This is a genomic window from Pseudoalteromonas sp. TAB23 (assembly GCF_000498075.1).
Lineage (GTDB): Bacteria > Pseudomonadota > Gammaproteobacteria > Enterobacterales > Alteromonadaceae > Pseudoalteromonas > Pseudoalteromonas arctica.
This window is the reverse complement of record NZ_AUTP01000248.1, coordinates 1-44,101: the sequence shown is the minus strand read 5'-3', so window position 1 is coordinate 44,101 and position 44,101 is coordinate 1. Positions and strand designations below refer to the sequence as shown.

Annotated in this window: 37 protein-coding genes and 3 pseudogenes; 15 read left to right on the top strand and 25 right to left on the bottom strand. The window is 39.4% G+C overall.

Translation table 11 applies throughout. The features are described 5' to 3' along the window. Positions 1 to 559: 559 nt before the first annotated feature. On the bottom strand, positions 560 to 1,417 hold the full coding sequence (locus L654_RS0115065) for a tetratricopeptide repeat protein (RefSeq protein ID WP_024608333.1): 858 nt from the start codon (positions 1,415 to 1,417) through the stop codon (positions 560 to 562). 111 nt (positions 1,418 to 1,528) lie between these two features. Here L654_RS0115065 and L654_RS0115060 point away from each other — a divergent pair, with 111 nt between their 5' ends. Beyond that, positions 1,529 to 2,839 (top strand): amidohydrolase, encoded by a 1,311-nt coding sequence (locus L654_RS0115060; RefSeq protein ID WP_024608332.1) that lies wholly within the window; start codon positions 1,529 to 1,531, stop codon positions 2,837 to 2,839. Positions 2,840 to 2,915: 76 nt separating this feature from the next. On the opposite strand, the gene L654_RS0115055 is transcribed toward L654_RS0115060, so the two are convergent. The 4 genes from L654_RS0115055 to pomA form a co-directional block, all read right to left on the bottom strand. After that, a complete protein-coding gene (locus tag L654_RS0115055; RefSeq protein WP_024608331.1) occupies positions 2,916 to 4,856 on the bottom strand; it encodes a DNA topoisomerase III in 1,941 nt (646 codons plus the stop codon). A 42-nt stretch (positions 4,857 to 4,898) separates the two neighbouring features. After that, positions 4,899 to 5,414 carry a hypothetical protein gene (locus L654_RS0115050; RefSeq protein ID WP_024589766.1) on the bottom strand — a complete coding sequence of 172 codons (516 nt, stop codon included), beginning with the start codon at positions 5,412 to 5,414 and terminating at the stop codon, positions 4,899 to 4,901. A 143-nt stretch (positions 5,415 to 5,557) separates the two neighbouring features. Further along, a complete protein-coding gene (locus tag L654_RS0115045) occupies positions 5,558 to 6,478 on the bottom strand; it encodes a flagellar motor protein MotB (protein ID WP_007587113.1) in 921 nt (306 codons plus the stop codon). A gap of 2 nt (positions 6,479 to 6,480) precedes the next feature. After that, positions 6,481 to 7,248: a flagellar motor protein PomA gene (pomA, locus tag L654_RS0115040; protein WP_007587114.1), complete on the bottom strand. Its 768-nt coding sequence runs from the start codon at positions 7,246 to 7,248 to the stop codon at positions 6,481 to 6,483. Positions 7,249 to 7,569: 321 nt separating this feature from the next. Here pomA and L654_RS0115035 point away from each other — a divergent pair, with 321 nt between their 5' ends. The 3 genes and pseudogenes from L654_RS0115035 to dxs all read left to right on the top strand — a co-directional run bounded on the left by L654_RS0115035 (position 7,570) and on the right by dxs (position 10,597). Then, positions 7,570 to 7,812, top strand: coding sequence for an exodeoxyribonuclease VII small subunit (locus L654_RS0115035; protein WP_002961738.1), 243 nt, complete (start codon positions 7,570 to 7,572; stop codon positions 7,810 to 7,812). A 2-nt stretch (positions 7,813 to 7,814) separates the two neighbouring features. Then, positions 7,815 to 8,674 (top strand): annotated as a pseudogene (gene ispA, locus L654_RS01000000126175) ((2E,6E)-farnesyl diphosphate synthase). A 105-nt stretch (positions 8,675 to 8,779) separates the two neighbouring features. Beyond that, positions 8,780 to 10,597: pseudogene (gene dxs / locus L654_RS01000000126170) on the top strand (1-deoxy-D-xylulose-5-phosphate synthase). Between the two features lie 73 nt (positions 10,598 to 10,670). On the opposite strand, the gene L654_RS0115020 reads toward dxs, so the two are convergent. The 14 genes and pseudogenes from L654_RS0115020 to L654_RS0114955 all read right to left on the bottom strand — a co-directional run bounded on the left by L654_RS0115020 (position 10,671) and on the right by L654_RS0114955 (position 26,526). Continuing rightward, entirely contained in the window at positions 10,671 to 13,745 is a 3,075-nt protein-coding gene (locus tag L654_RS0115020) for a ligand-binding sensor domain-containing diguanylate cyclase (RefSeq protein ID WP_024608330.1), read from the bottom strand. A gap of 38 nt (positions 13,746 to 13,783) precedes the next feature. Continuing rightward, a complete protein-coding gene (locus tag L654_RS0115015) occupies positions 13,784 to 14,269 on the bottom strand; it encodes a phosphatidylglycerophosphatase A (RefSeq protein ID WP_024599860.1) in 486 nt (161 codons plus the stop codon). Further along, positions 14,266 to 15,240 (bottom strand): thiamine-phosphate kinase, encoded by a 975-nt coding sequence (thiL, locus tag L654_RS0115010; RefSeq protein ID WP_024608329.1) that lies wholly within the window; start codon positions 15,238 to 15,240, stop codon positions 14,266 to 14,268. Before thiL ends, L654_RS0115015 begins: the two co-directional genes overlap by 4 nt. Positions 15,241 to 15,286: 46 nt before the next feature. Then, entirely contained in the window at positions 15,287 to 15,697 is a 411-nt protein-coding gene (gene nusB, locus L654_RS0115005; RefSeq protein WP_007587129.1) for a transcription antitermination factor NusB, read from the bottom strand. A gap of 15 nt (positions 15,698 to 15,712) precedes the next feature. Then, entirely contained in the window at positions 15,713 to 16,177 is a 465-nt protein-coding gene (gene ribE / locus L654_RS0115000; RefSeq protein ID WP_007587130.1) for a 6,7-dimethyl-8-ribityllumazine synthase, read from the bottom strand. 100 nt (positions 16,178 to 16,277) lie between these two features. Then, complete coding sequence (gene ribBA, locus L654_RS0114995; protein ID WP_024608328.1) at positions 16,278 to 17,390, bottom strand: bifunctional 3,4-dihydroxy-2-butanone-4-phosphate synthase/GTP cyclohydrolase II; 1,113 nt, start codon at positions 17,388 to 17,390, stop codon at positions 16,278 to 16,280. Positions 17,391 to 17,419: 29 nt separating this feature from the next. Then, positions 17,420 to 18,073, bottom strand: a complete 654-nt coding sequence (locus tag L654_RS0114990; protein WP_024608327.1) for a riboflavin synthase — start codon at positions 18,071 to 18,073, stop codon at positions 17,420 to 17,422. A gap of 27 nt (positions 18,074 to 18,100) precedes the next feature. After that, positions 18,101 to 19,225 carry a bifunctional diaminohydroxyphosphoribosylaminopyrimidine deaminase/5-amino-6-(5-phosphoribosylamino)uracil reductase RibD gene (gene ribD / locus L654_RS0114985; protein WP_024589762.1) on the bottom strand — a complete coding sequence of 375 codons (1,125 nt, stop codon included), beginning with the start codon at positions 19,223 to 19,225 and terminating at the stop codon, positions 18,101 to 18,103. 3 nt (positions 19,226 to 19,228) lie between these two features. Beyond that, a complete protein-coding gene (gene nrdR, locus L654_RS0114980; protein WP_024589761.1) occupies positions 19,229 to 19,678 on the bottom strand; it encodes a transcriptional regulator NrdR in 450 nt (149 codons plus the stop codon). A 104-nt stretch (positions 19,679 to 19,782) separates the two neighbouring features. Beyond that, positions 19,783 to 21,039 (bottom strand): serine hydroxymethyltransferase, encoded by a 1,257-nt coding sequence (glyA, locus tag L654_RS0114975; RefSeq protein WP_024589760.1) that lies wholly within the window; start codon positions 21,037 to 21,039, stop codon positions 19,783 to 19,785. Positions 21,040 to 21,309: 270 nt separating this feature from the next. Then, entirely contained in the window at positions 21,310 to 22,593 is a 1,284-nt protein-coding gene (thrC, locus tag L654_RS0114970; protein WP_024608326.1) for a threonine synthase, read from the bottom strand. A gap of 11 nt (positions 22,594 to 22,604) precedes the next feature. After that, complete coding sequence (gene thrB / locus L654_RS0114965) at positions 22,605 to 23,540, bottom strand: homoserine kinase (protein ID WP_024608325.1); 936 nt, start codon at positions 23,538 to 23,540, stop codon at positions 22,605 to 22,607. 9 nt (positions 23,541 to 23,549) lie between these two features. Continuing rightward, positions 23,550 to 25,929 (bottom strand): annotated as a pseudogene (gene thrA, locus L654_RS01000000126165) (bifunctional aspartate kinase/homoserine dehydrogenase I). Positions 25,930 to 26,157: 228 nt separating this feature from the next. Then, positions 26,158 to 26,526, bottom strand: coding sequence for a response regulator (locus tag L654_RS0114955; RefSeq protein ID WP_007587152.1), 369 nt, complete (start codon positions 26,524 to 26,526; stop codon positions 26,158 to 26,160). 366 nt (positions 26,527 to 26,892) lie between these two features. On the opposite strand from L654_RS0114955, the gene L654_RS0114950 reads away from it, so the two are divergent. Both L654_RS0114950 and rdgC read left to right on the top strand, forming a co-directional pair. Beyond that, positions 26,893 to 28,662 carry an ATP-binding protein gene (locus L654_RS0114950; protein ID WP_010554589.1) on the top strand — a complete coding sequence of 590 codons (1,770 nt, stop codon included), beginning with the start codon at positions 26,893 to 26,895 and terminating at the stop codon, positions 28,660 to 28,662. A 102-nt stretch (positions 28,663 to 28,764) separates the two neighbouring features. Next, positions 28,765 to 29,682, top strand: a complete 918-nt coding sequence (gene rdgC / locus L654_RS0114945; RefSeq protein ID WP_024589755.1) for a recombination-associated protein RdgC — start codon at positions 28,765 to 28,767, stop codon at positions 29,680 to 29,682. Between the two features lie 361 nt (positions 29,683 to 30,043). Here rdgC and L654_RS0114935 read toward each other — a convergent pair whose 3' ends face one another. Next, positions 30,044 to 30,280 carry a YgjV family protein gene (locus L654_RS0114935; protein ID WP_002962663.1) on the bottom strand — a complete coding sequence of 79 codons (237 nt, stop codon included), beginning with the start codon at positions 30,278 to 30,280 and terminating at the stop codon, positions 30,044 to 30,046. Between the two features lie 288 nt (positions 30,281 to 30,568). Here L654_RS0114935 and L654_RS0114925 point away from each other — a divergent pair, with 288 nt between their 5' ends. Continuing rightward, a complete protein-coding gene (locus L654_RS0114925) occupies positions 30,569 to 31,225 on the top strand; it encodes a Crp/Fnr family transcriptional regulator (protein WP_002962665.1) in 657 nt (218 codons plus the stop codon). A 48-nt stretch (positions 31,226 to 31,273) separates the two neighbouring features. Here L654_RS0114925 and L654_RS0114920 read toward each other — a convergent pair whose 3' ends face one another. Further along, the gene (locus L654_RS0114920; protein WP_007377478.1) at positions 31,274 to 31,840 is read right to left on the bottom strand and encodes a phosphoribosyltransferase family protein; all 567 of its coding nucleotides are present in this window, start codon (positions 31,838 to 31,840) and stop codon (positions 31,274 to 31,276) included. Between the two features lie 183 nt (positions 31,841 to 32,023). After that, on the bottom strand, positions 32,024 to 33,319 hold the full coding sequence (gene pepB, locus L654_RS0114915; protein WP_024589754.1) for an aminopeptidase PepB: 1,296 nt from the start codon (positions 33,317 to 33,319) through the stop codon (positions 32,024 to 32,026). Between the two features lie 123 nt (positions 33,320 to 33,442). On the opposite strand from pepB, the gene sfsA reads away from it, so the two are divergent. The 8 genes from sfsA (at position 33,443) to L654_RS0114875 (ending at position 39,880) form a co-directional block, all read left to right on the top strand. Then, positions 33,443 to 34,162 (top strand): DNA/RNA nuclease SfsA, encoded by a 720-nt coding sequence (gene sfsA / locus L654_RS0114910; RefSeq protein WP_007587160.1) that lies wholly within the window; start codon positions 33,443 to 33,445, stop codon positions 34,160 to 34,162. Between the two features lie 316 nt (positions 34,163 to 34,478). Next, positions 34,479 to 34,922 carry an RNA polymerase-binding protein DksA gene (gene dksA, locus L654_RS0114905; protein ID WP_002962671.1) on the top strand — a complete coding sequence of 148 codons (444 nt, stop codon included), beginning with the start codon at positions 34,479 to 34,481 and terminating at the stop codon, positions 34,920 to 34,922. A 20-nt stretch (positions 34,923 to 34,942) separates the two neighbouring features. Continuing rightward, positions 34,943 to 35,887 (top strand): tRNA glutamyl-Q(34) synthetase GluQRS, encoded by a 945-nt coding sequence (gene gluQRS, locus L654_RS0114900; protein ID WP_024608324.1) that lies wholly within the window; start codon positions 34,943 to 34,945, stop codon positions 35,885 to 35,887. 78 nt (positions 35,888 to 35,965) lie between these two features. After that, positions 35,966 to 37,447, top strand: a complete 1,482-nt coding sequence (pcnB, locus tag L654_RS0114895) for a polynucleotide adenylyltransferase PcnB (RefSeq protein ID WP_024608323.1) — start codon at positions 35,966 to 35,968, stop codon at positions 37,445 to 37,447. Between the two features lie 4 nt (positions 37,448 to 37,451). After that, complete coding sequence (gene folK / locus L654_RS0114890; RefSeq protein ID WP_024593696.1) at positions 37,452 to 37,937, top strand: 2-amino-4-hydroxy-6-hydroxymethyldihydropteridine diphosphokinase; 486 nt, start codon at positions 37,452 to 37,454, stop codon at positions 37,935 to 37,937. 30 nt (positions 37,938 to 37,967) lie between these two features. Further along, the gene (gene panB / locus L654_RS0114885) at positions 37,968 to 38,762 is read left to right on the top strand and encodes a 3-methyl-2-oxobutanoate hydroxymethyltransferase (protein WP_007587166.1); all 795 of its coding nucleotides are present in this window, start codon (positions 37,968 to 37,970) and stop codon (positions 38,760 to 38,762) included. Then, positions 38,762 to 39,610: a pantoate--beta-alanine ligase gene (gene panC / locus L654_RS0114880; RefSeq protein WP_007587167.1), complete on the top strand. Its 849-nt coding sequence runs from the start codon at positions 38,762 to 38,764 to the stop codon at positions 39,608 to 39,610. Before panB ends, panC begins: the two co-directional genes overlap by 1 nt. A gap of 33 nt (positions 39,611 to 39,643) precedes the next feature. Next, positions 39,644 to 39,880 (top strand): hypothetical protein, encoded by a 237-nt coding sequence (locus tag L654_RS0114875; RefSeq protein WP_024608322.1) that lies wholly within the window; start codon positions 39,644 to 39,646, stop codon positions 39,878 to 39,880. 233 nt (positions 39,881 to 40,113) lie between these two features. Here L654_RS0114875 and L654_RS0114870 read toward each other — a convergent pair whose 3' ends face one another. The 3 genes from L654_RS0114870 to phoB form a co-directional block, all read right to left on the bottom strand. After that, positions 40,114 to 41,082, bottom strand: a complete 969-nt coding sequence (locus tag L654_RS0114870; protein ID WP_010554592.1) for a phosphate ABC transporter substrate-binding protein PstS family protein — start codon at positions 41,080 to 41,082, stop codon at positions 40,114 to 40,116. Between the two features lie 115 nt (positions 41,083 to 41,197). Then, positions 41,198 to 42,505 carry a phosphate regulon sensor histidine kinase PhoR gene (gene phoR / locus L654_RS0114865; RefSeq protein ID WP_024608321.1) on the bottom strand — a complete coding sequence of 436 codons (1,308 nt, stop codon included), beginning with the start codon at positions 42,503 to 42,505 and terminating at the stop codon, positions 41,198 to 41,200. Between the two features lie 65 nt (positions 42,506 to 42,570). Beyond that, entirely contained in the window at positions 42,571 to 43,260 is a 690-nt protein-coding gene (gene phoB / locus L654_RS0114860; RefSeq protein ID WP_006791869.1) for a phosphate regulon transcriptional regulator PhoB, read from the bottom strand. Positions 43,261 to 44,101 lie beyond the last annotated feature (841 nt).

Here is a 44,101-nt window from a genome sequence, read left to right as displayed (position 1 = left end):
GTTTCCCGTCTCAGTGGGGTCGCATTATAGGGAGCGGCGGATTTTACGCAAGCGTTTTTTGTATAAAATAGTAATTAAAATTAAGCCCCAAGCAAGCACACATGATAAGCACAAGTTACCCACAAAAACCTGTTGATAACTCTTGTTTTTACATAGCTAAACCATACTAAAGCTTTTAATTAAAACCCTAAAAATACAAAAAGCACCCTATATAGGTGCTTCTCAAAAGTAATAGTTATTAGAATCTAGGGTCTGTTTATCTTTCAAGGTTAAATTTGCAGCAGCCTGTTTGGTATTCAGGCAAGGCATAGCCTATGTAGTGTGGTTACTCCCCATAAATAGGCGATAACGTAGCATTAATGCCAAACAGGCGCTGCCCAAAGGGTTCTTCCTAGAGGCTATTTACTCTTTGTTACTCGGTTTTTACTTATTCTTACATGGATGTAAGCCAGTAGGGTAACGCAGGAGCAGTTACCGAGCCCACTAGGTTACAAATCTCGCGCCGCGATTAAACACCCCCTAGTTTGAACAAATTTTAATCCGCAAAGAGCAACAGACCCTAGTATAAAATACTATATAACTTGCGACGATATTTTGCTGCGAGCGCATCACCATCGGGTAAAGAGGCAATAATGGCTAAAAAGCTTGGTTTCGCTTCATTGAAATTCAGATCTTTTTGAAGCACTGTAAATAGTATATCCAATGCTTCTTCTTTTCTGCCTGCTTCATTGAGTAAAATACTGAGCTCTTCTTTTAATTCTAGGTCATTTGGGTACTTTTCTACTTGTTGTTGCTTTTCTTTAATCTCTGGTGAGTCTTTTGCTTCAAGCGCAGCTTCGCATTTTGCTTTTATATTATTAAAGTAAGCATCTTGCTCTTGTACATCTATTGTATTTATAAGTGCTTGCGCTTCATCTATCTTGTGAATTTGAATACATATGTCTGCAAGCACTAATTTGATGCGTGCATTACCGCTGTCTATTTCATAAGCTTGCTTTGCATAATTAAATGCAGCATTTAAATCTGACTTTAATAACGCTTGTTTTGCTTGCTCTAACAGTAAGTCTTGTTGCGCAGGTAAATGCTTTGCTAGGGCTTCGCGTATTTGTGCCTCACTTTGAACACCTGCAAGTAAATCTACTGGTGCAGAGTCTTTTAATAATACAAGTGTAGGCAGAGTTTGAAGACCAACTTGTTGCGCAAGTTGAGAAGCGAGTGCTTGCTCTGCATCGCAATCTAGGTTTGCTACTACTATATAGCTTGCATATTCAGCCGCTACTTTATCTAAAATTGCAGCTTGTCCGATGCAGTCAGGACTTTGAGGAGAGAAAAAGTTAAGCAACACCAATTTTTGCTGTGATGTTTCACCGAGTACTTGTTGAAGGTTTTGCGCATTAATACTAACTATGTTGCTCATTGAATTGATTGCCATATTCATCTATTTAGGTTTTTATATGGTGGTGAACATAATAATTACAAGTCATATACCTAAATCACTCGGTATACATATTCAACAATGAGGGAAAACATGAAATTAACTTACCTAAGTGCAGCACTTTTATTAGCAAGTCCATTTGTACAGGCAAATGGACTCGATTTGAATTTAAGCAAAACCATGCCAGCTATAGAAAAGTTTTACCTCGATTTACACCAATCGCCAGAGCTTTCTTATCACGAACAAGAAACAGGTAATAAAATAGCGGATAAATTAACTCAGCTGGGTTTTAAAGTAACAAGTAATGTAGGTGGCTTTGGTGTTGTCGGCATTTACAAAAACGGAAACGGTCCAACCGTGATGATCCGTACTGACACCGATGGCTTACCTATTATAGAGCAGACAGGAAAGTCCTATGCCTCAAAAGTTAAAGTAATAGACGAGCATGGTGCGAAAGTAGGTGTAATGCACGGTTGTGGCCACGATATTCACATGAGCTCTTTTATTGGTACTGCTGAGCAATTAATAGTACACAAAGATCAATGGAAAGGCACTTTGATGATGGTTGCACAGCCTGCCGAAGAAGTTGGCGGGGGTGCTAAAGCCATGTTAAGCGAAGGGCTATTTAGTAAATATGAAAAACCTGATCATATAATTGCTTTGCATGTAAGTGCTAGCGTCCCCGCTGGTAAGGTATCAATGAAAAATGAATACACTATGGCAAGTGTAGATTCTGTCGATATTACTATTAAAGGTAAAGGTGGTCATGGTGCTTACCCGCATACAACTATAGACCCTGTGGTTATAGCTGCACGCACAGTACTTGCTCTGCAAACAATCACAAGCCGAGAACTTTCACCGCTAGAGCCTTCGGTTATTACGGTTGGGTCTATTCATGGTGGCTCAAAACATAATGTGATTTCGGATGAAGTAAAACTACAACTCACTCTCAGAAGCTATAACCCAAATGTTAGAAGTGCTCAAATAGCAGCAATAAAACGAATCACGGCAGGTATTGCACAAAGTGCTGGCTTAAATGAATCAAACTACCCTGTAGTATATGTACATGAAGATGAATCTATTCCATCTACTTATAATAACCCTGCACAAACAGACATTGTTAGAAACTCTATTGCCAACGCAATTGGTGATACTAATGTGCTTGAAACACAAGCTGTAATGGCGGGTGAAGACTTTGGCCTATACGGACGCACCGATGAAAACATCCCTATTACCTTATTTTGGCTAGGTGGCGTAAACCAAGCACAATATGCAGATTCGATAAAAACAGGTGAAGTACTCCCTTCCCTACACTCTAGTAAATTTGCACCAGATTATAAAGTTGCTATCCCTACCGGAATAAAAGCAATGAGTAATGCTGCTGTTGCTTTATTTAATAAGTAACCTGAATTCTGGATAATAAATCTATCTCAAGCAGAGTTCAGGTTAAGTAATATCGTTTAATAAAATGGCTCTGTAGCTAACTAGTAACAGAGCTTTTTTTATAACTCGACTTTTTAAAGGTCGCTTTTCCACCTCGTTTAGCAAAGCGTTTTTTAGGTGAGCTTTTTGGTAACCTTGCAAATGCATTGCTATCGCAGTTTGCTGCTAGTTGTACAAACCCATTTAGGTCAGCAAGTAAAGGCTGTAAAAATTGCTGATAACTCATTACTTGCTGCGCAATATCACCTAAGCTCGATTCCCACTTTGCGGTTAAATCAGGACTCGCTAAACCTTGTGGTAATACGCTAATAAGGGCAAGTCCCGTTTCGGTCGCTCTAATTGACTTACCTTCACGTTTTAAAAAACGCCGCTTGAATAGCAACTCGATTATTCCCGCACGTGTTGCCTCCGTACCTAAACCATCAGTGTCTTTTAATACTTTTTTAATTTGTGGATCTTTAACGTAACGACTAATGCCGGTCATCGCAGCCAATAATGTAGCATCGGTAAAATAAGCAGGGGGTGATGTATGTTTTTCGACTACTTCGCCTTTATCGCAAAAAAGAGGCATACCTTTTGTTAAAGGAGGTAACGTAGCTTCATCTTTTAATTCAGACTTACCCGTTAATACCTTAAAGCCTAAGCTTACATCTTGTTTTGCATTTGCTTTAAATAATCCGCCAGTGATTGTTATCTCTGCTTTAGTTTCGTTATATATATAGTCGGGATAAAACTGAATTAGGTAATGGCGGCTTATTAATTGATATACCTTCGCTTCGTCACCGTTCAAACTCGCTGACTTTAACTGCTTAGCCGTAGGCACAATGGCATGATGGGCAGCCACTTTTGAATCGTTAAAACATTTACTACGCTTTTTTACATCAGCCCCATTTACCAATTCAGTGCTTTGCCCACCATTAGCACTTATAGCTTTAAAAATAGCAGATGCATCTTGATGGTGATCTTTAGGTAAATAACGATTATCAGAGCGTGGGTAAGTAATTAGTTTATGACGTTCGTAAAGTATTTGGCAAATGTCCAACACCTTTTGAGCTGGCATTCCAAATGCTTTAGCCGCATCTATTTGCAGTGCAGATAAATTATAAGGTAATGGAGCACTTTGTTTTTTTTGTTTTTGCTCAAGCGCTGTAAGCTCAGCATTTTGTTTGGTAATACGCGAAGCAACATTTTCTGCGAGTGCTTTGTTAAGTATTCGCCCTTCTTCATCTTGATGTGGCTCACATGCTTTACTAGGAACCCACTTAGCTATGAATGGCTGGTTATCTGGAGTAAGTAAATGCGCCAGTACATCGTAAAAAGGCTTAGATACAAAGTGTGCTATTTCGTTATCTCTATTAACAACAAGCCCTAAAATAGGGGTTTGTACCCGTCCTACCGAAAGTACATTACCAAATCCTGCTTTTTGACCCGCTAATGTATATGCACGCGTTAAATTCATACCAAATAGCCAATCAGCACGAGAGCGTGCTAAAGCAGATACACTTAACGGAATAAAGTCTCGATTAGAGCGCATATTACTCAATGATTTTTTTACTGCCGATAAGTTTAAATCACTAATGAGTAAACGTTGTGTACTCTGCTTTTTAGCCTGACTTATTTTAGCTTCTTCAATTACTTGATCGACTAGTAGCTGGCCTTCACGGTCTGGATCGCCAGCGTGAATAAGTTGCGAAGCTTGTTTAATTAATTTTTTTAAAACAGTGAGCTGTTTACGTGTTTTGGTTTTAGCTTTTAGCTTCCATTGCTCAGGTATTATAGGCAAGTGTTCAAACTGCCACTTTTTAAAACGCTCATCATAGTCATCAGGTTCTGCTTGTTCTAGCAAATGCCCAATACACCACGATACACAATCGCCATTAGCGACTTCTATATAACCATCGTGTTTTTTATGTGGTTTTGGTAACGCATCAGCAATAGCGCGTCCAAGTGAAGGTTTTTCTGCAATGTAGAGTTTCATAGCTTGCTCACTACTGTTCATATAAACAGTAGTTTAGCACAGCTATTTTAAAGGAGGGGCTTTTTTATAACCATTACTGGTTACAACTTTATTATTTTTGATCACTAAATAAATCAGCGGAAGATAGCACACCACTACAGTGCCTATATTAATTAAAGGTAAAAGCGTTTTATAGATCAGCGTACTATAAGATAAATCCCAAAGGTGGCGATCAACAACACGAAAAAGTTGTAAAATTGGTGCCATAATAACAACTAACTGACCTACCACACATTGCCATAAATAAACTTTATCTTTTAAACCTAGATATGCAATAAGTGCCATCCAAGCAATGTCATTAAACGCCCAAACAAGATACCTATATATATAAATATCTTTATCAAACTCTTTTAAAGAATCGAATATAAGTGCACCAAATAAAAAAAATGCACCTGTTATACATACAAACCGTAATGCCAAAAAATCTTTACGTAAATAGAAAATAAAAATAGCCGGGATTAAAAATAAAACCCAGCTAAGTTCAAGAAAAAAGATTACTTTATCAACCCATAAAGGCATGGTTATTCTTTAGTCTTATCATCGTCTCCACCAGTTCCGTTGCCCGGCATATAACAATATTTATTTATTATTTTCATAAGTACTCCATTACAATTGTTAAGGAGTTTTACTTTAAGCTAAAAAATAAGCTTTGCCAAGCAGTACTACCTTACGTCGATAGGAGCTGACTCTTTTGCTTTACCTTGTAATATAGATATTTCTACTCGGCGATTCCTGCGGCGATCTTCATCTGTGTCATTCGGTACAAGTGGTCGTGTTTCAGCTCGACCAACCACCATCATTCGGGTTTTATCAAATCCTTGGACTTTTTGCAGTTCACTTGCAACGGCTACAGCACGCTTTGATGATAGGTCCCAATTATTAATATATAACTCATTCGATACCTGAAAATCATCTGTATGGCCAGATACTGTTATTTCACCGGGTACATCTTTTAACAGCACACCGATATCTTGAATTATAGGTTTAAACTTAGGTTGTAAAAATGCACTACCTGAAGGAAATGAACCATTCTCTCTAATGCGAATAATTATTTGCTGCCCTAAAGACTCAAGCTCAATTGCGCCATCGATTATTTGCTTTTCAAGCTGCTGCGCTATCTTTTTAACAAGCTCGTTAGTTTGCTCCTGATCGGCTGCTGAAGTTGCTTGCTCAGAAGATTCTTCTTGTGAGGTACTACGAGATTCGCCACCGCGTTTATCCCCGCGCTGTTCTTGCCTGCCGCCTGCTGAGCTTTCATCGCCAGCCTGAAACTCTAACATTTGTTGAGTCATTTCGACTGTTTGCTGCTGAATGGTTTCTATTGGGGTTGGCTCTGGTTTGCCTGGGGTAAACTCCATGGCAATAACAGAGGTACCTTTAGGGATGTCTTTTACTTCAATTTTATTCTGCACACCAAAAGCAAACTTCATAGAGCCCGCAATTTGTTTAAATTTAAGTACATCCATTTCTGAAAACGCGAGCAAGAGTACAAAAAAGCACATTAACAGTGACATTAAATCGGCAAACGTTCCCATCCATGCAGGTAGACCTGGTGGTGGGCATTTGCACTCTTGATCAGACATAGTTACTCCTCGGTATCTACTTTGCGTTTAGATTCAGCTAAGTAATTTTTCAAAATACCTTCGATTACTTTTGGATTTTGACCATCTTGTATACCTAAAATAGCATCCAAAATTAAACGCTGATTCATCGCTTCCTCGTCTTTACGCAGTTCAAGTTTTACCTGAATAGGAATTGCCACAACATTGGCTAAAAACGCGCCATATAAAGTTGTTAATAGTGCTACTGCCATTGCCGGACCAATTGCCTTTGGGTCATCCATGTTAGACAACATTGCAACCAAACCAATTAGAGTACCAATCATACCCATTGCAGGCCCTATATCAGCTAACGACTTAAATAAACCCGCGCCCAATTCATGGCGAGTCGTGGTTAGAGAAATATCTTTTTGAAGTGTAGCGCGAACTACATCTGCGTCGTGGCCATCAACGAGCATATCGACGCCTTTGCGCATAAAGGGGTTTGGAATTTCAGCTTCTTCGAGTGCTAAAAAACCGCCTTTACGAGCTGAATCCGCAAGTTCTACTGCTTTTTCGATAAGTATTTCTGGCGTTTCGATTTTAAACATAAACGCTTTGGCAACAACTTTACCTATCCCCAAAAATTGCGACATGGTGAAGTTTGATAAAACAATAAAGAGTGAACCACCAAATACAATAACCACAGACGGGGTATTGTAAAACATAGCCATTTCACCGCTACTACTCATAAACATAGACATGACAATTAAGCCAATTGCGCCTAGGATCCCGATTATGGTTGCTAAATCCACATTTCCTCCAGAAGTTTCATGCTTAATGGCCTTATCATAAACTTTTATTATTAACTGCTTATCGGCAACATATTGAATTGCTTAAGCCATTTTTATAAATAAACATAAAAAGCAGCCTTTAGCACTATCTTAGATCAAGTTATAAGGGCTACCTAATTATCAATTGATTTATTAAACCAACAGACCGCTATTAAGGCTTTATTAATGCACTTGAAATATAATTTAACGTTATAAAGGTAAAAAACCAATATCATCCTTTGACCTAGTTTAGCATTCCCCCTAAAATTGACCCCTAAATTTATTATGTAAGCTGAAATAAAGATGGCGACTAAAAAACCTGAAAACTTAAGTTTCGAACAAGCACTAGAAGAATTATCTACAATCGTTAGTGACATGGAACAAGGTGACTTATCGCTTGAGCAATCGTTAAAGCAATTTGAGCGTGGAATTGCATTAGCAAGTGCTTCATCAGGGAAATTACAGCAAGCAGAACAAAAAGTATCAATTTTGATGGGGAATGGCGAAAAGTCAGTACTTACAAATTTTGATAATGATATGGAATAGCTGTGAGCATAAAAAATCATATTGAACGTGCTCAAAAAGATGTAGTAGCGACCTTACAACAGCATTTTAACCAGCCTCTCGATACAGAAGAAACGGTAANGGCGGTAAAAGATTACGTCCATTTTTAGTTTATGCCACAGGTAAAATGCTCGGCGCAAACCATCAAGACTTAAACGTACTTGCTGCTGCAATTGAGTGTATTCATAGCTATTCGTTAGTCCATGATGACTTACCAGCAATGGACGACGACGACTTACGCCGCGGACGCTCTACTTGTCATATAGAGTTTGGCGAGGCAAATGCAATTTTAGCCGGTGATGCTCTTCAAACTCTTGCTTTTGAGCTTATTGCGAATCACAAATTTGAATGCTCATCGCAAACACAAGTAAAAATGATTGCTACACTTGCCCACGCATCAGGCCTTCAGGGTATGGTTGGCGGACAAGGCCTTGATATAGCAGCAACTGATAAAGTAATTACCGTACAAGAGCTTGAGCGAATACATAAGCTAAAAACCGGGGCTCTAATTAATTGCGCAATTACACTTGGTGCACTGTGCAGTGAAAAGGCTGATCAACAAACCTTAGAAAATTTAAGTGTTTTTGGGTATGCTATAGGGCTAGCATTTCAAGTACACGACGACATTTTAGATGTTGAAGGCGATACAGTTATTTTAGGAAAGCCACAAGGCTCCGATATTGCCGCGAATAAAGCGACATATCCGGCGTTATTAGGTATGCTAGGCGCTAAAGAAATGGCGCAGAATTTAATACAACAAGCCCATGAAGCGTTAGCAAATATAGATGCTGACACAACACTTCTTGCGTCGCTAGCAAATTACCTAATTGAGCGTGACCACTAATTTTTGCTCATACGTATTGCAATTAGCACTGACATTATTACTCAACATTAATTATTCGTAAAAGCTTTGAATTAATTAATGTTAGCGAAGGATATATATAAAACCATGACACTTGATAGTAGCAAGTATCCATTACTTAATTTGGTTGACGAGCCAGCCCAATTGCGTGACTTAGCGCAAGACAAACTCCCTGCATTTAGCAATGAGCTGCGCGATTATTTACTCAACTCAGTATCGCAAAGTAGCGGTCATCTAGCGTCTGGTTTAGGGACGGTTGAACTAACCGTTGCGCTGCATTATGTTTATAACACTCCAGACGATCGCCTAGTTTGGGATGTGGGTCATCAAGCTTATCCGCATAAAATTCTTACTGGTCGTCGCGAGCAAATGCACACTATTCGCCAAAAAGACGGTTTGCACCCTTTTCCTTTTCGCGATGAAAGCCAATACGATACGTTTAGCGTAGGCCATTCAAGCACCTCTATTTCGGCTGCTTTANTGTAGCCATTATTGGTGACGGAGCTATAACCGCAGGCATGGCATTTGAAGCGATGAATCATTTAGGTGATGTAAAATCAGACATGCTTATTATTTTAAATGATAACGAAATGTCGATTTCTGAAAATGTTGGCGCATTAACAAATCACTTTGCTCGAATTTTATCAGGTAGCTTTTATACTAACATTCGTGAAGGTAGTAAAAAGTTACTCTCAGGAGTACCTCCGGTAAAGCAACTTGCCAGTAAAATGGAAGAGCACATTAAAGGCATGATGATCCCAGGTACCTTCTTTGAAGAATTAGGCCTAAATTACATTGGTCCCATTGATGGTCACGATGTAAACATGTTGGTAGATACATTACGTAATATGCGTAATTTAAAAGGCCCACAGCTTTTACATATAAAAACCCAAAAAGGTAAGGGCTACAAACCGGCTGAAGCCGATCCTATTNTACCATGGTGTACCAAAATTCGACCCAAGCACAACTAGCCTGCCTAAATCTAAACCTAGTGCCGCTACTTTTTCAAAAGTATTCGGCGATTGGTTATGTGATATGGCCGAACAAGACAGCAAGTTAATGGCTATCACGCCTGCAATGCGCGAAGGTTCAGGCATGGTACGTTTTTCTAAAGAGCATCCAGATCAATACTTTGATGTAGCTATTGCTGAGCAGCATGCCGTTACTTTAGCCGCTGGCTTTGCCTGTGAAGGTTTAAAACCTGTTGTTGCTATTTACTCGAGCTTTTTACAACGTGCGTATGACCAATTAATACATGATGTTGCACTGCAAAACTTACCTGTATTATTTGCCATTGACCGCGCTGGTATTGTGGGAGCCGATGGTGAAACTCACCAAGGTGCGTACGATTTAAGCTTTATGCGCTGCATTCCAAATATGGTAATTATGGCACCAAGCGATACCAACGAGTGCCGTCAAATGCTATACACCGGTTATAAAGCAAACTGCCCTGTTGCAGTTCGTTATCCTCGAGGTAGTGCAGGTACTGCAGACATTGAAAGCACTATGCAACTGCTTGAAATAGGCAAGGCAGATACAATTAAGAAAGGCAGTAAAATTGCCATTTTATCGTTCGGTACATTACTTGAAAATGCACAGCTTGCTGCAGATGAATTAGATGCAACGCTTGTTAATATGCGTTTTATTAAACCACTTGATACCGCACTTTTAAATGAGCTTGCAACTAGCCACGATGTAATTGTTACGCTTGAAGACAATGCTATTGCTGGCGGTGCCGGCTCTGCAGTTAACGAATTCTTAGCAACGCAAAAAGCTGATATTAATATCCTTAACTTAGGTATTCCTGATGAGTTTATTAAACACGGCACCCAAGATGAAATGCACGATGAAATGGGATTAGGCGAGCAAGGAATATTAACCGCTATTAAAGCGTTTATTAATTAACTTCCTATACATCTAAAGTTGAGCATATTAAAAAAGGAGCCTAGGCTCCTTTTTTAATATCAAATATTGCTGATCAGCGCATCCACACTTTAATATCAGCTAGGCCATTGCTTTGTAAAATACCTAATTGTTGATCAACGTTAGAATTTTGTTCAAACTCAAATGCATCAAGCTGATCATCAAACGTAATATTTGCAACACCATCACCACCGCGCTTTTTAACTTGGTGCAATGAAATATCAGCTAAATTAATAGATGTCTCCCAGCTAATTACCTGTCCACCTAAAAGTGGTAATGGATAAAATGACCAACCAATTGATGCCGTGATATTAGTTGTTTTTCCATTTGGTAATTGGAATGAATTAGCCGCTATTACTTTACAAAGATCTGAAGCATAGCTGTCTATTTTATTGCATTTAAAATCACGTAATAATAGTAAAAACTCATCACCACTCCAACGTGCCACATAGTCAGAACCCTGCGTACGCGAATTTAATAATGCAGCCATTTGCTGTAAGCAGCTATCACCTGCAATTGGGCCATAGGCATCATTAATACGGCTGAAATTATCAAAGTTAATAATTACCAGCACCAGTGACTTGCCTTGTGCCTGCAGCGATTGTGAATTACGTTGAAAGTGTTCAATATCTTTAGGGAGTTGATCAAACAAAAAGCGGCGGCTACGCAGCCCCGTTAGCTCATCTGAGTGACTAACTAATTTAAGCTGTGAATTCACTTGGCCTAATTTATCATTAGCTTGACGAAGCTCTAAGGTACGCTCGGTGATCAAGCCCTCTAATGCTTCTTGTTTTCTACGCTCTTGCGCTCTAAACACCCAAAAAATGAGATAAAAAAGCAAAATAAAACCACTGGTAATTAAAAGCCTAAAGTAAATAGTTTCGTCAAAGCGCTCTGGCACTACAAAACCGTATTCTACTTCTTGCGCTTTAGTCCAGTCTTCACCTTGGCGCTTCGCTTCTAACTGAAACAAAAACGAGCCTGGAGGCAAGTTAGTATAAATAGCTTCACGTCGCGTATTAGCATAGCGCCAGTCACTATCTAAGCCACTTAGTTTATATCTAAATTCAATACTGTTTGGTGCATAGTAATCAATAGCTGTGTAAGTTAGCGTTATATCACGCTCGTCTGTTTCTAATGATGGTTTTTTACCAAGCGCAGCGGTGGTTAAATGACGAAGTGGTGTTGTTATTGTTTCTATTGTTGGCTTTAATGCAAGCACACCAAATAGCTCTACATTTTTAGGTATTTCAACAACACCTTGTAAGCTTGGGTACCAAATAGAATTGCCGGTGTCTGCTACCGCATCATGCCCAAGCCCACTACAACATTGATTCGCTTTACCATCGAGTTGACGGTCAAAAGATGAAATCACTTCTTCAACTTTTAAGCTTTTTATCTCTGTTTTAAATTGCTCTACAGGCATTCTGTAAACACCTTTCATGGTGCTTACCCAAACATGCTTTAACTTTTCATCATATTCTAGGCTAAATATAGACCCATACGGTAAGCCATTAGCTGCATCGAGTTGACGCCACTGCCCTTGCGTACTTCTGTAAAAAAGCCCATCGTTAAGAGAGCCGATTAAAATACCCACACCATCTATATGTAGCACGCTAGTTACGTATGCACTTTCAAGTGTTGTTTGGTCACCAATTTTTTCAATGCCACGGTCTGTAAAGTAATATGCGCCTTTACTAGTACCAATCACACCAAAGTTTGTTTTATCCAATACGTAGGTAATAAACTTACTACCTAAAAAAGCGTTATATGCAAAAGGCGTTAAACCAGCATAATTTAATCGATATAAACCGCGTCCGGTGCCAATCCAAAAGCCGCCTTTACTAGAGCGACTTATTGCAAATACCGGGTTATCGCGAAGCGCTCGACCAGGGACGGTATAAAGTGTCTTGTTTTCAAAAACAAATAAGCCGCGCCCCGTGGCTATATATAATCGCTCACCATCGAATTGTAGATCGTGTACTGACGCGTATCCATATTTACTACTTGGAACTAAATTAATAAAACTTTTATCTAAATCGAAATAACCAATGCCGCTTTTGTTAGCAACCCACAGTTTTCCATCTGGAGCTTGGCTAATAGCCATAACAGACTCGGTCATATCTGAAACTGCTGAATGCCTTTCTACCCGCCCTTCATGGGCAAGCCATAAGCCTTCACTAAAACTTGCTAACCAAACGTTATTTTTATCATCTCTAAAAATATCAGCAAACCATATGCTTTGATCAAGTTGGCTTGGCTCTACCCATTGCCACTCACCGGTTTTATCTCTAAATAATAAACGTCCATAAGTCGAAACCCATAAGCCACCATCGGTATCACTCATAAACTTATAAACGGCTGAGTTATTTGCATTAGGTAAAGGAAAAGGTCTTAGTTCGTCATCTAAATCTAAAAAGTATGCACCTAGCTCAGAGGCTATATACAAATTACCGTTTAAGAATGATAAATCGTGCACTATGGTTTGCGCTAAGCGCTCTGGTAACGATATTTTAGCGGTAAGCTCTAAACGTAGTTTAGAGAAATCTGATGAGTTTTTAGTAAGGCGTAATAAATGACGATCATTAACCAGCCAAATACCTTCAGGAGAGAGTGCCATTTGGCTAACAGAGCCAACAATTTGGGTAATTACGGTAGCATTAACAATAGGTAGGGGACCATTTACTTGAGTGCGTAAATCAACTTGCCCTCTATCTACATAGTATAAACCATTAGCCGCAATCCATATGCTGCCTTTAGAGTCCTCAAGAATATCTCTTACTGGACCTTTAATATTAAACTCTTGTGCTGCAAATGTGGCAGGNAAGCCACTTTTAGTACCTACCCATAATAAGCCACTAGAATCGACTAAAAGTTTATTAATACCATTACTAGGCAAGAACGGGCTATTTTGCGTGTTGTAGTTTGTAAATGTTGTGCCATCAAAACGGCTTAAGCCAAACTGAGTACCAAGCCACATATAGCCTTGCTGGTCTTGTACTACGCTTTTAAGTGATTGCGAAGGTAGACCATCTTTTATATTCCATTGCTTAACTACGTAATCACTAATTGAAGCCCAACTTGGTGTCGCGCACAACATCAGTACACAAACCAGTAAAAATCGCATCATATTGCTGCCACCTAGTTAAACAAATCAAATATAAAAAATTAAAAGGGTAGTAAACCCACTTTTATTAGCGCCTGTAAGCATATAAGCGAAAAAATGCCCGCAAGTATATCATCGGCCATAATACCTAAACCACCATGTACTCGTTTGTCTAGCATACGGATTGGGCCAGGTTTTGCTATATCAAAAAAGCGAAATAACAAAAAACCAACGAGTAATGTTTGCCAGCTAAGTGCTGCACCAATCATTGTAATGTAATAGCCTGCCACTTCATCCCATACAATAGCAGGATGGTCATGCACACCTAAATCATCAGCCGTTTTACCACAGGCCCATATACCAAATATACTGATCACTACGGCAAATACAATTTGCAACCATAGCGGATAATACATAGTCATAAAAATGAATGGCAGTGCAGCAAAAGTGCCAAATGTACCAGGCGCTTTAGGAGCTAACCCAGTACCAAAGCCCAAACCAAAAAACTGATGTGGGCGCTTTAAATTAAACTTTCGGTTTTTGTTCAAACCAGCTCCTTTGCAAAATGCTCAAAACCTTGCTGCTTAAAATCAAACTTTTCACCGTTGTGTAAAAGTTCAATTTGACCATCGCCACTTTTAATTTGGCCTATGCATGTTGCATCTACACCATATTGACGCAGTTTTATATCTAGCATACTTTTATTACTATCAGGTACAGTAAAAATTAATTCGTAATCATCACCGTAACTGAGAATAAATGGAAGCTGCTGATTAAAATCAAGGCTTGCTTGCATTGCATCTGAAGTCGGAATACTTTCAATATTCACAACTGCATTTACTTGCGACATATCAAGTATATGACTTAAATCAGCGATTAAACCATCCGATACATCAATAGCCGATGATGCAAGACCTCGTAATACCTGCCCTGCAGCAACACGCGGTGTTGGAAAGTCAAAGCGCTTATTTAAGTACTTTAAATGCTCTGGCTCAATACTTATACTTTGTTTGCGAGACTCAATTGCAAGTCCAGCGTCACCTAGCGGACCTGTAACATAAATCCAATCACCCACTTTCGCACCACTACGGCGAAGTGCAGTACCTCCTGGTACAGTCCCTTTTGCACAAATAGTGATAGTTAATGGGCCTTGCGTGGTATCGCCACCTATAATTTGCACATTAAAGTATTCTGCAATTTCATGCATGCCTTCAGTAAACTCTTCAATCCACTGTGGGTCAATACTTGGCAAGGTTAACGCAACTGAAACCCATGTTGGCTCAGCGCCCATTGCCGCTAAGTCACTTAAATTAACAGCAAGCGCTCTGTGACCTAATGCACGAGGAGAAATATCATCAAAAAAGTGTACGCCAGCAACAAGAGTATCTGTTGTAACGGCAAGTTGGCAGTTTTGTGGAACGGTTACTAAAGCGCAATCATCCCCTATACCTAGGTTTACATCACGACGGGTGATCCCGCGACCTTTAAAGTAGCGGTTAATTAATTCAAATTCCTTCATACACAAAAAAGCCGGCCTATGCCGGCTCCCCTCTTTAACGGTTTACTTACTTGCGTAAATGCTTAACAGCTTTATCAAGTACACCGTTTACAAATTTATGGCTGTCTTCAGCGCCAAATATTTTGGCCAGCTCAATACCTTCGTTGATAGCAACTTTATAAGGTACATCTTCACGGAACTTAAGCTCATAGCTGCTTAAACGTAAAATTGCGCGCTCAACCATATCTAAGTCATTAAACGGACGTGTTAAATGTGGTGATACAGCTTCGTCTAGTTGCTTATAATTTACAGCAACACCCGTCGCTAAATCTTTAAAGTATTCAACATCAATTTTAGTAACGTCTGTTTCGATCAACATTTGTTGTTCGATATCGGCAATTAAATTGCCACTTATTTGCCAAGAATAAACGGCTTGGAGTGCTAAGATACGTGCTTTACGTCTTGCTGCTGGTTTCACAAAAATTCCTTAAACTTAAATTTTATCTAACACATTAACCATTTCAAGCGCGCCTAAAGCAGCTTCGCCGCCTTTATTGCCCATCTTGGTGCCAGCACGCTCAATTGCTTGTTCAATGCTTTCTGTGGTTAATACGCCAAATGCAACCGGGATATCATACTCAAGTGATACTTGCGCAAGACCTTTGTTTGATTCGCCAGCAACTAGGTCAAAGTGTGGTGTACCACCTCTGATCACTACGCCTAATGCGATGATTGCATCATACTCTTTTTTTGCCGCAACGCGTTTAGCCGCTAAAGGTAATTCTACCGCGCCTGGTACATAAATAACGGTAATGTCGTCATCAGATACACCACCAGTGCGTTTTAGCTCATCAACAGCACCTGCAAGGAGGCTGCTACCGATAAAGTCATTAAAACGAGAAATGACAATGGCAAACTTTTTGCCAGGAGCGTACTTACTACCTTCAATAATTTTCATTTGATAACCCTAAAAATAAGTTCAAGCGGTTGCGATTGCGCAAAAATTGCTGCGCATCATACCATAAAAATAAAGTAATAGCCTAGTTTAAGCGTGATGCTTATTGTGGCTCAACATAATCAACAACTTCTAAATGAAAGCCCGAAAGTGCATGGTACTTTTTAGGGCGACTCATTAATCGCATTTGTTTAATTCCAAGATCTGCAAGTATTTGCGAGCCTACGCCAACAGTACGAGATGTACCTTTGAATTTACGAGGCGTAACGCTTTCGCCAGCATCAGCTGCTGCGAATGCTTTTACAGTTGCCTCTAATTCTTCAGTGCTTTCTTGCTTACCTAAAATAACTAAAGCACCTTCATTTTTAGCGATATAAGCCATTGCCTCAGAAAGGCCCCAACTACGGTCAGCACTTCTGTCTGAAAGTAGGATATCGTTAAAAGTACTTTGCAAATGTACACGTACATTTGTCGGTTCTTGCTCTTTTATATCGCCTTTAAGCAATACGTAATGTAATTGGCCGTCAATTGTGTCTTTGTAAGTAACTAAATCAAATTCACCGTGAATAGTTGGTAACTTACATTTTGCAACTTGCTCAATTGTTGTTTCGTTTAAGTTACGATATTCGATTAAATCAGCAATAGTGCCCATTTTAATATCATGCTCTTTCGCAAAAACTTCTAAATCAGGGCGACGCGCCATGGTGCCATCGGCATTAAGTATTTCAACAATAACAGATGATGCTTCAAGCCCAGCTAAACGCGCTAAATCACAGCCAGCTTCAGTATGTCCTGCGCGAGTTAATACGCCGCCAGGTTGTGCCATAATTGGAAAAATATGACCAGGCTGCACGATATCACTTGGTACTGCCCCTTTAGCTATAGCCGCTTGTACTGTACGCGCTCTATCTGCTGCTGAAATACCTGTAGTAACACCCTTTGATGCTTCTATCGACATTGTAAAGTTAGTCGAAAATGCAGCACCATTATTTTTAACCATTAAAGGTAAATCAAGTTGCTCACAACGCTCTTGCGTCATAGTTAAACAAATTAAACCACGGCCATGAGTCGCCATAAAATTAATAGCTTGTGCACTAATATGCTCTGCGGCAATAATTAAATCGCCTTCATTCTCTCTATCTTCATCATCCATTAAAATAACCATTTTACCGGCTTTAATATCGTCGATGATTTCTTGTGCGCTGTGTAAATTCATAAATTTGCTCGTGTAAGTTATCAGTTTCGTTATTTAATAAAACCCGCTTTAGCGAGTAAGCTCATCGAAATATCAGAGCCCGTTGGTTGCTCTGCACCTTTTATAAGGCGCTCTAAATAACGTGCAATTTGATCGACTTCTAAATTAACTTGAGTGCCTACTTTAAAGTGAGCAATTGTGGTTTGCTCACTCGTATGTGGGACAATTGTTAATTTGAATTTATTACCTTCTACAGCGTTTACTGTCAGGCTTATACCATCAATACATACCGAACCTTTGTACGGAATGTATTTCATTAAATTTTCGTCAGTTGTAAGCCAATATTCTGTTGCTCGAGCGTTTGCTGTAATGCTTGTAATAGTTGCTATGCCATCAACATGGCCAGATACTAAATGACCGCCTAAACGCGAAACCGGTTGCATGGCTTTTTCAAGATTCACCGTTTGCCCTAAAGCATAGTGAGCAAAACCGGTTAAACCAATCGTCTCGTTAGATAAATCAGCACTAAAACCGTCAATATGTTTATCAACTACGGTTAAGCAAACGCCATTGGTTGCAATGCTGTCGCCTAGCTTTACGTCTTCCATATCAAGGTCAGCACTTTGGATACGAATGGCTAAGTCGCCTTGTTTTTTTTGTAATAAAGCAATTTTGCCTGTGGCTTCTATTATCCCAGTAAACATAGCGCTACTCTTTTTTATTAAGTGATTTTAATGAGTTTTTAACGCGGTGATACGTAAATCGTCACCAATGCGCGCACATTCATTAAATGTTAAATCAACGGTGTTTTGCATACTCGTCAATTCAGGAAAATTAACTAAACTTTTTGCATCATGGCCCATTAATTTAGGCGCCAAATAAAAAACAAACTCGTCAACTAAATCAAGCTCTGTCATTTTACCAGCAAGTGTTGCCCCGCTCTCAAGCCAAACATTATTAAACTGTAGTTGCCCAAGCTTTTCTAAAACAGCCTGTAAATCAACTTTGCCGTTACTTTCACTTACTTCAATATGCTTTACAAAATGCGGCCATTGCAGTGATTTATCAACCTTAGTCGTAAATATTATTACATCACTTTGGATTTTAAATAAAGCAAGGTTGGGCGTTAAACGATTCTGTGAATCAATTATAACACGCACGGGCTGGCGAAGCGGTAAATCGGTAGGTAGCGTGCAAGGCAACTCGCTTAGTCGCACATTAAGTTTAGCATCGTCTACTAACACGGTATCGGCACCGGTTAAAATAGCGCAGCTTTGCGCTCGGTATAATTGTACGTCTTGGCGAGCAGCGGGACTTGTGATCCACTTACTTTGCCCATTTTTAAGCGCTGTTTTACCATCTATGCTTGCTGCCATTTTACAGGTCACATAAGGTAAGCCTTGTTCCATTCGCTTAAAAAAGCCAACGTTAAGTGCGCGAGCTTGTGATTCAAGTAATCCATAAGCAACTTCAATACCGGCATCGCTCAGTATTTTAAGGCCTTTGCCTGCAACTTGTGGGTTTGTATCAACCATAGCGGCAATTACTTTTACAACGCCCGCCTTTTTTAAGCCTTCAGCACACGGTGGCGTACGCCCATAATGACTACACGGTTCAAGCGTTACATAAGCCGTTGCACCTTGTGCACTATTACCAGCTATTGCCAGTGCATTTACTTCAGCATGGCCTTGACCTGCTAATTGATGAAAACCCTCACCAATTATTTGATTATTTTTAACTAATACACAGCCAACATTAGGGTTAGGCGTGGTAGTAAACCGGCCTTTTTTGGCAAGTTCTATGGCGCGTGCCATATACATTTCATCATGTTCGGTAAAAGTAGTTTGGCTTTGCATTTATTACTCCCCTAAGCGGGCAATTTCTTCGCCAAATTCGCGTATATCTTCAAACGAGCGATAAACAGAGGCAAATCTTACGTACGCTACTTTATCGAGCTTTTTGAGGGCTTCCATAATGTATTCACCCACCAAATGGCTTGAAATTTCTCGCTCACCCGTTGCGCGTAGTTGCGATTTTATTATATTCACTACTTCGTCTACTTGCTCGGTGCTCACTGGGCGTTTTTCGAGTGCGCGATTTAAGCCATTTAATAATTTATCTTCGTTAAATGGTTCGCGGCTGCCGTCTTGTTTAATAACACGAGGCATAACCAGTTCAGCGCCTTCAAATGTAGTAAAGCGCTCGTGGCAGTCGTTACACTCACGACGCCTGCGAACTTGATGGCCTCCGCCAACAAGGCGTGAGTCAATAACTTTAGTATCTTTTGCGGTACAAAATGGACAATGCATAGCTCGGTACTTCCGTTTTAAAACAAAAAAGACCGCTAAATAGCGGTCTTTTATCTTAGCAAAAATTAGGGCCTATGTGCTCTAAATTACTGCTGCTTATGCAATTAAGCGTAAACAGGTAACTTTGCACAAATTGCTTTTACTTTTTCTTTAACTTGCGCCTGTACAGATTCATCAGTGATGTTATCTAGTACGTCACAAATCCAGCCAGCAAGCTCTTTTGATTCTTCTTCTTTAAAACCACGACGAGTAATTGCAGGAGAACCAATACGCAAACCAGATGTTACAAATGGTGAGCGAGGGTCGTTAGGCACTGAGTTTTTATTAACTGTGATGTTAGCGTTGCCTAGGGCTGCGTCTGCATCTTTACCAGTGATATCTTTATCGATTAAATCAAGTAAAAATAAGTGGTTTTCAGTTTTGTCAGAAACGATTTTGTAGCCGCGCTCTTGCATTACAGCAACCATTGCTTTTGCGTTTTTAACAACTTGTGTTTGGTATACTTTAAACTCTGGTTGAAGTGCTTCTTTAAATGCCACTGCTTTTGCTGCAATAACATGACATAAAGGACCGCCTTGGCCACCAGGGAAAACAGCGCTGTTAAGCTTTTTGTAGATTGCTTCGTCGCCACATGCAGAAATAATCAAACCACCACGAGGGCCTGCAAGTGTTTTATGCGTAGTTGTAGTTACAACGTGTGCATGAGGAACAGGGCTTGGGTAAACGCCTGCCGCAATTAAACCCGCAACGTGAGCCATATCAACAAACAGATAAGCACCGATTTTGTCAGCAATTTCACGGAATTTAGCCCAATCAACAATACCAGAGTACGCTGAGAAACCACCAATAATCATTTTTGGCTTGTGCTCAAGTGCTAGTGCTTCAACTTGTGCGTAATCAATTTCGCCCGTTGCTTCATCTAGTCCGTATTGGATTGCATTGTAGAGCTTACCAGAGAAGCTTACGTGAGAACCGTGAGTTAAGTGACCACCATGAGCTAAGCTCATACCTAATACAGTATCGCCAGCGTCTAATAATGCTAGAAAAACAGCAGCATTAGCTTGCGAACCAGCATGTGGCTGCACGTTAGCGTAGTCAGAACCAAATAATTCGTTAGCACGGTCAATTGCTAATTGCTCAACAACATCTACATGCTCACAACCGCCATAATAACGTTTGCCTGGGTAACCTTCTGCGTATTTGTTTGTAAGCTGTGAACCCTGCGCTTCGAGTACGCGTGGGCTACAGTAGTTTTCTGAAGCGATTAGTTCGATATGCTCTTCTTGGCGAGCAGTTTCTTTGGTTATCGCGTCAAATAACTCTGGATCAAAATCCGAAATATTCATGCTACGTTCTAACATTGGGGTCTCCTAGGGCAACGTGTATGGTGTTTTTTTAGAGGCTTTATTGTACGCTTTAAACGACTCTTTGCCTACGCTCTTAAGTTGAGGATATTTAAACAGGGATTGAAACTATTTCACAGCTCTTTTAAGATGATATTTTTTTATAAAGCCATAATAATTTTAAATGAATTATATTTACTACATTTAATTAGTAAATATAACCAAGTGTATTCATCCGTATAAAGTTATAAAAAAAGCGGCTCAAGCCGCTTTTCCTTTTAATTTAACTTAGCCTAATTTAGCGAGCATTTCGGTACGTAACTCGTCGTAATCGGCGTTCATATCGCTTGCTAGGCATGGTTTTGCTAGTGCATCAGCAAGTGGTTTTGGCATACCTAATTCAATATTTAGAATACCCTCTACGCTTTCTTTAAACTTAGCAGGATGAGCTGTCGCTAAAAAGATACCCGCTGTACCAGGTGCACGATTTTCAACAAGACCTTGGTAAGCAATAGCAGTATGAGGCTCTGCAACATAGCCCGTTTGTTGAATTTTTTTCATCACGGCTTGCGTGTCTTGCTCGTTTACGCTTGTTGAATAAAAATTATCGTAGCTAAACCAGTTATTATCTAACATTGTTTGTACACGCGGCCAATTGTTTGGCTTACTTACATCCATCGCATTTGAAAGCGACTCAAGCGTTGCGTTTGGCGTCCAGTTTTTATCAAGCATAAAGCGCGGCACAGTATCATTTTGATTTGTTGTTGCGCTTAATTTACCTACAGGTAAACCAATAACCGCACCAATCATTGCGGCGCACACATTACCAAAGTTACCACTAGGTACTGATATATGTGCTGTTGCGCGTTTTTCTTTTGGTAGCTGTGCGATGGCTTCAAAGTAGTAACAAACCTGAGCAACTAAACGGCTAATATTAATTGAATTAGCTGAGTTAAGCCCAAGTGTTGATTTAACTTCTTCATCTAAAAAGGCATTTTTAACTAGCTCTTGGCAATCATCAAAGCTGCCCTCAACTGCGTAACAATGAATATTGTTACCTAGCGTAGTAAATAGCTTTTGCTGAGCAAGTGAAATTTTGCCTTTAGGGTATAAAATAACAACATCGATATTTGGTTTATTGTAAAAAGCATGCGCTACAGCTGCACCGGTATCGCCCGATGTTGCTGTTAAAATAGTTACTTTCTCGTTTTTGTTAAACTGCGTTAAACACTCTGCCATAAAGCGACCACCAAAGTCTTTAAACGCAAGTGTAGGACCATGAAACAGCTCTAAACAGTATGTGTTCTCTTCAACTTCCACCAGCTTAACTGGAAAGTTAAATGCATTTTTAACCATTTGTGCCACAGTATCGCTTGGTAGCTCATCACCAATTAGGTGCGATAATATTTTGCCGCTGCGCGTAACAAAGTCCATATCAAGCAATGCATCAACATCGGACAGTGGGGCCAGTGATTCTGGGAAAAATACACCTTGGTTACGACCCAAACCTGTTTTTACGGCTTCAACGAACGACACTTTTTGTGAACTATCTTTTAAATTATGTAATTGCATGACTAACTATCCTATAAAACTGTTAATTGACGCGTGCCGTCGTTATCTAATTTACAAATGTGGCAAAAGCCTTGCTCGTTAATGTAATTGGTTTCTAACCACTGCGCGCATTGCTGTGCAGCTTCAAGTGTTTTACACACAGTAAATAAGGTTGGTCCTGCGCCCGAAATACTGACTATTTCAGCGCCCAGTGCTGGCAAGCTTGCTTTGGCTTCACTAAAGCCTTTAATGAGCGGTGCGCGGTAAGGTTCTGCTATTTCATCTTTCATTATGCTTAGCGCATCGTCAAAACGATTAGTTAACAGTAAGCTACTAAATGCCGATAAACGCTGCGCAAACTCAACACTCGCATGCATGCTCAATTCTTTAGGTAAAACAGAACGCGCTTTTGCAGTGTTGAGTGAAAAACCAGGAAACGCAGCTACGTAATACCAGTTTTCATCAACCGGAAGTGCAATCGATTTATCAGGAATTAAATCACCCGTTAGCTGCAAACCACCTAAATAACATGGCGTGATGTTATCGTAATGACGACCGCCGCTTACTACAGCTTCAAAGTCAGCCATCAGTTCAATAAGCTCAACCTGACTTAAATTAGTTTTTGCAAACTTATCAAGGGCAGCAAAGGTAGCCACGACCGAACACGCGCTAGATCCAAGCCCTGAGCCAATTGGTAAGTTCTTTTTAAGCTCGAGCTTTACGCTTGGCATATTAGGCGCAACATGCGCTCTAAAATGCACTAAGCACTGGTACGCTAAATTTTCATTAGCATCACTTGGTAACTTGTGAGCGTACTCGCCTGTGCAAATAAATTCGTCGCTTGGTGCTGCGCTTACAACGGCTACATCACCTAACAAACTGCCATCAATTGGCGCAAGCGCTACGCCAAGTGCATCAAAACCCACTGCAAAATTACCAATAGACGCCGGAGCATATACTTCAATCATAACGAGCTCCTAGCGCGATAACGTTTTTAAAATATCAGCAAATACACCCGCGGCTGTTACNTGGCTGGTAGTATTGGCTTAAAATAGCCAGTGCGTTTTCACCATCACGAATGACACTAAGCGCATGCTTTGCATCTACCGCTTCAATACCTACTTTACAGTGGCCTTCTTTAATTGTGCCTACATAGCGAAGTACCCTACCCTCGCTCGCAGCGCTTTTGATACGGTCGTTAAAATCAGCATCTAAGCTTGGTAGTTTTGCCATAAACTCATCAACGCTATCACCTTGTGCAAAACCTGGTGGTAATACTGACTCAACTTCAATATCGCTTAGCTCTAATTTCATACCGGCTTCGCGAGCGATGATCAATAACTTACGTGCTACATCGGTACCCGATAAATCATCACGAGGATCTGGCTCAGTAAAGCCACTTTTTTTGGCCTTAATAGTTGCCTCAGAAAGTGATAAACCATCTTGAAGTGCGCCAAACATATACGAAAGTGAACCTGATAAAATACCGCTAAACTCTAATAACTCATCACCGGCACCAAATAATGACTGTAGGTTGTCGATTACTGGTAAGCCTGCACCTACGTTTGTCTCGTATAAAAATTTACGATTATTCTTTTGCGTTGCTGCAATTAAATCTTGGTAATACGTGTATGAGCTTGTTGTTGCTTTTTTATTGGCAGCAACCACATGAAAACCTGCATTTAAAAAGTCTACATACTGCGCAGCAAGTGCATCCGAAGACGTACAATCAACAAGCACAGGGTTTACTAAATGATTTTGCTTAACAAACTGCTCTACTAGTTTTAAATCAAACGCCTGCTCAGATGAGGCCAATTTTTGCTGCCAATCACCAAAAGCAATACCTTCACTATCAAGGTGTAATTGACGAGAGTTAGCAACACCATACAAATTAAGTTTAATATTACGTTTTTCAAGCCACGCTTGCTGGCGCTCAAGCTGATTAATAAGCTCTTGCCCTACTAAGCCACAACCTAGTAAAAACACATCAATTGACGGCACATGCGTGAAAAAGTTTTCATGGCATATTTTTACGGCGTCGTTACATAACTCACCATCAATTACTGCTGAAATAGCACTTTCTGTAGAATCCTGTGCAATTGCCACAATGTTTACTTGCGCTTGTGCAAGCGATGCAAAAAACTTAGCCGCTAAGCCACGGTGTGCGCGCATGTTATCGCCCACTAAAGTAACAATAGCTAAATTGCGCTGAACTTGTACAGGCTCAATAAGCCCTGCTTGTAATTCAAGTTCAAATGCGGTTTGTAGCGCATCAAGTGCAAGTGCTAGGTCTGTTTCGTGTACACAAAAGCTAATGCTAAATTCGCATGATGACTGCGTGATTAATACAATTGATACGTTATCGTGAGCAAGCGCGTTAAATACCTTAGACGCCATACCTACTTTGCCTTTCATGCCTGGCCCTGAGACAGTTAGCATTGCAAGGTCTTGTAGGCTCGAAAGCGCTTTTACTGGCTCATCTGATGAATAATCGTTACCAATTAATGAGCCTTGTGCGTCTGGGTTATGCGTATTTTTAATTTCGCACGGCACACCGGCTTTAGCACACGGCAAAATTGTTTTAGGATGAAGTACTTTTGCACCAAAATAAGAAAGCTCCATCGCTTCTTTATAAGATAAAAAATCTACTTTAGTCGCTTTTTTAATATAACGAGGATCAGCACTGTATACACCATCAACGTCAGTCCAAATTTGGCAAATTTCAGCTTCTAAACATGCTGCTGCAATTGCTGCTGAGTAGTCTGAGCCATTACGGCCAAGCGTTGTAAGCTCACCTTTATCATTACTCGCTGTAAAACCAGGCATGATATAGATAGTTGCAGGGCTTTCTTTAAGCACAGCTTGAAAGCGCGCTTTACTTGTTACTAAATCAGCCTCGGCGTCGATATAACCGCCAGTTGAAGCGATACAGCTTGTTGCTTCTAAGTATCTTGCATCGTGCGAGTTCAATAAAGCCTGCATTAAAGAAACACTAACGCGCTCTCCAAAGCTAATTACAAATGCGCGGACTTGATCAGGGCAACATTGTATAAGTGATACGCCATCTAGTTTATTTTTAAGCTCGCCTAAGTTTGGCCAACTTGTAACTACTACACCACTTTTTTCAACGTCAGCTTTCAAACCTTCACAGCGGCTAACTAATGCTTGCCATTGCTGCGAAAAGTCAGAGCCTTGTTCTGCAGCACTTGCAAGTGCAACTAGCGAATCGGTCATTCCACCTGGAGCAGAAAGTACCAAAAGCATTTCATCTTTTAATTGTGCTTTAACTAGCTGAGCTACCTGTTGTAAGCATGCATAGTCGGCAAGCGAAGACCCACCAAATTTTAAAACTCGCATTGTTTATGTTCCTCATCCCATAAAACGAAAAAAGGCCTGTGTTCTAAGTGAACACAGGCCTTTAAATTTGTTGCACCGACCTATGCCACTATCCAGTAAGAATGATGGTTGTAATAATAATGGTCAGTACGCGATTAATTGTTTTCATATGTTAAGACTGCCTTAACAAAGGCTATGCTGTCAACCCTAAATTAAAAGATAAAACAGCCTTTTTTAACATGAAAAAACCTAATGAATGCCAAATTTATGCAATATTTCGTTTAAGTTAGATTTATTGATAGGTTTATCGATAAAGTCTATTGCGCCAAGTTGTGCGACTCGTTGCTTCATTTTCTCTTGTATATCAGCAGAAATAACTAAAACAAAGCACTCTATTTTTTCTGTTTTTATAGTCTCGAGTACTTGTATACCATCAACTTCGGGCATGGTGAGATCTAAGCACAATAAATCAAAGCTTTGTGCTCGTAAAAGTTCTAGAGCGTGCGCTCCATTTGTAGCTTGTTGTATTTGAGCGTCTATACATTCATTTAAACACCGCACGACTTGTTTACGGGCAACTGCAGAATCGTCACAGACTAATATCGAAAATTTCATCATGTTTACTACTACACAACCATCAAAGTTATTAAAAGGTTATTAAACTAATGCCTTCCATTGCATTTTAGACACTTTAACACGCCTCCAAGCACTCAGCGCATTAATAATTTAATACAATGATAAATATAGAATAAATCCGTTTAAGATATAATTAACCAAAGCAAATACTAATTAAGCCTACAATACATAACAGATAACGAATTTATTAATTTATACCTTGGTTTAAATACTTTGATACTACACGCTCACTTTTTGAATTTATCTTATTAAATTTTAACTTTTTTATTTATTTTTAGAGGTTTATTGACTAACTTTTAAATTACTATCGTAACGTTACAAAAATAATAAAGGATGAACAAGTCACTCATGTTACAAAAAAGTCTTTCTAAGAAGCTACTGACTAGCGTTTTATCCGTCTATTTTTTGCTTACCTTTGTAGTGACCTGTGGACAAGTGCTTGCTGAATACGTCAATACTAAAGACTATATTCGCGATGAACTTAGTACCTTACAAAAAACCTTTAGTCGCAGCTTAACACGTGCAATTTGGGAGCTTAATACCAAGCAAACAATTACAACAGCAGAAGGTTTACTCGCCATTCCCATGATTGAAGGGATTATTGTTCGAGACGACAGCGGCGAAATTATTTCACAGCTAGGGCGCTCTCTTGATATACATAAGCTATATAACCAACAGTTAGTACAAGAAGAGGTTATTTTAGAAGACGCAAAATCGGGTTTATTTGGTTATACCTTTCCACTTATTTTTGAATTCTCAGGTCGTGCTACTCAAGTTGGTGACGTTACCTTATTCTCAAGTCGAGAAGTTGTTTTTAGCCGCATTATGGTATCAATCTACTTTTTGATTGGTAATGCGATGATTAAAACCACCTTTTTGATCATCTTATTTTTAATGGCATTTAGAAAACTTCTTACAGACCCTTTAGCAGAACTCACTGAGCAACTAGAAAATTTAGAACTAGACGAGCTAGAAGGTCAACATATAGAAATAGAAACAGAAGAACATAATGAACTAAAAGTGATGGAGCAGTCATTTAACAAACTAATAGATAAAGTGGTTCAGTATAGAAAAGAGCTTGAACACACCCAAAAAGAACTCATTATAAGTAACGAAAAGCTTGATCAACACAACATACAACTTGAACAAGACGTAGCCCGTAAAACATCCAACTTAAGCCAAGCAATGATGGATTTACAGCAGCAAAAATACGAACTCGAAAAGCAAAAAATTGTCCTCACCGAAGAAGTAGACTTACGCCGCAGCACAGAGCAAGAGTTAATTACAAAGCAAACTGAATCTCAGCGCTATATAGAAGAGTTAAGCCTTGCACAGGAACGTTTACTAGGCACAGAAAAAATGGCTGCGCTAGGCGGACTTGTGGCAGGTATTACACACGATATAAATACCCCTATTGGAATAGGTGTAACGGCGATATCATTTTTACAAGAACGCTTAAATAAACTCGAAAATGCTTATACCGAAAAAACACTTTCGCCAAAAGCACTAGAAGAATTCATTAACGAAGCAAAGCAAAGCACAAGCTTACTAACCACTAACTTAGATAGAGCTTCGGAGCTTATAGCTAGTTTTAAACAAATAGCGGTCGATCAAGCCAGTGAAGCAGTAAGAACCATTAACTTTAAAGATTACACTAACGAAGTAATACGCTCACTGCACCCAAAACTAAAAAAGACATCCCATACTATAAAATTAGAATGTCCTGATGATTTAGTTTTAAATCTCCCTGCAGGGGCTATAAGCCAAATTTTTACTAACCTAATTATGAACTCACTTATTCATGGCTTTGAAGGTAAAAGCAACGGTGTAATGGATATTAAAATAAGCGCTGATGACACTAACTTAACTATTGATTACAAAGATGACGGTAACGGTGTTACCAACGAGCAATTAAAAAAATTATTTGACCCATTTTTTACTACCAAACGCGATGAAGGTGGTAGCGGATTAGGCACCCATATAATGCTTAATTTGGTCAAGCAAACCCTTAGTGGCTCTATTGATGCAACGAGTGAACCGGGCAAAGGTCTGCGTTACTATATTCAATTTCCGAAGAACATGGCTAAGCCACTGCCTATTTTTGATAAATATGAATAAATAAAAGTATATGCATTAAATTATTAGTAACAAATCAGTCATTTCGAGATACTGTTTTTATTGCTATGATTGTACAAATTTTTCAAATGGATCAATTCCCCTATGTGGTTTAGTAACCTTATTTGTTACCGCTTTAAGCAAGACGTTTCATATACTCAAGAAGACTTTGATAAAGCATTAGAGCAAGATTTATTTCGCCCATGTACTGGTCAAGAGCTTGCAACATTTGGTTGGACAAAAGCGTTTGGAAAACATGGCGATACGCTATCGCATTTTTCTCAAAAAAGTATTCTAGTTTGCGCTAAACGCGAAGAAAAAGTACTCCCTGCTTCTGTTATTAATGAACTAGTTGCTGAGAAAATTGATCTGATAGAAGCTGAAGAAAACCGCCCAGTTAAAAAGAAAGAAAAAGACGAATTAAAAGAAAACATTCTTCATACTCTTCTACCTCAAGCATTTAAAAAGTCGAGCTTACAATTTGCCTTTATTGACCAAGAAAACGGTTGGGTTGTTGTAAATAGTGGCAGCTTTAATAAAGCAGAAGAGCTACTAGCACTACTTCGTAAATCGTTAGGAACGCTTCCGGTTGTACCTGCGTTTGCTAACTACGACCTAGATGTATTTTTAACTGATTGGTTAACTAACTTTAGTACACCAGAAGGTTTTGCTATTGGCTCAGATGCTGAACTTGAAGAAGCAGACGACAGCGGCGCACAAGTAAAACTTAAAGGTCATGACCTATCGTGTGATGAAGTTAAATCGCATTTAGAAAGTGGTAAACGCGTAACTAAACTTGCACTTGATTGGCAAGAGCGTCTTAAGTTTATGCTGCAAAACGATGGCTCTATCAAACGTTTAAGCTACTCTGAAACTCTAAAAGAAGAAAACGCAGATATTCCTAAAGAAGATATGGCTTTAAAACTTGATGCTGACTTTATTTTAGCTTCTGAAGAAATAAAGCAATTACTTGAAGAACTAACTGCAGGTTTAGGTGACGTTGAAGATTTAGAAAAAGCGTAAATACCATAGTGCCTACCTGCATAAATATTTAAGCAATTTAACAAATTAAATAGCATATAAGCAGGTTGGTATAACAGATAAAAATCCGATAGCAGTAAACTGCTATCGGATTTTTTTATGAAATTTAGAAGCACTTATTTATATCTAAACCGCGAACAGTATTTAGCTAACGATCGACGTATTAAAACCTAAGGTAATCATCTTTTAAGTAGGAGATTACAGCATGGTTCAAAGGTTCATCAAGGTAAGTTATGTAGAGTGATATGAGATTATCTATATACGCTTCAAGCTGGACTGCACAAAAACTGAAGCTTTTGATTTTAATTAAAACCATTAACTTACTTTGTGCAGATAACTTATTTTAGCTTTTAGCGTCTTCAACTTTAGGTTGGCGATATATTTTTATAATGTGATATAAATTTACAAGCGACAATAAGCCGTTGGTAAAAATAACAGGCACTGCGCCAATGGCAACACCGTATGCAGTAAATACAATACAACCAAACATGTTGTACCAACGTAGTTTTACTACATCTGTCATTGTTAACGATGCAACTAATAAAGCTGATGCAATATAACCTAAATATTCCCAACTCAATTGTTCTCTCCTAGCCTTTAGGTTAGCATTACATGTACTGCTATCTTATGGCACTTGTAAGTATTGCAAAGTTACAACAAAATAAAAAAGCTAACCTGCTTAAAAAACCTGAAAAAGTTTGCCGGAAAATACCAGCAAATTCTTAAATCATTACACGGGAAATGAAGGTAAAATAATACTCTTAGCAAAGCTAATAATATTAGTAGCAAGTTAGCGTAAATTCTTAGTGTCTTAATGCTATCGTCATTAAGATGTAATAAATAGGACAAATGTCCGAAGAGCACATTGATGTTTCAATACCATTTTTCTAGTTACCTTGTTGATCAGCTTTTAACCTTTGCCGGTAGCAGCTATCAACAATCAAAAAAAGAAGTTCTGATCCATCAAGATCAGCCTTTAAGCAAGCTTGTGCTTGTACGCAGTGGCACTGTGTCGTTTAGTTACGACGTAGGTAATGGACGACGCCTGCTGTTAGGACAATTGGATTGTAACAACACCCTTATTGGTGAAATAGAAGCGCTAAATAATAATCCGTGTATATATACGGTAACGTGCTTTAGCGATGTCACTTATAACCTTATTGAATTAAGGCATTGGCGTGCTCTACTGCTTGAAAAACCAGAACTAAGCTTATACACAGCACAAACTATTGCGGCTAAGTTTCAGGAAAACCAAAAAATCAATTTAGATAAGTTATTACTACCACTTAGCTATAACATAGCTAAAGATTGCTTACTAAGGGCCGAGAACAACAACCCTACGCTACTTAGAGCCTACCCAACTGTAAATGCTGAAGCCGAACGTTTTGCTACCACTGAGCGAGCTTACAGACGTGTTGTTACAGAACTTGTAGAAAAAGGCTTGGTACTTAGAAGTAACGATGGCTTGCAAGCAGTCGATATACCAAAACTAAGTGAATACGTAGATAGCTTTGCTCAGCTTTAAAATAAAAAAAGGCCTTAACGGCCTTTTTTTATTTATGCAAATTACTAATTACTTCTCTAGCAAAATGTCATGAATTTTCGCAAGATCAGATTTACCAGCAATAATTTCATCCGGTGTTAAACCCGATAGTTCATGCGGAAACACTAACCACTCTTCAGATTCATGAATGTAATAATCTGGAACAGTGTCTACTTTTGAGTTTTTTGGCTTGTAGTACGGGCATGCAATACGAATATCACGTGGCAAGTTTAAGCGCATAAGCTCTGAAAGCTTTTCTTTTAATGCAACAATACTACGACCTGAGTCAAATACATCATCAACAATTAATAATGAATCACCTGCATTTGCGTTCTCTACAATGTAATGTAAGCCGTGTACTTTAATTTCTTTCGACTGTTTACCAATACCGTAATAAGACGATGTACGTACTGCAATGTGATCAGTCTCAATGCCTTTGTAATCGTAATATTCTTGAACAGCAATACCGATCGGTGCACCACCTCGCCAAATACCAATAATAAAATCAGGACGAAAGCCATCTTGGTATACTTGTGCCGCTACGCGGAACGAATCTTCAAGCAGCTGTTGAGCTGTGATGTAGCACTTATCTGACATAATTAGAAACCCCAGTGGTGGATATAAGATTTGAGCGCAGCTTAGAGTTAAGCAAAAATTAAACTCAAACAGGTATTGGCGACTGATTTTACCGTAAATGAAATAAAATTGCTTGCCTGTAAATTAAAAAATAGGCACCCAAGGGTGCCTATTTTTAGCGTAAAAAGCGTAATTTAGTAAATATTATGCTTTTTCTTGTAAAGTACGAGCAACTGTACGCATACCTTGAGTTGTTGCACCCGCTGCCCATTGACTTGTACTGCCCATGTTAAATGCAGCCGCTAAATCGATGTGTACCCAGCCTTTGCCATCGTTTGGCACAAAGCGCGATAAAAAGCCTGCAGCATTCGATGCACCGCCATAACCGCCACCTTTTTGCGCACGGCTATTTGCCGTATCAGCATAAGGAGATGGGCAGTTTTGTTGATGCCATTTTTCAAGAGGAAGTGGCCAAGCAGCTTCCATTTCTTGAGATGCAAAACTCTCAACTTCACGTACAAGTTCTTTATCAAGTGCAAATAATGCATTGTACTCTTGGCCAACAGCAACAAGCGCTGCGCCAGTTAGTGTTGCTGCATCAATAATAAGTGGAGCGCCAGTCTCCCCTGCGGCCATTAGGCCATCTGCAAGTACTAAGCGACCTTCAGCATCCGTGTTTACAATTTCAACTGTCGTGCCATTTTTATAAGTAAGAATGTCACCTAATTTGTATGCATGACCCGAAATTAAGTTCTCAGCACAACATAAAAACAGTTTAATACGTTTTTCAATACCACGGTTAATAGCCAATGCTAAACCTGCAGTTACTGTTGCAGCGCCGCCCATGTCGCACTTCATACCAAGCATACCTTCGCTTGATTTGATTGAGTAACCACCTGAGTCAAACGTAATACCTTTACCTACAAGCGCTGCACTTACTGGTGCATTTTCGTCGCCTGTTGGGTTGTAATCAAGCTCAAGCAATACTGGCGGGCGAACACTACCGCGACCAACAGCATGAATACCAATCCACTGTTGTTCTAGTAACGCATCACCTTTAATAATTTGGTAACTTACATGCTCAGGCGCTAATGATTGAATAAACTCAGCCGCTTTTTCAGCAAGGCTTTCTGGGTAAATGTCATCGGCAGTCCCGTTAACCATTTCACGTGCCCAAATTGCTGACGTTTTTAAGTGAGCAAGTTCTTTAATATCTGATTGTGCGTTATCAACAAACTCAACACCGTTTAACGATTTTGGTGTTACAAAGCCTTGATAAAAAGCCCATTGGCTTTCTGTACACCAAGCATCGCCTGCTAATTCAACGTTTTTAATACCTTGGATTGCAATAGTACGACCAGCTTTTTGAACATTTTTCAATGTTTCTTGCTCAGACAAATGAACAGTTGCACCGCGCTCATTAAAAGATAATGACGCATTATCGCCCCAATGACTCGCTGCTGCTTGTTCGCTTAGTTGAACAACAAATTTTTCACTCATGTTAGAATACCCTTGCACTTAAATGTGCCACCGAGTTTACTATAGAGCGCTTAAGTTCCCAACAGCTTGAGATAAATAACATAAACCACACTGCTGTGCAGTATTTACGCTTTGGAAGTTATCATGAAGTACACGCCAACTCTGCAACCTGCCACCTTATTAAAACGCTACAAACGCTTTTTAGCTGATTTACAATTAAGTGATGGCAGTGAATTTACCGCCCACTGTGCTAATACAGGTAAAATGACGGGATGCGCAGAGCCGGGTTTTGCTGCTTTTTATTCAACAAGCGATAACGCAAAACGAAAATACCCGCATTCATTAGAGCTTACGCAAAATAACTTATCGCAGCTTATTTGTGTAAATACAGCGGTGGCCAATAAAGTAGTAGAAGAAGCAATAAACAATAATGTGATAAGCGAGCTACTCGACTACAGTCAATTGCAAAGCGAAGTAAAGTATGGCAGCGAAAACAGCAGAATCGACTTTTTACTCACAGACGAAAATAAGCCTGATTGCTACGTAGAAGTTAAATCAGTCACATTATTAAGCGAAGATGCACCACAAAGCGGGCAAGGCTACTTTCCTGATGCGCAAACACTGCGCGGACAAAAGCATATTCGCGAACTAATAGAAATGATCGAACAAGGCCACCGAGCAGTATTACTGTTCGCTGTTTTGCATGAAGGAATAAATACAGTAAGTGCAGCTGCGCATATTGATAAAAAATACGCCACGCTATTAAGCCAAGCAATAATAGCCGGCGTTGAAGTATTAGCATACAAGGCCACAATTTCTGCTAATGAAGTTTTACTTCATAAAAAAATAGTATTTGCACAATAGTGTATTAAACCAAGGGATTGAACTAAGCGTAATTTGCAAAATAAGCAAAGTACTCAAATTAAAAAAAGTTATACAAAGTGAATTATAAAAATTAACTTGTTTTTAAAGCTTTTGCCCACATAACAAGGCAAGTTTTAGAAAGCGAATATGTGAATTAATTAAAAGTGTAAATAGACTATTAATACACTTTTTACTCAGTAAGCATGGTTGAAGCTAATTCGATTAATTAAAAATAAATTTGCCTAGGATATAAGATTCTGTTATTTATACCGCCGGCTAATGCTGAGGCATTAAATTAAGGATTTAGGAGAGAGTTATGCCAGACCAAAAGAAACATGGTTTATTGGCTCAAGCCGGTTTAGAACCATACCAAGAAAAACCAGGCGAAGAGTACATGAATGATGCACAACGTGCTCATTTTAGAGCGATTTTAGAAACTTGGCGTAATGATTTACGTAACGAAGTTGATCGTACTAAATCACACATGCAAGACGAAGCTGCTAACTTTCCTGACCCAGTTGACCGCGCTGCACAAGAAGAAGAGTTCTCTTTAGAACTTCGTACTCGTGACCGCGAACGTAAATTAATCAAAAAAATTGAAAAAACAATTAATTTGATTAAAGAAGATGATTTTGGCTTTTGTGAGTCTTGTGGCATCGAAATTGGCATACGTCGCTTAGAAGCACGTCCTACTGCCGATTTATGCGTAGACTGCAAAACACTTGCAGAAATCAAAGAAAAGCAATCTGGACGCGGCTAATTAATACTTATTAATTAGTTATGTCTCCTACAGCCGTTACTGCGCCTATGCGTAAATATCGCGGTCGTTTTGCACCGTCTCCTTCTGGGCCATTACATTTTGGCTCACTTGTAGCGGCTGTGGGTAGTTATCTAGATGCAAAAGCTAACCAAGGAGATTGGTTAGTTCGTATAGAAGACATTGACACTACGCGCGTGGTTAAAAACGCCGACTCCGATATTCTTAATACCTTACATGCCTACGCCCTTCACTGGGACGAACCTGTTGTATATCAAACGCAGCGTCTGCCTTTATACCAAGATATTACCCACTCACTTTTAAAACAAAAACTTGTTTATGGTTGCACCTGTACTCGCAAACAAATAAAAGCCATTGGCGGTATTTATCAGGGGCATTGCCAAGCACTTAATCATAATACTCAATCCGGTGCGCTTCGCTTAGTTCAGCAACATCCAACGACTCAATTTAATGACTTAATTCAAGGTGATATAACGGTAAATAGCGCCCTTTCCCATGAAGATTACTTAATTAAACGCAGCGATGACTTATTTGCATATCAACTTGTTGTGGTCGTCGATGATATTGATCAAGGGATTAACCGAATTGTAAGAGGCGCTGATTTAATTGAGCCAACCGCACGGCAAATTAGTTTATTTAAACAACTCGATAGCCCTGTGCCTGAATTTGCTCATTTACCTTTAGCGGTTGCCAAGCCTGGTTTCAAATTGTCTAAACAAAATTATGCTCCTGCCATTAGCAAACAAAATCCAAAGCCTGCTTTAATTAGTGCATTTGAATTTTTAGGATTGCCTGTTATAGCTGATTTAATCGATTTAAATATTGAACAATTAATCGCTTGGGGAATTAAAAACTTTAGCTTAAAACAGGTACCACAAGTATCCGAAATACAAATTTCTCAGCATCCACGTAGTCAGAAAGTCCAATTTACACATTTAAGTAAATAAAATAGCTAAAAACGGCTTAATTTCAACACATCAACTTAATTTTTAAACCCTGCTGGTATATGATAGCCGCCTAAATATATGCTAATTACGTCAAACAGCTTGTACTGGGCTATAACCGCCCCATTTGCTGTAACTTTTGATTGCGATGCAGAGTCAATCACACCTTCTAGGAGACAGACTATTATTTCCAAGCTTTTTCAATTTTGCCGACAAATAATCGGCCCGAATACCAGTGCCGAAAGCGCTTCTGTAAGCAGTGAACCTATTGTTGTCACTCGTGGTGAGCATGGTATTTCTCGCAAACAATTTAGCCCAAATGCAATCAAAGTATTATACCGCTTAAAAGACGGTGGCTACGATGCCTACCTTGTTGGTGGTTGTATTCGCGATATATTGTTAGGCCAACAGCCAAAAGATTTTGACGTAGTTACTAATGCAACGCCAGATCAAGTAAAAAAACTATTTAGAAACTGTCGCCTTATTGGCCGTCGCTTTCGTTTAGCACATATTGTATTTGGTCGTGAAATTATTGAAGTGGCGACTATGCGTGGCCACCACGAAGCGCAAGAAGACAAAAATCAAATAAGCCAATCAAGCGATGAAGGCCAATTACTACGTGACAACGTATTTGGCAGTATTGAAGAAGATGCAGAACGCCGCGACTTTTCAATCAATGCACTTTATTACTCAATCAAAGATTTTAGTATTCACGATTACGCCAACGGCTTAGCGGCAATTAAAGCTAAACAAATTGAGCTAATCGGCGATCCTGAAACGCGTTACCGCGAAGACCCTGTTCGTATGTTACGTGCAGTTCGCTTTGCTACTAAACTTGATATGAGCATTGCGCCTAAAAGTGAAAAGCCAATTAGTGAGCTTGCAAGTTTGCTTGATAACATTCCGCCGGCACGTTTATTTGAAGAAATTCTTAAGCTGTTTTTAAACGGCAAGGCCGAAGCTAACTTTTTAATGCTGCGTAAATACGGCTTATTCCGCTCACTGTTTCCTGAGCTTGATAAAATCTTAGATAAAAATCCAAGTGGCTTAGAACACACGCTTATTCAGCAAATGTTTCAAAATACCGACAAACGTATTAATGCAGATAAAAAAGTAACACCAGCGTTTATTTTTGCCGCACTACTTTGGTTCCCACTGCTTGAACGTACTAAAAAGATTCAAAGCCAAGAGCAACTACCTGAGTACGATGCTTTCGCACAAGCAATGAATAAAGTACTAAGCGATAACTCACAACACATTGCGGTTCCTAAACGCTTTACTTTAGGTGCTCGCGATATTTGGCATATTCAGCACCGTTTGGATAAACGAGCAGGCCAACGTGCTTACAGACTAACGCAGCAACCTCGCTTTAAAGCCGCCTACGACTTTTTACTCTTACGCGTAGACGCAGGCGAAACACAGCATACTGAGCTTGCCCAGTGGTGGACACAATATTTAAGCCAAGATATAAACGGCCAAAAAGAGATGGTTAAAAACTTAGGTCACCAAGGTGGTCCTAAGCCGCGAAAGCGCCGTCGACCGACTAAAAAGCCAGCTGAGTAATAACATGTACTGTGTTTATTTGGGTTTAGGTGCCAACCTAAACTCACCAAAAGAGCAGCTTGATAACGCGGTAATCGCGCTTAAAAAGCTGCCTAATTGTGAATTTATAAACGTATCGCATTACTATGCAAGTAAGCCTATGGGCCCACAAGATCAACCAGACTATATCAATGCAGTAGCGTGCATTAAAACGACCCTTGAGCCAGAGCAATTACTTGATTTAACGCAACGTATTGAACTTGAGCATGGTCGAGTAAGAAAGGCTGAGCGTTGGGGTCCACGCACTCTTGATATAGATACTCTATTATTTGATGATCAAATTATAAATACGGTGCGCTTAACTGTGCCTCATTATGGTTTGAATAATCGCGAGTTTGTGGTTTATCCACTATTAGAGCTTGCACCTGAACTTATTTTACCAAGCGGCATTGCATTAAAAACTATTGCAAATAACTTACCGCTCAACGACTTACAACAATTACCTCTGTAATTAACCTAGGCTTTTGCCTGCGAGGATATTATGTCTAAAATAACCGTTTCTACTTTAAATAAAATGAAAGCAGAAAATAACAAAATTACTGCATTAACAGCCTATGACGCTAGTTTTGCAAAGTTATTTCATGATAACGGCGTTGAAGTTATTTTAGTGGGCGACTCTTTGGGCATGGTACTACAAGGCGGCGATGACACCCTTGGCGTAACCAATCAAGATATTGCATATCATACCCGCTGTGTACGCGCTGGTAGCCGCGAATTATTTGTAATTGCTGACTTACCTTTTATGACCTACTCAAGCGTAAGTGATACTTGTAAAAATGCAGCTGAGCTTATGCGCGCTGGCGCAAACATGATTAAACTTGAAGGCGGAGAGTGGCTTTACGAGAGTATTAAAACGCTTACTCAACAAGGTATTCCAGTTTGTGGGCATTTAGGCCTTACACCACAGTCAGTACATGTATTTGGTGGCTTTAAAATACAAGGTCGCGAAGAAGACAAAGCACAAAAAATGATTGATGACGCAAAAGCACTAGAAGCTGCTGGCGCACAATTATTAGTACTTGAATGTATTCCAAGTGCACTGGCAAAACGCATTACAGACGCTCTAAGTATCCCAACAATTGGTATTGGTGCGGGCAGTTTAACTGACGGCCAAATACTGGTAATGCATGACCTTGTTGGTATTTCAGCAGGTTACATTCCTAAATTTTCTAAAAACTTTTTGCTCGAAACAGGCAATATGCCTGCAGCCGTTCAAAAGTATTGTACAGACGTTAAAAATGGCGCGTTTCCAAGCGCTGAACACGAGTTTAAATAATGCAGTCAATTACTGAAATCAGATCGTTACGTAGTCAAATTAAAGCATGGCGCCAAGCGGGTCTTAGCGTGGCTCTTGTGCCAACAATGGGCAACTTACACCGTGGGCATTTTTCGCTAGTAGAAAAAGCAAAAAACTTAGCCGATAAAGTCGTTGTGAGTATTTTTGTTAACCCAATGCAATTTGGTGCTAACGAAGATTTAGATAACTATCCTCGTACACTAAACGAAGATAAACAAGGCCTTGCAGAACTAGGCACTGATATTGTATTTACCCCAAGTGTAGAGACAATTTATCCAAATGGACTTGGCGCACAGAGCTTTGTAGATGTGCCTGATATTTCATTAGGTTACTGTGGTGGCTCACGCCCTGGTCACTTTAGAGGTGTTGCCACGGTAGTTACAAAATTATTTAATCTTGTACAACCCGATTACGCCTGCTTTGGTGAAAAAGATTTTCAGCAACTGCAAGTAATTAAAACCATGGCGCGCGACCTATCAATTCCGGTTGAAGTTATTGGTGTACCTACAATGCGAGAAGTTTCTGGCCTTGCTATGAGCTCGCGTAATGGTTACTTATCTGATGAGCAAAAAGCGACTGCAACCGTATTATTTAAAGCACTTAATACATGCGCTGAGCAACTTAAAAGCGGCGAAAAAGACTTCGTAAAACTTGAAAGCTTAGCTAAACAGAGCTTAGAGCAAGCTGGCCTAAAGCCAGACTATTTTGAGATTGCTCAACGAGATACATTAAAAACTGCTACAATCGAAGATACTCAATTTGTTATTTTAGCCGCAGCCTATTTTGGTGGTGTTAGATTGATCGACAATATTCAAGTCGAAATTTAATATTATTGCGACTCCATTTTAAGGATAAGAAGCATGCACACTTTAATAAAAACAAGCGTAGTCGCCCTTACTTTTACACTATTAGTAGGTTGCCAAAACCAAGTTGAAAACCCTGAAATGAATCAGTGTGCTCAACAAAATTACCAATGCGAAAGTACATGTGAACAGCAAACAACTGCTGAGGGCTTAAAGCAGCAAGTATGCTCTGGTAAATGTGTTGAGAGCTATAATCAATGTAAAGCACAAGCCGAAAAATTAGGTAATATTTAATTCCTTAAAGTTTTTAGTTTTAGGCATAAAAAAACCGCTCAGTGAGCGGTTTTTTATTGCCTATGGTTTATCATACCAATTTTATTAAAAACATGACCATTCTAGCGTATTAAATAACTCACTAACTACGTTAAAAATTATTTATATAGAACAACTATGTATCATAATTTTAGCCTTGTTATTGCGCTATTTTCTTATCGCTATAATAACTCACTAATTTAATGCAATTGGTATTAGTTCAAACCCAGCTTTTTAAGTTCTGTTTTTACTAGCTTTGCAGAAAGTGGTACATAACCATCTTTTTCTACAATTTGCTGACCATCTTTTGAAAGTACCATTCTTAAAAATTGTTCTTCCATAGGTGATAGCGGCTTATTCGGGTGTTTATTCACATAAACATATAAAAAGCGCGATAGCGGGTATTTACCTTGCGCAACGTTATCAAGTGTTGCATCAACAAAGTTATCGCCTTTTTTAGCAAGCGGTACTGTACGTACGCCCGATGTTTTATAGCCGATACCAGAGTAACCAATTGCATTTAATGAAGATGAAATTGACTGTACTACCGATGCAGAACCCGGTTGCTCATTTACGTTATTACGGAAATCACCTTTACACAGTGCTTTCTTTTTAAAGTAGCCATAAGTACCTGACACTGAGTTACGTCCATAAAGCTGAACGTCTTTAGCAGCCCAATCGCCTGTTAGGCCGACATCGCTCCAACGATTAACTTGCTCTGGTGCGCCACATTTACGAGTAGATGAAAAAATAGCATCTACTTGGTCAATACGAAGACCTTCAATTGGGTTATCTTTATGTACAAATACAGCAAGTGCATCAATAGCTACGCGAACTTCTGTTGGCTTATAACCGTAACGTTTTTCGAACGCTTCGATTTCTTTAGATTTCATTTTACGGCTCATTGGACCTAGGTTAGCTGTACCTTCGGTAAGTGCCGGTGGCGCAGTAGAAGAACCTGCCGCTTGAATTTGAATATTTACATTTGGGTAAATACGTTTGTACTCTTCAGCCCAGAACGTCATCATGTTGGCTAAAGTGTCAGAACCTACTGATGAGAAGTTACCTGAAACACCACTAATTTTTTGATACTCAGGAATATCTTGATCTAAAGCAACTGCTTGTGCAGATACGAAAGTTGTAACAGCCACACCCATTGCGGCAACTAAGTTTTTAAATTTCATGTAGGGTTCTCCGGTTTGTTCGTCCCATTTTCTAACTGCTGCCCACTCTAAAGTGAGTACATGACAGTTACATTACTCTTAAATGACACTTTTATGACTTTGCTTTTCAGCCTAATTACTTAGCTAGCGAAACTGTCTTATCTATTGAAAATTCGAAAGAAAAACACGAACCTTTGTTAACTTCACTGCTAATATTTAATTTACTATCGTGGCGCGTTAGTACATGTTTTGTAATCGCAAGCCCTAAACCTGAGCCACCTGTTGTTCTGCTCCGGGCTTTATCAACACGATAAAAACGCTCAGTTAAACGGTTAATATGCTCTGGCGCAATACCATCACCATTATCGGTAACACTAAAACACGCTTTATTGTTTTTGCGCTGCCAACACACTTCCACTTTGCCACCGGGTTTAGTGTAATGAATGGCGTTAAATACTAAATTAGAAAACGCACTACGCAGTTCATCCTCAGAGCCTTTAATATCAAGGGTTTTATCAATATTAAAAATAAGCTCATGGCCTTTATCTTGATTAATTGAGTTTGCCTCAGTGTGAATATAACCAAGTAATTGCGGTACGTTTATAGCTTTATCGTTGTCTTGGCGACGAGCACCTTCAATACGCGAAAGCGATAATAATTGGCTGACTAAGCTATCCATGCGCTTGCATTGTTCAAGCATAGTATTTTGCGCTTTGTTCCACATTGCTGGCGGCGGCATCATGTCGCCATCCATCATCTCAAGATACCCAGTAACCACTGTAAGCGGTGTACGTAGTTCGTGTGACACATTGGCTACAAAGTCTTTACGCATCTGTTCTAGCTGTTTTAAGCGCGTTACATCACGCACAACAACCATAAGTTGCGTGCTTGCATAAGGCATTACCCTAAATTCTAGTACTTGCTCAATGCTATGGCCGTTATCCAGCTCAAGCGCGTCGTCAAATTCACCTTTGTGCATGTATTTAGCAAACTTAGGTTCGCGAATTAAATTATCAAGACGCTGACCATGATCGGTTGGCCACTGCAAACCAAGCACTTTAAGCGCTAGTTGATTACACCACACAATACTTAAATCATTTTGCAGTACCACTACCGCATCAGGTACTGCTTCAGCCCCATCGCGAAAGCGACGAATTAAATCAGCAAGCTCATTACGTTTTTTACGATTACGGTGCTGTAGATGATAAATACCTTCAAACACTTGCTCCCATGCACCCTCGCCCTCAGGTGGATTAAAGCTACGTTGATTAAGTAGCCAATCGCTCAAACGATAAAGTTGATGGTAGTGCCAAATAAGGAGGGAAAAAGATCCTAAAAATAAAAGCAAAAATGGCGCGCCAACTAGCACACCAATTAATAGTAAGGGTAAAAAATAGATAAACAGGCGCTTTACTAACGCCTGCTTATTAACAACTCGATACATACACTCACTTTACCTTAGAGTAGTAATACATGCGTATTTCATACATTAGCTAAGCTTTAAGCTGATCACAGCTTACTTGAAAAACGATATCCAGCACCACGTACAGTTTGCACCAAACGGTCATGTCCAAGTGGGCCAATTGCTTTACGCAGACGACGAATGTGCACATCAACCGTGCGATCTTCTACGTAAACATTAGTTCCCCATACATGATCAAGCAGTTGTTCACGGCTATAAACACGCTCTGGGTGAGTCATAAAAAAGTGCAGTAATCTAAATTCGGTTGGCCCCATATCAAGCTCATTACCTTCTGAGGTAACACGATGCGAAATAGGGTCTAAACGCAGGCCATGTACTTCAATAGCTTCTTCTAATGAGGTTGGCGATACACGGCGAATAACCGCTTTAATACGTGCCATAAGCTCTTTAGGAGAAAACGGCTTAGTGACGTAATCGTCAGCACCTACTTCAAGGCCACGTACTTTGTCTTCTTCTTCGCCGCGGGCTGTAAGCATAATAATTGGGATTTGGCGGGTGTGTTCGTTTTGCTTAAACTTTTTAGCAATTTGAATACCGCTTCCACCTGGTAACATCCAATCAAGTAAAACCATATCTGGGTAAGGTTCAACCATAGCTGCAATAGCAGAGTCGTAATCTTCTGCTTCAATTGCTTGAAATCCATTTTGCTCTAAAACAAAAACCAACATCTCCCTGATAGGAGCTTCGTCATCTACGACTAGTACTTTACGTGACATTCCAATTTATCTCTTACGCTATCGAATTAGTTTTCATTATTATGACTAAGTATGACATTTTTATGAAAGTGTAACGTGTAAATTAAAATGGTGGTAAAAAAAACACAAATTAGTGACAAAAAACCTCATTAACGTCATATTTTTAAAACCTTTTTAATATTTAACGTAATAAAAAGAGATTTACGATAAATTTATAAAATAGCTAATTTTTGAAATTATCTGCTTTTTGTCGCTAGTTAAATCATTAAATAATACAAAATTAACTGGGATCATTGTTTTACTAACCAAGACTTTTTTACAGATCGATCGTTTAAAAGTAACTTTAAAGCTATTTTAAAATTAACAAACCCGCCTGTGTAACAATCAATACGTTTAAAAATAGATCTAAATTTTACTAAGCCCAAAATAAAGGATCAGATTTTTACCAAGCCGATCCACTCTCAGATCAGAGTTGTACCTAGTCAAAGCCATAAGTTGTTGATTGTTTATACAAATAAATAACGATCAAATTATCTCAGAGCCTAAAATAGCGAAAAAGTGTATTTGGCTTAGTAAAGTAATGATCCGAAAAGGCTGTGTTAGTAAATGCGTGATCCCAAAGTACGGCGTTGATAGTACAGTGATCTGATCAATAGAAGCCGTAACCTGCAATATAAAAAGGGCTGACATTAAAAAAGCCAGCAACAAAGTTACTGGCTTAGGGCCTGTTGACCTTTCAGGATTAAAATTTGTTCAATCTAGGGGCGATTTAATCGCGGCGTGAGGTTTGTAACCTAGCGGGCTAAGTAAAAACCGAGCAACAAAGAGTAAATTGCCCCTAGGCAGAACCCTTCGGGCAGCG

Excerpts from the sequence above, each read along its gene's own strand:
- L654_RS0114950 (WP_010554589.1), top strand. The coding sequence starts at position 26,893 with ATGTTACAAAAAAGTCTTTCTAAGAAGCTACTGACTAGCGTTTTATCC.
- thrB (WP_024608325.1), bottom strand. The coding sequence starts at position 23,540 with ATGATTGAAGTATATGCTCCGGCGTCTATTGGTAATTTTGCAGTGGGT.
- L654_RS0114990 (WP_024608327.1), bottom strand. The coding sequence starts at position 18,073 with ATGTTTACTGGGATAATAGAAGCCACAGGCAAAATTGCTTTATTACAA.
- pcnB (WP_024608323.1), top strand. The coding sequence starts at position 35,966 with ATGCTAATTACGTCAAACAGCTTGTACTGGGCTATAACCGCCCCATTT.
- phoR (WP_024608321.1), bottom strand. The coding sequence starts at position 42,505 with ATGTATCGAGTTGTTAATAAGCAGGCGTTAGTAAAGCGCCTGTTTATC.
- glyA (WP_024589760.1), bottom strand. The coding sequence starts at position 21,039 with ATGTTAGAACGTAGCATGAATATTTCGGATTTTGATCCAGAGTTATTT.
- L654_RS0115060 (WP_024608332.1), top strand. The coding sequence starts at position 1,529 with ATGAAATTAACTTACCTAAGTGCAGCACTTTTATTAGCAAGTCCATTT.
- L654_RS0115045 (WP_007587113.1), bottom strand. The coding sequence starts at position 6,478 with ATGTCTGATCAAGAGTGCAAATGCCCACCACCAGGTCTACCTGCATGG.
- ribE (WP_007587130.1), bottom strand. The coding sequence starts at position 16,177 with ATGAAAATTATTGAAGGTAGTAAGTACGCTCCTGGCAAAAAGTTTGCC.
- L654_RS0114925 (WP_002962665.1), top strand. The coding sequence starts at position 30,569 with ATGTTTCAATACCATTTTTCTAGTTACCTTGTTGATCAGCTTTTAACC.
- L654_RS0114955 (WP_007587152.1), bottom strand. The coding sequence starts at position 26,526 with ATGATGAAATTTTCGATATTAGTCTGTGACGATTCTGCAGTTGCCCGT.
- L654_RS0114870 (WP_010554592.1), bottom strand. The coding sequence starts at position 41,082 with ATGAAATTTAAAAACTTAGTTGCCGCAATGGGTGTGGCTGTTACAACT.
- thiL (WP_024608329.1), bottom strand. The coding sequence starts at position 15,240 with ATGAAGGAATTTGAATTAATTAACCGCTACTTTAAAGGTCGCGGGATC.
- L654_RS0115065 (WP_024608333.1), bottom strand. The coding sequence starts at position 1,417 with ATGAGCAACATAGTTAGTATTAATGCGCAAAACCTTCAACAAGTACTC.
- phoB (WP_006791869.1), bottom strand. The coding sequence starts at position 43,260 with ATGTCACGTAAAGTACTAGTCGTAGATGACGAAGCTCCTATCAGGGAG.
- ribD (WP_024589762.1), bottom strand. The coding sequence starts at position 19,225 with ATGCAAAGCCAAACTACTTTTACCGAACATGATGAAATGTATATGGCA.
- rdgC (WP_024589755.1), top strand. The coding sequence starts at position 28,765 with ATGTGGTTTAGTAACCTTATTTGTTACCGCTTTAAGCAAGACGTTTCA.
- L654_RS0115055 (WP_024608331.1), bottom strand. The coding sequence starts at position 4,856 with ATGAAACTCTACATTGCAGAAAAACCTTCACTTGGACGCGCTATTGCT.
- gluQRS (WP_024608324.1), top strand. The coding sequence starts at position 34,943 with ATGTCTCCTACAGCCGTTACTGCGCCTATGCGTAAATATCGCGGTCGT.
- pepB (WP_024589754.1), bottom strand. The coding sequence starts at position 33,319 with ATGAGTGAAAAATTTGTTGTTCAACTAAGCGAACAAGCAGCAGCGAGT.
- thrC (WP_024608326.1), bottom strand. The coding sequence starts at position 22,593 with ATGCAATTACATAATTTAAAAGATAGTTCACAAAAAGTGTCGTTCGTT.
- L654_RS0114920 (WP_007377478.1), bottom strand. The coding sequence starts at position 31,840 with ATGTCAGATAAGTGCTACATCACAGCTCAACAGCTGCTTGAAGATTCG.
- panB (WP_007587166.1), top strand. The coding sequence starts at position 37,968 with ATGTCTAAAATAACCGTTTCTACTTTAAATAAAATGAAAGCAGAAAAT.
- sfsA (WP_007587160.1), top strand. The coding sequence starts at position 33,443 with ATGAAGTACACGCCAACTCTGCAACCTGCCACCTTATTAAAACGCTAC.
- L654_RS0114875 (WP_024608322.1), top strand. The coding sequence starts at position 39,644 with ATGCACACTTTAATAAAAACAAGCGTAGTCGCCCTTACTTTTACACTA.
- folK (WP_024593696.1), top strand. The coding sequence starts at position 37,452 with ATGTACTGTGTTTATTTGGGTTTAGGTGCCAACCTAAACTCACCAAAA.
- ribBA (WP_024608328.1), bottom strand. The coding sequence starts at position 17,390 with ATGAATTTACACAGCGCACAAGAAATCATCGACGATATTAAAGCCGGT.
- dksA (WP_002962671.1), top strand. The coding sequence starts at position 34,479 with ATGCCAGACCAAAAGAAACATGGTTTATTGGCTCAAGCCGGTTTAGAA.
- L654_RS0115050 (WP_024589766.1), bottom strand. The coding sequence starts at position 5,414 with ATGCCTTTATGGGTTGATAAAGTAATCTTTTTTCTTGAACTTAGCTGG.
- panC (WP_007587167.1), top strand. The coding sequence starts at position 38,762 with ATGCAGTCAATTACTGAAATCAGATCGTTACGTAGTCAAATTAAAGCA.
- L654_RS0115035 (WP_002961738.1), top strand. The coding sequence starts at position 7,570 with ATGGCGACTAAAAAACCTGAAAACTTAAGTTTCGAACAAGCACTAGAA.
- nrdR (WP_024589761.1), bottom strand. The coding sequence starts at position 19,678 with ATGCATTGTCCATTTTGTACCGCAAAAGATACTAAAGTTATTGACTCA.